General features: G+C 39.8%; 39 protein-coding genes and 1 tRNA gene (1 of these 40 running past the window's edge). 15 read left to right on the top strand and 25 right to left on the bottom strand.

Features of this window, described 5'->3' with window-relative positions:
- On the top strand, window positions 1-159 hold the 3' end of the coding sequence (locus tag ABD769_RS12520; RefSeq protein ID WP_344851757.1) for an NAD(P)H-dependent oxidoreductase. It extends 372 nt beyond the left edge of the window; 159 of the gene's 531 nt are visible here — the last part of the coding sequence; its start codon lies beyond the left edge, outside the window; its stop codon occupies window positions 157-159.
- A 175-nt stretch (window positions 160-334) separates the two neighbouring features.
- Window positions 335-505 carry a hypothetical protein gene (locus ABD769_RS12515; RefSeq protein WP_344851756.1) on the top strand — a complete coding sequence of 57 codons (171 nt, stop codon included), beginning with the start codon at window positions 335-337 and terminating at the stop codon, window positions 503-505.
- Window positions 506-711: 206 nt separating this feature from the next.
- Here the strand turns inward: ABD769_RS12515 and ABD769_RS12510 are convergent.
- The 18 genes from ABD769_RS12510 to ABD769_RS12425 form a co-directional block, all read right to left on the bottom strand.
- Window positions 712-785: transfer RNA gene (locus ABD769_RS12510), tRNA-Arg, on the bottom strand.
- A gap of 219 nt (window positions 786-1,004) precedes the next feature.
- Complete coding sequence (locus ABD769_RS12505) at window positions 1,005-1,238, bottom strand: hypothetical protein (RefSeq protein ID WP_344851755.1); 234 nt, start codon at window positions 1,236-1,238, stop codon at window positions 1,005-1,007.
- 385 nt (window positions 1,239-1,623) lie between these two features.
- Window positions 1,624-2,787 carry a mannonate dehydratase gene (gene uxuA, locus ABD769_RS12500; protein WP_344851754.1) on the bottom strand — a complete coding sequence of 388 codons (1,164 nt, stop codon included), beginning with the start codon at window positions 2,785-2,787 and terminating at the stop codon, window positions 1,624-1,626.
- 63 nt (window positions 2,788-2,850) lie between these two features.
- Window positions 2,851-3,675, bottom strand: a complete 825-nt coding sequence (locus ABD769_RS12495) for an SDR family oxidoreductase (protein WP_344851753.1) — start codon at window positions 3,673-3,675, stop codon at window positions 2,851-2,853.
- Window positions 3,676-3,692: 17 nt separating this feature from the next.
- Window positions 3,693-5,159: a glycoside hydrolase family 30 protein gene (locus ABD769_RS12490; protein WP_344851752.1), complete on the bottom strand. Its 1,467-nt coding sequence runs from the start codon at window positions 5,157-5,159 to the stop codon at window positions 3,693-3,695.
- 156 nt (window positions 5,160-5,315) lie between these two features.
- Window positions 5,316-6,509, bottom strand: a complete 1,194-nt coding sequence (locus ABD769_RS12485; RefSeq protein WP_344851751.1) for a glycoside hydrolase family 88 protein — start codon at window positions 6,507-6,509, stop codon at window positions 5,316-5,318.
- 1 nt (window position 6,510) lies between these two features.
- Entirely contained in the window at window positions 6,511-7,698 is a 1,188-nt protein-coding gene (locus ABD769_RS12480; RefSeq protein WP_344851749.1) for an alginate lyase family protein, read from the bottom strand.
- Window positions 7,699-7,724: 26 nt separating this feature from the next.
- Window positions 7,725-10,187, bottom strand: coding sequence for a glycoside hydrolase family 2 TIM barrel-domain containing protein (locus ABD769_RS12475; RefSeq protein ID WP_344851748.1), 2,463 nt, complete (start codon window positions 10,185-10,187; stop codon window positions 7,725-7,727).
- A gap of 11 nt (window positions 10,188-10,198) precedes the next feature.
- Entirely contained in the window at window positions 10,199-11,374 is a 1,176-nt protein-coding gene (locus tag ABD769_RS12470; protein WP_344851747.1) for a heparan-alpha-glucosaminide N-acetyltransferase domain-containing protein, read from the bottom strand.
- Window positions 11,375-11,387: 13 nt separating this feature from the next.
- Window positions 11,388-14,030, bottom strand: a complete 2,643-nt coding sequence (locus ABD769_RS12465; RefSeq protein WP_344851746.1) for a glycoside hydrolase family 2 TIM barrel-domain containing protein — start codon at window positions 14,028-14,030, stop codon at window positions 11,388-11,390.
- A 283-nt stretch (window positions 14,031-14,313) separates the two neighbouring features.
- Window positions 14,314-16,530: a beta-glucosidase BglX gene (bglX, locus tag ABD769_RS12460; protein WP_344851745.1), complete on the bottom strand. Its 2,217-nt coding sequence runs from the start codon at window positions 16,528-16,530 to the stop codon at window positions 14,314-14,316.
- A gap of 14 nt (window positions 16,531-16,544) precedes the next feature.
- On the bottom strand, window positions 16,545-17,639 hold the full coding sequence (locus tag ABD769_RS12455) for an endo-1,4-beta-xylanase (RefSeq protein ID WP_344851744.1): 1,095 nt from the start codon (window positions 17,637-17,639) through the stop codon (window positions 16,545-16,547).
- Window positions 17,640-19,469 carry a glycoside hydrolase family 2 protein gene (locus ABD769_RS12450; protein ID WP_344851743.1) on the bottom strand — a complete coding sequence of 610 codons (1,830 nt, stop codon included), beginning with the start codon at window positions 19,467-19,469 and terminating at the stop codon, window positions 17,640-17,642.
- A 103-nt stretch (window positions 19,470-19,572) separates the two neighbouring features.
- The gene (locus ABD769_RS12445) at window positions 19,573-21,300 is read right to left on the bottom strand and encodes a RagB/SusD family nutrient uptake outer membrane protein (protein ID WP_344851742.1); all 1,728 of its coding nucleotides are present in this window, start codon (window positions 21,298-21,300) and stop codon (window positions 19,573-19,575) included.
- 95 nt (window positions 21,301-21,395) lie between these two features.
- On the bottom strand, window positions 21,396-24,470 hold the full coding sequence (locus ABD769_RS12440) for a SusC/RagA family TonB-linked outer membrane protein (RefSeq protein ID WP_344851741.1): 3,075 nt from the start codon (window positions 24,468-24,470) through the stop codon (window positions 21,396-21,398).
- 32 nt (window positions 24,471-24,502) lie between these two features.
- A complete protein-coding gene (locus tag ABD769_RS12435) occupies window positions 24,503-26,242 on the bottom strand; it encodes a RagB/SusD family nutrient uptake outer membrane protein (RefSeq protein WP_344851740.1) in 1,740 nt (579 codons plus the stop codon).
- An 89-nt stretch (window positions 26,243-26,331) separates the two neighbouring features.
- Window positions 26,332-29,517 (bottom strand): SusC/RagA family TonB-linked outer membrane protein, encoded by a 3,186-nt coding sequence (locus ABD769_RS12430; protein ID WP_344851739.1) that lies wholly within the window; start codon window positions 29,515-29,517, stop codon window positions 26,332-26,334.
- Window positions 29,518-29,686: 169 nt separating this feature from the next.
- Window positions 29,687-29,827, bottom strand: a complete 141-nt coding sequence (locus ABD769_RS12425) for a hypothetical protein (protein WP_344851738.1) — start codon at window positions 29,825-29,827, stop codon at window positions 29,687-29,689.
- 163 nt (window positions 29,828-29,990) lie between these two features.
- On the opposite strand from ABD769_RS12425, the gene ABD769_RS12420 reads away from it, so the two are divergent.
- Window positions 29,991-31,010, top strand: coding sequence for a LacI family DNA-binding transcriptional regulator (locus ABD769_RS12420; protein ID WP_344851737.1), 1,020 nt, complete (start codon window positions 29,991-29,993; stop codon window positions 31,008-31,010).
- A gap of 609 nt (window positions 31,011-31,619) precedes the next feature.
- On the opposite strand, the gene ABD769_RS12415 is transcribed toward ABD769_RS12420, so the two are convergent.
- Window positions 31,620-32,849, bottom strand: a complete 1,230-nt coding sequence (locus tag ABD769_RS12415; protein WP_344851736.1) for an MFS transporter — start codon at window positions 32,847-32,849, stop codon at window positions 31,620-31,622.
- A gap of 170 nt (window positions 32,850-33,019) precedes the next feature.
- On the opposite strand from ABD769_RS12415, the gene ABD769_RS12410 reads away from it, so the two are divergent.
- Together ABD769_RS12410 and ABD769_RS12405 are read left to right on the top strand one after the other, a co-directional pair.
- On the top strand, window positions 33,020-33,463 hold the full coding sequence (locus ABD769_RS12410; protein WP_344851735.1) for a MarR family winged helix-turn-helix transcriptional regulator: 444 nt from the start codon (window positions 33,020-33,022) through the stop codon (window positions 33,461-33,463).
- 45 nt (window positions 33,464-33,508) lie between these two features.
- Entirely contained in the window at window positions 33,509-34,345 is an 837-nt protein-coding gene (locus ABD769_RS12405) for an MBL fold metallo-hydrolase (protein WP_344851734.1), read from the top strand.
- Between the two features lie 648 nt (window positions 34,346-34,993).
- Here ABD769_RS12405 and ABD769_RS12400 read toward each other — a convergent pair.
- Window positions 34,994-35,506 carry a glutathione peroxidase gene (locus tag ABD769_RS12400; protein WP_344851733.1) on the bottom strand — a complete coding sequence of 171 codons (513 nt, stop codon included), beginning with the start codon at window positions 35,504-35,506 and terminating at the stop codon, window positions 34,994-34,996.
- A gap of 413 nt (window positions 35,507-35,919) precedes the next feature.
- On the opposite strand from ABD769_RS12400, the gene topA reads away from it, so the two are divergent.
- Window positions 35,920-38,484: a type I DNA topoisomerase gene (gene topA / locus ABD769_RS12395; RefSeq protein ID WP_344851732.1), complete on the top strand. Its 2,565-nt coding sequence runs from the start codon at window positions 35,920-35,922 to the stop codon at window positions 38,482-38,484.
- 186 nt (window positions 38,485-38,670) lie between these two features.
- Window positions 38,671-39,075, top strand: a complete 405-nt coding sequence (locus tag ABD769_RS12390; protein ID WP_344851731.1) for a hypothetical protein — start codon at window positions 38,671-38,673, stop codon at window positions 39,073-39,075.
- 96 nt (window positions 39,076-39,171) lie between these two features.
- Here ABD769_RS12390 and ABD769_RS12385 read toward each other — a convergent pair whose 3' ends face one another.
- The gene (locus tag ABD769_RS12385) at window positions 39,172-39,594 is read right to left on the bottom strand and encodes a nuclear transport factor 2 family protein (protein WP_344851729.1); all 423 of its coding nucleotides are present in this window, start codon (window positions 39,592-39,594) and stop codon (window positions 39,172-39,174) included.
- Between the two features lie 213 nt (window positions 39,595-39,807).
- On the opposite strand from ABD769_RS12385, the gene ABD769_RS12380 reads away from it, so the two are divergent.
- The 4 genes from ABD769_RS12380 (at window position 39,808) to pbpC (ending at window position 49,524) form a co-directional block, all read left to right on the top strand.
- Window positions 39,808-45,399, top strand: a complete 5,592-nt coding sequence (locus ABD769_RS12380; protein WP_344851728.1) for an alpha-2-macroglobulin family protein — start codon at window positions 39,808-39,810, stop codon at window positions 45,397-45,399.
- A 281-nt stretch (window positions 45,400-45,680) separates the two neighbouring features.
- Window positions 45,681-46,229 carry a transposase gene (locus tag ABD769_RS12375; protein ID WP_344851727.1) on the top strand — a complete coding sequence of 183 codons (549 nt, stop codon included), beginning with the start codon at window positions 45,681-45,683 and terminating at the stop codon, window positions 46,227-46,229.
- Between the two features lie 128 nt (window positions 46,230-46,357).
- On the top strand, window positions 46,358-46,993 hold the full coding sequence (locus tag ABD769_RS12370) for a hypothetical protein (protein WP_344851726.1): 636 nt from the start codon (window positions 46,358-46,360) through the stop codon (window positions 46,991-46,993).
- A 149-nt stretch (window positions 46,994-47,142) separates the two neighbouring features.
- On the top strand, window positions 47,143-49,524 hold the full coding sequence (gene pbpC / locus ABD769_RS12365; protein WP_344851725.1) for a penicillin-binding protein 1C: 2,382 nt from the start codon (window positions 47,143-47,145) through the stop codon (window positions 49,522-49,524).
- Window positions 49,525-49,781: 257 nt separating this feature from the next.
- Here pbpC and ABD769_RS12360 read toward each other — a convergent pair whose 3' ends face one another.
- Together ABD769_RS12360 and ABD769_RS12355 are read right to left on the bottom strand one after the other, a co-directional pair.
- On the bottom strand, window positions 49,782-50,474 hold the full coding sequence (locus ABD769_RS12360) for a lysoplasmalogenase (protein ID WP_344851724.1): 693 nt from the start codon (window positions 50,472-50,474) through the stop codon (window positions 49,782-49,784).
- Window positions 50,464-51,681 carry a sterol desaturase family protein gene (locus ABD769_RS12355; RefSeq protein ID WP_344851723.1) on the bottom strand — a complete coding sequence of 406 codons (1,218 nt, stop codon included), beginning with the start codon at window positions 51,679-51,681 and terminating at the stop codon, window positions 50,464-50,466. Before ABD769_RS12355 ends, ABD769_RS12360 begins: the two co-directional genes overlap by 11 nt.
- Before the next feature lie 194 nt (window positions 51,682-51,875).
- On the opposite strand from ABD769_RS12355, the gene ABD769_RS12350 reads away from it, so the two are divergent.
- Window positions 51,876-52,226, top strand: a complete 351-nt coding sequence (locus ABD769_RS12350; RefSeq protein WP_344851722.1) for a hypothetical protein — start codon at window positions 51,876-51,878, stop codon at window positions 52,224-52,226.
- 536 nt (window positions 52,227-52,762) lie between these two features.
- Window positions 52,763-53,407, top strand: coding sequence for a phosphatase PAP2 family protein (locus ABD769_RS12345; protein ID WP_344851721.1), 645 nt, complete (start codon window positions 52,763-52,765; stop codon window positions 53,405-53,407).
- Here the strand turns inward: ABD769_RS12345 and ABD769_RS12340 are convergent.
- Window positions 53,397-53,999 (bottom strand): Crp/Fnr family transcriptional regulator, encoded by a 603-nt coding sequence (locus ABD769_RS12340; RefSeq protein ID WP_344851720.1) that lies wholly within the window; start codon window positions 53,997-53,999, stop codon window positions 53,397-53,399. The two genes, ABD769_RS12345 and ABD769_RS12340, sit on opposite strands and share 11 nt — an antisense overlap.
- 213 nt (window positions 54,000-54,212) lie before the next feature.
- On the opposite strand from ABD769_RS12340, the gene ABD769_RS12335 reads away from it, so the two are divergent.
- Window positions 54,213-54,878 carry an HAD family hydrolase gene (locus tag ABD769_RS12335; RefSeq protein WP_344851719.1) on the top strand — a complete coding sequence of 222 codons (666 nt, stop codon included), beginning with the start codon at window positions 54,213-54,215 and terminating at the stop codon, window positions 54,876-54,878.
- A gap of 72 nt (window positions 54,879-54,950) precedes the next feature.
- Here ABD769_RS12335 and ABD769_RS12330 read toward each other — a convergent pair whose 3' ends face one another.
- Entirely contained in the window at window positions 54,951-56,123 is a 1,173-nt protein-coding gene (locus ABD769_RS12330) for an aldose epimerase family protein (RefSeq protein ID WP_344851718.1), read from the bottom strand.
- 348 nt (window positions 56,124-56,471) lie between these two features.
- Here ABD769_RS12330 and mgrA point away from each other — a divergent pair, with 348 nt between their 5' ends.
- Entirely contained in the window at window positions 56,472-57,461 is a 990-nt protein-coding gene (gene mgrA, locus ABD769_RS12325) for an L-glyceraldehyde 3-phosphate reductase (RefSeq protein WP_344851717.1), read from the top strand.
- Window positions 57,462-57,671 lie beyond the last annotated feature (210 nt).

The following is a 57,671-nucleotide window of genomic DNA, read 5'->3' as shown; positions in this document are numbered from 1 at the left end:
CCTTTAGAAGAGCTTACCCGCCCATTCGAACTTTCGTTTGAATATGTTAAAGCAGATTATAAGCCATTGTTTGCTTATTATGGGATAGAATATAATTCATCGGATGAATGGATTGAAAGAAGTGTTTCGTTGTATATGGATTTTTTGAATAATTTATAATCAGGCCAGAATGCGACAGAACGACAGGATTAAGATTGCAACAAAAATAAAAACCTGACTATTTTGGTAGAAATGTCAAAGAAATGAAATATTGAAAATCAGGTTCTGAAATGTAAATAAATGGATTGATTATTGGACTTCTTGGATCGATACCGATATACAAAATTTCCCTGCCATGAAAAAAATTCTTCCCTTTGCAACTGCTACTGCCATTTCTGTATTTGCAATAATATCATCGCTGAGCCTTGCCGATCCTGAACTCGGGATCTCAACAGCATTACTAAGCTGGATGGGCTGCCTTTGGATTATTTCTAAAGACCGAAAAAAACAAGGATGCCTGTCTTAAGGTAAGTTAAATGTTAAAGGCTGCCAGAAACACATAAAAACCGGGTTGGTAAGGTAGAAAATCATTTTGTTATACTAGGGAGTGGTAAGTTGAGTTGAGCCTTCATTTTCAAGTATGAAGTGCCGTAGCCGGTACGCTTAGTTTGATAAAATGGCGTGGCTTAAAAACAAAAAAGGCTTCCAGTTTAACTGAAAGCCTTTAAGCTGTACCCCGGAAGGGATTCGAACCCCTGACCCACGGTTTAGAAAACCGTTGCTCTATCCAACTGAGCTACCGAGGCTCATTTTTTAATGAGCTGCAAATATAGAAGTTCTATTTAATATGCAAAAATATATTTTAAACTATTTAGAAGCTGCTTTTCCCAATTCAAATAAGTATTTCAGAACGAAGCAATTAAAATTGATTTTATCGGTAAAAAATTTACAAAAACGATTTTTTAACCAGCATTCTTTATGCTAAAGTATAGATTAAACGTCTAAAAAAGCTTTATGCAACCAGATCAGGCGTCTTCCCCGTTCCAGATATCATCATCGGCATGACTAATTTCATCGTGACTGGAGGTAACACTTTTTAATTCTTCGTGGTGATAATTTCTTTCAGGATTTTCTGGCAGTGCATCGTCATGATTCAATGGTACTTTCCTTAAATGTTCGGGCTTTTTAACCTCCGGTAAATCATCGTGTACAACAGAAGGCGTTAAGATCTTCTTTTTGGGATAATTGCTATTTTCCATAATGTAAGAGGACTCAAATTTTAAGCCACAAATTAAAAGTAGGTTAAAATTATGGGTTTAACAGGGTTAATCAAAGAGATCGCAGGGAAAAGACGGAGAGAGTATTGAACAAAACATGAAAAGATCCTTCGACTACGCTACCATTGACAGATTTAGAAAGGTCGTCATTGCGAGAAGGAACGACGAAGCAATCTTTCTGGCTAACGATTCTTGCTGGATAGATTGCTTCGTCGGCTGAAAAAGCCTTTTTGCAATGACGAATTTGGCGGCTTATTATTGCGCGAAGACTCTTCTGTCATTCATATTAATTTTTATGAAAATTATCCCTTAGGATGACAAAACGAGTAGAGATGAAAGACGAATGTATTCCTCTAAAGAACGATATTTAATAATTCCCTGTTACCCCTATTTCTAAACCTCTTAATTCAGCTAAACCGCGTAACCTGCCAATGGCTGAATAACCCGGATTAGTTACTTTTGCCAAATCATCCAGCATCTGGTGACCATGATCGGGACGGAAAGGAATTGCTTGATCGCGTAACGCATTCTCTTGGGTGATGGCTTTCATGATTTCGTACATATTTACGTCGCCACCTAAATGATCTGCTTCGTAGAAACTACCATCTTCATCTTTCTTTACATTACGTAAGTGTGCAAAATATACACGCTCTTTAACCGCATTAAAGATCTCTAATGCATTATTATCCATTCCTGCACCTAACGAGCCCGTGCAGAAACAAACACCATTAAAAGCCTGATCTACTTCTTTAATGATGTAGTTAAAATCTTCCAAAGTGCTGGCAATACGTGGTAAACCTAAAATCGCATAAGGAGGATCGTCTGGGTGAATGGTCATTTTAATACCTTCTTCGGTACATACATCAGCAATTGAAGAAAGAAAATATTTTAAATTTTCTTTTAACCCCTGCGTACCTATAGCTTTGTATTCGTTAATACTGGCACGCAAAGTTTCCAGTTCAATTTCTTTTTCGTTCGGGATGCCCATGAGCACGTTGATGCGCAGATCAACCAGATCTTGATCTGATAAAGTGGCATGTTTATCTTTTGCTCTTTTTAAAATAGATTCCGAATAATCAGCTTCTGCACCCTCCCTTTTCAGGATATATAAATCGAAAATAGCCAGATCGATCCAGTTAAAATAAAGCGCTTTAGATCCGTCCGTCATTTCGAGATCCAGTTGTGTACGTGTCCAGTCGAGTACCGGCATAAAATTGTAGCACACAATCTTAATTCCGCAAGCAGATAAGTTCCGCAAAGAGGTTTTATAGTTTTCGATATACTGATCAGCATCTGCTCTGCGCGTTTTAATTGCTTCGTGCACCGGTACACTTTCCACTACCGACCAGGTTAAGCCTGATGCTTCGATAATTGCTTTTCTTTCTTTGATATCTTCCAAAGGCCAAATTTCGCCATGTGGAATATGGTGCAACGCGGTTACAATACCTGTAGCACCGGCCTGTTTAACGTCTTGTAAGCTTACCGGATCATTTGGTCCGTACCAACGCCAGGTTTGTTCTAACTTCTTCATTATATATGATTACACAGATTAATTGATTACAACAATAAGGTGATTACACTGATTAACTTTTAGTTATACTCCCGAAAATGCAGTAAAGCCACCATCAACTTTAATATTTTCGCCGTTTACAAATTTAGAGGCATCGCTAAGCAAATATACCAATGCACCGATTAATTCTTCGGGATCTCCGAAACGTTTAAATGGTGTTTTATAGATAATGGCTTCTCCCCTTGCGGTTAAGCTGCCATCTGCATTGGTAAGCAATGCCCGGTTTTGGTTAGTGATAAAAAATCCGGGAACAATTGAATTGATCCTGATTTTGTCCTGGTAACGGTTTGCCAGTTCAACAGCCATCCATTTGGTATAACAATCTATTGATGTTTTGGCTAATGAGTAACCTAATACGCGCGTAATGGCCTGGTTAGCAGAAACCGACGAAATATTTACGATACTGCCGCCGTTTTTGGCTATTTCTTTACCGAAAATCTGGGTAGGCAACATGGTGCCGAACAAATTGAGGTCGAATGCCTGTTTTAAGGCTGAAATATTAAGATCGAAAATATCACTTCCCGGCTGGATAACTGCTTCGGCTACATTTCCACCTGCCGCATTAACCAGGGCATCTATCCGGCCAAATTCTTTGATAATGGTTTCATTCGCATTGAGCAGGTTCTGCTCATCCAGCACATCTGCAATAATATAAATGGCCTTTCCACCGGCATTGGTTACATCGGCTACCCTTTGTTTGGCCGCATCTTCGTTTCTACCAATTACAACGATTGTAGCACCTGCAGCACACAATCCGTTAACAAAAGCCTCGCCTAAAACACCTGTAGCGCCCGTAACCACCACAACCTTGTTTTTTAGTGAAAACAGGCTTTCTACTTCTTTTATCATTTGTTTAGTTAATTTAGTTATTCTACTACCAATGTTGTTATAGAGTGCGGCAAGCTGGTTGTTGTTGCAGCCTCGCCTTTAATCCATAAACTGTATTTTAATTTATCGTCTGATTGGTTCATTACCACTACCACCAGTTTGCCATCGGTATTTAAGAAGGCTGTTGATTGGAGTTTATCGCGACTAGATGCAGCACCAATCCTTTTAGCACCCGGACGGATGAATTTTGAGAAATGGCCCATATAGTAATAAGCATTGGTATAAATCAGTTTATCATTTTTAGTATCGGCATGTACAGGCGCGAAACAAAAGTTACCCACGTGGTTTGGTCCGCCTTTTTCGTCTAAAAGGATATTCCAGTCTGTCCATGCGGCTGTACCGGCATTAAAATCGTTAATCATCGAGTAACCGTAACGCTCTCCTAAAGTCCAGTCGTCTAATTTATTTACATCGTATTTTTCCTTGCAGCCTTCGGTAAAAATGAGCGCTTTATCGGGATAAGCTTCATGAGTTTGTTTTACATTGCCAAACTGCATGCCACTGCCTGTCCATGTTTCGTACCAGTGGAAACCAATACCCCAAACATATTTGGCAGCATCTTTATCATTTAAAATAGTGCTTGCCCTTTGAAAAATCTGATCGCGGTTATGGTCCCATGCAATTAGTTTTTTTGAAGCAAGACCTGATTTCTGTAAAGTTGGACCTAAGAAGTTTTTAATAAAATCGCGTTCCTCTTCGGCGGTAAATACACACGATTCCCATTTTTGTTTAGCCATGGGCTCGTTCTGTACGCTCAAACCCCAGATCGGAATGCCCATCGCTTCGTAAGTTTTAATAAATTTCACATAGTGATTGGCCCAGCTCTGACGGAAGGCAGGCAATAAATGTCCGCCCTGAATCAAGCTGTTATTATCTTTCATCCAGGCAGGTGGCGACCAGGGACTCACAAACAAAGGAAGTTTACCACCAGCAGCTGCCGTGGCCTGTTTAATCAAAGGAATTTTAAATTGCTCATCGTGTGCCACGCTAAAGGTTTTAAGGGCTGCATCGTTATCCTGAACGTAGGTGTAACTTCCGCTCGAGAAATCGCAGCTGGCAATATTGGTACGGGCCAAAGTATAACCGATCCCTTTATCGGGGCTGTAGTAAGCGGTTAAAAGTTCCTGCTGGTTCTTTTTAGATAACTTGGCAAATGTTTCGGCAGAAGCATCGGTAAGTGCACCACCAATGCCCACCAAAGTTTGATATTTAACCGTTGGATCTACAAAGATACATGGCTCTGTTTCAAAAGGTTGTTTATTTTCAACGAAATTTAAGGTTTCAGTTTTACTGATGCGGTATTCTGACTTTTCGGCAGTGGTATAAACGGTTACTTTTTTATTGGCTACGGTATAGGATTGTACCGGTTTTGTGGCTTTTTTGTTCTGTGCGGCCGCAGTAAATGCAGTTGCCAAAACCAATAGGATGCTCAGATTTTGTTTCATTACAATATATTTATTTAATTTCGTCGCCTGAGCGACGTTTTTGCTATTATCAGCGGTACAATTTCCGAATAAATCGATCATTTGCACTATAAAATTTCAAAATTAGCAGCTTATAACAGATTTGTTTCCGAACATTTCTGCATAACTGTTTATTGCTTAATTATATATGAAATCATCCATTTTCTTTTTTCTTAATAAAGCTTCCAGGTAATAATAATCCGCATAATTAATCGGCACATCTACCTCCGATTTAGCCGGACGATGACCAGTACTATGCTCCAGAATAAAACCATAGTTACCACCAGGTTTGCTCGTATATTTTGTGCTTAAAGAATATAAAATTTTATCGGCAGCTGCTTTATATTTTCTGCCATTGTCACTGTATTTTGCCAGATCATAAAGTGCAGATGCCGTAATTGCAGCAGCAGAGGCATCACGCGAAACGTCCGGAATTTTAGGATCATTATAATCCCAGTATGGAATACCATCTGCCGGAGTTATTTTACTGTTTAAGATAAAACCCGCAATACCATCAGCCTGAGCCAAATATGCTTTATTTTTGGTTTCAACGTAACACATGGTATAACCATACAATGCCCATGCCTGTCCACGTGCCCATGCCGATTCGTTTGCATAACCCTGTGCAGTTACCTTCTGGCGTACATTGCCGTTTAAAGTATCATAATCAATCACATGGTAAGAGCTAAAATCAGGTCTGAAATGGTTTTTTAATGTAGTGTTGGCATGTTTTACAGCAATTTTATAAAAAGATGAATCGCCTGTTAATTTCGTGGTTTCAAATAACAATTCAAGGTTCATCATGTTATCGATAATTACCGGATATTTCCATTTATCGCCGTTATGGTCCCACGATTTAATTACACCTGCAGTTGCATTAAACCGGGTAGACAATGATTTTGCCGCCTGGACAATTACTGCTTTGTAAGCGGGATCATTGGTTAAACGGAAGCCGTTGCCAAAAGGGCAATAGATCATGAAACCCAGATCGTGTGTTCCTTTATTAAATTGTTCTTTTTTAATGTCTTCGGTATATTTTTTGGCCAGTTCAAGCCATTTTTTATCCTTGGTGTATTGATAGAAATACCAAAGCTCTGCCGGAAAAAATCCACTTGTCCAATCTTTAGAAACCACCATTTTAAACTGGCCGTTTTCTACCGTACGTGGCGAGACCAGGTTTGGCTTTAATTTCCGGGCCGAATCTACATTTTTAATGAGTACATCGGTTTGTTTGGCAGCTGATGCAAAAGCCTTTGCAACATTAACTTGCTGTGCTTTAACAACACTGAAAGACAGCATACTTAATGCCGTGAGGGTGAATTTTATGTTCATGTTATAACCAGATTATTGGGTTACGGATAGGTAAATTTCTAATTACTTCTTCTACTTGTGGTTTGTGATCTAATTTTGCCCAGGTTTGGTACCAGTTTGCCTGTTTAAACTCTACCGCACCAAATAATAAAAACGGTTGTGCAACCGGCCAGTTCTCCCAGTACATTACATCGGGCTGTAAGGTCCATTTGCTTTTATCGGCAATAAACGGATACAGATAAGTGATCCCTTTTTTGATGGATTTACCGTCGGCAGTTTCAAAGTTCCAAAGGTTATCTTTTGGGGTAGATAAAATCTGGCAGAGCATGGTCATCGCATCAAGGTTAAAGATCGAATAACCATAAGGCTTTGTACGGGCAATTTCTAACGGGAAACTACCATCAGCACCCATCTGGTTTGGCAGCAGGATGGTTTTATAGCTGGTACGCAAAGAATCGAGCATGTTTTCGTCGCCACAAAGTTTGGCAAACGAAGCTACCTGCATGGCCCAGCAGGTGGCATGGTTGTTTTTAACGGTTTTCTCCTGGATGCCTGGTTTACTCGTATTTAACCATAACGTATAATCGGCAAACCATTTTTTAATGCCTTTAGCCGTTTCAGGATCGAAAGCTTTGGCCTTTTGCATCACCAGGGCACCCTGCGCCACTTCCATAAGGTGGATGGTATCGATAATGCCGTAGTTACGGCCAGTAAAACGTCCTTTTATGGCCTGTGCAAAAAGCAGGTTAGGGTTCATCAGCGTTTCTGAATTGATAAACCATGCCTGAAAATGTTTAACAGCTTCTTTCACATATTTTTCGTCGCCGGTAATTTTGTAAGCAGAGGCTAAAGCGCCAATAATCTTACTGAAACGCACCATGGCTTTACGGTGCGCTAAAAAGTTATCAGGATTGGTCATTCCATCCCTGTTGATGTATGGGCCATCAGGGTTTTGAGGATCAGGCCAGAAATAATCTGCTTCTGAGAAGAAATCATGTTTTCCACCCGCACTTCGCGGCGAAGATGAAGCAGTAACCGTAATGGGTTCTTGTTGCATGGCCCAGGCAGCCTCTGCCAAAATCTGCTTCTTTAACAGCACTTCTGCCTGTTTTTTTAAATCCGTTTCTTTCGGACCGGGCTTTGAGGATGCATCGGCTGTTCCGGTAAAACAGAGCAGCAGCAATAATGCATAAGGGATGGTTTTTTTCATTGGTTTATATTTTTCTTGGTTAGCTGTTATAATGTTGTAAAAACTGTTTTTAAACCTTCTGAACTTACGGAAACTGCACTCTGTCCTTTATTTAACCTCACCTTAATAATGGCTCTTCCATTGTAAGCCTGTACTTTACGCGATCCGGAAGAAGTACCCTGATTATCAATTAATTTACCATCTCCGGTTAAACCAAAGGTTATCCAGTTAATGGCATCTAAACATTGTACCCCTTTATCATCAAAAAGCTTTACTTCAATGGTAGCCACGTCATCCTGCTGATCAATTTTCTTTAGTTCCAATTTAGCAGGTTTGGTCCATTTTTCGGTCTGGTAGTTAAATTTAATTTCGTCAGTTACGGTTTCTTTTCCTTTTTTAGCGATTACTTTAACGGTATTTTCACCCTTTACAAAAGGAAGATTCCAGCGCAGACCTGCTGCAGGGTAATCCTGACTGTTGCGTTTTTTGCTTCCAAAACTTTTACCATTCAGAAAAATTTCGGCTTCGCTACAGTTCGAATATATTTTAACCATTTTTTCTTCGCCTTCATCACCCCAGCGTACCGGCCAGGTATGTCCGTAAATATGGACCATCGGTTTTTCCGTCCAGTATGACTGGAAAACATAATAAGATTCTTTTTTGGTAAAATCCCTTTCTACTACTCCCTTCTGGTTTACATAAGGCACAGGGTTATCCGGACGTATTGCGGTAGAAAAATCCTTAAAAGGCCAATATGCTGTACCACTTAACCAGGGCATGGTTTCCTGTTCTTTTAAATGCCAGTCGATTAAATTGGCGATGTAAGATTCGCTCCAGTCGCCATCTTTCGAGATCCTTGCTGCTCCCCCGTACAATGAGGCATCACCTGCCCTTTCGTCGGCACTGCCACCTGTTTTGATTTTGCTTAAAGCTTTATCAGGATTTTCTGAATGGCGCAAGGCATGGCTATCGCCGCCCCACTCTACGTGCAAAAAGCGTTTAACTTTGGTAAATTCATCTTCTGATGCTTTTTTATAATCAGTGTAGGCACCACGGTACCAACCTGCCCATATAGATGGCGAATACACATCTACAATATCGCTGCAGAAATCGCAGCGGCGGATGGCAGTATAACGCGATTGATCCAATTGGTGTGAAAGATCGTTTAGTTCTTTCATAAAAGTCCTGATTTTTTCCTTATCAAATTCCGGGAAATCGCCCGGCCAGTCGTTTTCGTTGCCGAGGCCCCAAATAATAATGGCAGGATGGTTATAGTGCTGCTCAACCATATTGGTGAGCATTCTTTTTGCCTGTTGTTTGTAAATATCGCCACCTAAACCACCGCGGCACCATGGAATTTCTTCCCACACCAAAATACCCAAACTATCGCAAAGGTTTAACACGATACGTGATTGCTGATAATGCCCCAAACGGATAAAATTAACGCCCATATCTTTCATCATCTGCATTTCCTGGCGGATCATACCTTCCGTCATCGCTGCACCAACACCTGCGTGATCTTCGTGTCGGTGCGTTCCGCGTAACAACAAACGTTTTCCGTTGAGGTTAAATGGTCCTTTCTCCACGAATTCGATATGGCGGAAACCAATTTTTTCTTCTCCTTTGTAATTTCCTGTTGAAGCGATTACTTCATATTGTAAGGTATACTGAAGAGGTTTATCGGTTGACCATAATTGCGGTTTTTTCACTTCTAACGACCATAAATCGATATCGCCAGTTAAACTACTAAGTTTTTTCTCTGTTTTGGCTACAATTTTACCAGCAGCATCAACCAGTTTAAGCTGCACGATGGCTTCGTTAATGCCCGAAGGATTATATAAGCGGGTTTTAACACTTAATTTCCCCAATTTACCTTGCGCATCTACTTCAGCCTTGGCAAACATTTTATCAACTGAAAGCGAAGGGGCATAAACGAGGTTGAGGTAACGGTAAATTCCACCATAAATATTAAAATCTGAAAGATCAGAAGGGATCATTTCGAGGTCTCTCGAATTATCGGTTCTTACTGAAACCGGCACTTTACCTTTAAACTGTTTTTGATAAACATCCGTTTTTTTGAAAGCAGCTACAGCATCGGTAATATCAACGGTCCATTCGTCGTACCCGCCAACATGCGTACCTACTTTGGTGGTGTACACGTAAACTTCTGTTTTTTGTCCGGCACCTTCGAAATGCAAAATCGTTCTTCCGTTTTGGTAAGGATTATCGATTTTAAGCTGCGTACGGTACCAGACTGGTCCCTGATAATAGTTTACATCAGGATCAACGGCATCTTCTGCATTTACACAATGTGGCAATGTTACTTTCTGCCAGAGTGGTACAGCCTCAGGATTGCCCACACCAACAGGGCGCACAGCTTCCCAAACGCCGCCGAGATCTTGTTTTACAAACTCCCAATTATTGTTTAAACGAACAGATTGTTGCGCAAACAACAACTGACTGCATATCAGCACAATAAATAAAAACAGGTATCTAACTAACTTTAACATGTATCTTGAAATTAAACTTTTAACCGTAATTTTTTCTTTTCTAAAAAGTACACGATCCCGATCACCAAAAAGGAAATAAAAAAGGACCTGATAATGCCACCAATGCCCGAACTCAGGAAATGCGGAAAGTGGAAATGAACTAAATGGAAGAGCGAGTACAATAAATATGGGATAAGGTAACAGGTTAGGGTACTGGTACCAGCAGGTTTGATGATTTTAAACCAGTTTTTTTTATGTTTTACATCCACAATATAAATCAACAATGCGAAAACCAGAATGGTAATGCCCATGCATACAAATACCCAGGCCGGAGTGGCATAAATTTTAGAAATTCCTCCAGCATACGGCCTGACAAACATGCCAAAAGCAAAGGATAATAAACCATAAAATATAATCATGATCCAGAAATCGAGGTATTTTTTATTACCGATCAGTTTTTTATACATCGAGGTAACCAGTGCACCGCCCATCATCAGCGTGATGGAAGAAGCATCGCCAATGATCCATAAGTGGTGTTGAAAAATGCCCATGTGCGAAGTAATATTGATGGCGGCAAATGCAACAAAGGCCAGCATAAGTACCAGAATATTTCCTTTTGAAAAAAGATATACAAAAGCCGAAACGAGATAAGCCCAACCGATAATCCCAAGAATCCCCCACCAGTGTGGTTTTAAAGTTTCAGGTTTTTCTGCCGAACCACCTTTGTAAAGCAATGCCAATACTGCAATTAATATGATGCCGAGGGCGATAAATCCGTTCTTTTTTAATTTAGAGCTCGTTGAAGGATAATCTAACCACACGAGAAAAAAACCAATCGTAATGAGAATGGTATAAACCGAATAAGACAACAAAGCAGAGTGCCCGTCGTAATTTTCTAAATTAACATGAAAAAAGCCCATTACAATTAAGGCCAATGCCCTTAAAGCAATATAACCCGAAACAGAGAGCAAACCGGCACCCTTATCTTTTCGGCTCTGAATGGCAAATGGTAGTGAAAGTCCAACGATAAACAGGAAAGCCGGAAAAATCAGGTCCGAAAAGCCCATCCAGTCGGCATCGGCAGGTGCATGTTCTATCCATTCGGGAATATGTTTTACACCTGCAACATCGTTTACAAAGATCATCAGAAACATGGTGATGGCCCTTAAAACATCGATGGATAAAATACGAAGCGGTAGCTGGTTCATGTTATTTTAAGGATTAGTAAATTTTTCTAAGCTGAACAGCATTTAAAACCGGCTTACCCTCGATCGCATTAAAATCAATTGAAATGCCTTTACCATTTTGTACCGTGATCCTCGTTGTTTTTTTAACCGCTGTGGTATAACCAAAATCAGCAGCGAGGTTCAGTTTTGGCAAAAATGCTGTTCCATTAATCGAAACATCAAAAATGCGCTGCTCCTCTACTTCTTTTTTATGGTTGTTATCCAGATTATAAGCCAAAGCTTCTTTGGTTTCGCCACCAACCAGCTCGGCAAAGTAAAGTGCCAGTTCGTATTCACCATCGGGAACATCGAATTTAAACTGTTTAATGCCTACCTGCTGAGTTTGAAAAACAGGATCGTTATCGGTACCTAAAATATTTTTGTCGCTGCCATAGGTAATGCGGTTATTGGTTCCCTTGTAAGGATCGCCGCCTATCCAGCCCCATGCACCAGCTTTATAAGGCTGATCGGGCATCCAAAGCTGATGTTCTTTTTCGTCGATATAAAAACGTTTAGACCCTAAAAGGATGTTGATGTTTTTAAAAGGAATATTGGCATCGTTAAATTTAAATGGTTGTAACTGAAAGTTGATATCGGCCTGATCGCTCTGATCGCCTGAAACCACACGTAACTGATTTTTTCCATTAACAAAAGGCACCTGCCAGTCCATAATATGGTCAACAGCATCTTTTACACCCAAACTTTTACCATTCACAAAAAGTTCGGCCGATTTTTGGTTTGTAGCAACCTGAACCGGCTGCGTGCTCGTTAAAGCGGCAGAATCTGCAGTTCCTGTTCTATCTTTCCATTGCGCTGAAGTAATTTTGAGGTATGGTTTGCCCAATAAATAAGCCTGATAAAGGAAATAAGTGTCTTTTGGCTCGCGACCAATGGTTAACAGCCCTTTATTATTGATATGTGGCATGGTTTCTTCGCGGGTTTCGGAGTTGAAATCGGCTAAATTCCAGGCTTCGCCACCGGCTACAAAAGGCCTGCTCAACATGGCATTTAAATAAACCTGGTTAAATTTGATGCCGTACTCTACACTTTTATCGAAACGGATAGGCGAAAACGAACGGATCCGCGGATCGGCATCAGCACCATATTCGGTAACCATGAAAGGTGTATTGGGTAATTCTTTATGGTGGCGGTCTAAAAATTTCCCGAAATCTTCCGGAACACCCGAGTACCAGCCCGAATATAAATTCCAGCCTACAATCATCGGTATTTTTGTTAAACCCACTTTGTTATAAATATCCCAGGCACCGTGATTAACCAGCAGGGTGTATCTCGATGGATCCTGTTTACGGGTTAAACTGTCCAGTTTTTGGGCCAGTTGGCGTACATGATCAAAATAAATCTGCTGACGGGGTTTATCATTCGAGAATTTTAAACGCAGCAAAATCTCATTCATGTAGGCCCAAATGATGATACTGGGGTGATTGAAATTCTGTTTGATCATTTCCGTCTGCATGTTCAAACAGTTATTGGTAAAAGCTTCGCTCTCGGTAATGGTGTTTACCACCGGAATTTCTACCGAAGCTAAAATACCCAGGCGGTCGCAGGCTTCTAAAATCTGCGGATCTTGCGGATAATGCGCTACCCTTAAAAAGTTGCCTCCCATGGCTTTAAGCAGCTCGATATCTCTGATCTGCAAAGCATCAGGAGTAGCATTGCCTCTGTTTTCGTAGTCCTGGTGACGGCTTGCACCGATTATTTTTACGGCTTTATCGTTTAAGAAAAATCCTTTTTCGGCATCAAATTTAAACCAGCGGAAACCCAATGGATTAGAAACCTGATCGATTACGGATTTGGTCTTAGGATCGATAATTTTAGTCACCACACGGTATAGATAAGGATTTTCCGGCGACCATAATTGGGGTTTCTGAACAGACTTAATATCCTGAATCACAACCATATTGCCACCTTTATTGATATTTACAGCAGTAGTCTGATTGCTAATGGTATTGCCTTTCGCATCGAAAATGGTGGTAATTACCTGTACTTTTTTGTTAACTGCCGAGGCGTTATCGATTGAACTTTTAACCTGTACACTAGCGGTTGAAGCCGAAACCTGAGGCGTAGTAATGAAAATGCCATTGCTTCCGTTTTCTTTTTGCGAAAAATGAACGGGGTTGGTAATTAATAGCGTTACATTTCTGTATAAACCACCAAAAAAAGTAAAATCGGCAGTTAATGGTGGAATATCTTCATTAAAACGGTTATTTGCCCTTACTTCGATAACATCATCCTTATAATTTAAATAGGGAGAAATGGGAACGATAAAATGGGTATAACTGCCAATGTGTTTAGCAGCAGATTTACCGTTAACCAATACTTCGGCTTCTTGTGCTACGCCATTAAAAATTAAAAAAATGTTTTTTCCTTTTGCGGTTTCGTCGAGTTTTAATTTACGTTTATAAATACCCATACCTCGGTAATAACCAGCTGCATCATCTAACACATCTTTATCGTTCCAGGTATGTGGGATAGTTACTTTCTCAACCGGTCCGTTTTCTTTATTAAATTCCCATTGATCGTTCAGGCTGATGGTTTTCCGGCCTGCATCCTGGGCAAAGCTGGTTAAGCCTGTAGCAGCTGCAATAAATAGTAATAAAAGTGATTTCGCTTTTAACATTCGTTTAGTTTTTCAATTCAGTTTATCTGGTTCGTGTTGCCAGGGTATGTTTTTTTGACCACCAAGGCACGAAGACACTAAGTTTTTATCCATGGTCTGTGTCCTCACAGACCATTTGTTTATTTTTTTAACACGATGGTTATCTGCATGCCATGGTTCGTGTCTCCACGAACCATTTGTTTTTTATCAAATATTTCTTCCGTGTCTCCGTGGCTAACCAACTATTTTTTTGCCACGGATGCACGGAAGGCACGGAAAAGTTATATTATTCGTACCTCCCTGGCTATAACAACGTAAAATCTTTTTCCAGTTTAATGTTGTTGGAAGCTGTTCCGATCATTAATTTAAAATCGCCTGCTTCGGCACCCCATTTAAGCTGCTGGTTATAAAAAGAAAGCTTTTCTTTATCAATTGTGAACGTAATGGTTTTACTTTCTCCTGCTTTCAGCATTACTTTCTGAAAATCTTTCAGTTCTTTAACCGGACGTACCACCGAAGCAAACTTATCCTGCAAATACAATTGAACTACCTCTTCTCCAGCATATTTACCAGTATTTTTTAAAGTAAAACTTACGGTTATCTTCTCATCTGGTTTGATCTGTGTTTTGCTTACTGCCAAATCAGTATAATCGAAAGTGGTATAACTCAAGCCATAACCAAATGCAAATTTCGGACTGTTCGGCATATCTAAATAAGCAGAACGGTAGCGGGTATCTTTATCGTTTTTAGCCGGGCGGCCAGTACTTAAATAATTGTAATACAAAGGAATCTGTCCTTCATCTCTTGGAAATGTCATCGGTAATTTACCAGATGGGTTATAATTGCCATAAAGCACATTGGCCATTGCATTACCCGCCTCGCTTCCCAACCACCAGGTGTACATAATGGCAGAAACGTTATCGGCTGTCCAGTTAAAAATTAACGGACGACCAGCCATTACCAGAACTACAACGGGTTTACCGGTAGCCTGAATGGCCTTGATTAAGTCTTCCTGTACGCCAGGAATGTGGATATTTGCCCTGCTTTTAGCCTCGCCACTCATATCAAAGGCTTCACCAACAGCCATTACAACTACATCAGCTTGTTTGGCTACTGCTACTGCTTCGGCAAAACCCGCTTTTGAAGAATCGGCCAGTTCGCAACCTTTTGCATAAAGTAATTCAGTTTGATTACCTACTTTGTTTTTTAAACCCTGATAAAGTGAAATTAGGTTATCTTTTTCCCAGGCAATGGACCAAAAACCCTGCATATCTTTTTCTGATTTGCCAAGGGGACCAATTACAGCGATCTTTTTAAGGTTTTTAGATAGCGGTAAAATCTCTTTCTCATTTTTTAAGAGCACAATACTTTTTTCAGCCATGGTTAAAGAAGCCTTTCTGTTTTCAGCAGAATTGATCTCTTTTTCCTGACGTGCTACATCACTGAAACGGTATGGATCATCAAATAAACCCAACTCGAATTTCTTGCGTAAAACTCTTCTTACGGCATCATCAATTAAAGCAATTGGCACTTTTTTATCGGCAACCAATTTGGCCAGGCCTGGCAGATAACTTCTGCTTTCCATATCCATATCGCTACCCGCTTTTATAGCCAGTTCGGCGGCCTGTTCTTTGTCTTTTGCGTAACCGTGGGCAATCATTTCACCTATCGATCCCCAATCGCTCACCACAAAACCCTGGTATTTCCATTGTCCTTTTAAAATATCGCGTTGCAGATAACGGCTACCAGTAGCCGGAATACCATTTAAAGTGTTAAACGAGTTCATAAAAGTGGCAGCACCAGCATCAACAGCGGCTTTAAATGGCGGTAGATAGGTTTCCCACAACGTATGCTCGCTCATATCAACCGCATTATAATCCCTGCCTGCAATGGCGGCTCCATAAGCGGCGAAGTGTTTCGCGCAGGCCATCACAGCATCCAGATTGCCTAAACCTTTACCCTGAAAACCTTTAACACGGGCAAAAGCAATTTTAGAACCTAAGTAAGTATCTTCTCCAGCACCTTCCATTACCCTTCCCCAACGCGGATCGCGGGCAATATCAACCATGGGTGCGAATGTCCAGTGCACACCTGATGCTGCAGTTTCGCGTGCAGCAACCCTTGCACCATTTTCTATCTCGGCCAGATCCCAGCTGGCTGCTTCGGCCAAAGGAATGGGAAAGGTAACGCGGTAACCATGGATGACATCCAAACCGAAAATCAAAGGAATTTTCATCCGCGATTGCATGGCTACTTCCTGTACTTCGCGGGTTTCTTTGGCTCCCCGTACGTTAAGCATCGAACCCAGTTTACCATCGCGGATATCTTTTAACTTATTCGGATTATTGGTTATCGGTCCGGTTGCATCGCGATCTCCGGTATATTGGTTTAGCTGACCGATTTTTTCGTCCAGGGTCATCAGTTTTAAAACCGAATCGATTTTCTTTTCGATCTTTTTATCCTGTGCCGAAGCGGAAAGGGATATTCCTAAAATTAAGGCTAATGGTAAATATCTTTTCATATTGGGTATTTCTGCTATTTAACTGCGTCTAAAATGGCCTGGTAAGCTGCTTTTCGCTGATATTGCGCATCGAAAGGCAATGGCCAATCAGGGCGGTTATAGTTTGATGGTATCCAGCTATCGGCATCGGTTACATTCCATTGGGTAATGCCATACTGCTGATTTTTTGGAATGGCATTATAAGCTTTAACAATGGTTTTATATTTTGCGGCTTGTTGCTCGCCCAACGCTGTGGTGTAAGTCATCGATGGTATATTATCCGGGTTGAGGGCAATATCAATTTCCGAAATATGGATTTTTAAACCTGTAGCAGCAGCCGTAGTTATGGCAGCAGTTAAATTGGCATCGGTTTGGGTTACGCGGGTATGCATCTGGATGCCGATGCCATCAATCGGGATACCTTTATTTTTAAGACCGGTAACCAGATTTAAAATAGCCGTACGCTTGGTGGGGCCAAATTCGTGTCCATAATCATTGTAAAAAAGTAAGGCATTCGGATCTGCTTCGTGCGCATACTGAAATGCCCTTCCGATATAATCAGGACCTAATTTCTGAAGCCAGATGCTGTTACGTAAGGTACCATCCTCGTTAACAGCTTCGTTTACCACATCCCATGAAGTTACTTTGCCTTTGAAATGCCCGACAACCGTTTGAATATGCGTTTTCAAAAGATTTTCCCAATCGGCAGTGCTTCCCTGAAAATTATTTACCCAATCAGGCAATGATTTATACCAGTTTAAGGTATGTCCGTGGATTCTTTTTCCATTGGCTACGGCAAAATCAACCACGTAATCGGCATCGCTCCAGGTATAAGTATCTTTTGAAGGATGTACGGATGCAAATTTCATGGCATTTTCTGCCGTAACACTACTAAATTCTTTAATAACCAGATTGCGGTAGTTAGTATTGCTTTTTAAAAGACTGACGTTAACAGCTGCTCCCATGGGAAAAGGCATACTTTTTAATGTAATTTCTTCTGTTAACTTTGCTGATTTTACCATCCCGGGATCGATACTCGTGCTTTTATATTTTGCACAGGAGATGGTTAACAGCGACATCGAAATCATGATTTTCGAAGCAAAACTAATTTTCTTTAATCTGTTCATCATTTATTTGTATTTGACCTGCATCTGGTCGTAAAAATCTTTCAGTACGAAGAAAGCTTTCTTTTTCTTGCCTGTTTCGCTGATTAATCCTTTACGGTTCCAGAAATTCTGATAGATAGGGTGTTGTCTTCTCGGCGACCTGAAATCTGTTAAGATCCAGGGCGTCATTCCGCGTAAAGCACCAATTTTACTTAATAAAGTAATCTGGTTTTTATATAGGGCTTCCTGATATTCTTCGCTCCAGCGGGTATTTTCATCGGCATGGAAACCACCAAGGGCATCGCCACCAAATTCGGTAATCACCACTGGTTTTTTATACTTGATATCAAAATTATATTTGGTGATTTCTGAAGGATTACCACCCCAATACCAGCCAGCATATTCGTTAAAACTCACCAGGTCGATTTTTTCGCCCAGCGGATCGTTCAAAATGATGTTGTTCCCATCGCGGTGAACTTCTAAAGCAGCAGCTACCAAACGGGTATCGTCTAAAGAGCGTGCAGTTTCTGCCAGGTTGCTCATGAAGCTTAAACGGGCATCGCTTAATGGCGTTTCGTTACCGATAGACCAAACAATTACACTAGCCCTGTTTTTATCGCGTACAATTAAATCAGTAAGTTGTTGCTTCGCATTGGCATAGGTTGCAGGATTTGTCCAGCTGATGGTCCAGTAAACCGGAACTTCGGCCCAAACCAGTAAGCCCATTTCGTCGGCCAAACGGATCATTTCTTCATTGTGCGGATAATGTGCCAAACGAACATAATTACAGTTCATATCCTTTGCCCATTGCAGCATCATGCGCATATCGCCTTCTGAACGTAAACGACCGGCTAATAATGGATTCTCATCGTGAATGGAAATTCCTCGAAGGAAAACAGATTTACCGTTTAATAAAATGCTGTCGCCAGCCACCTGAATGGTTCTGAAACCAATTTTATCGCTAATATTTTCTTTATCAGTTTTAATGTTTACGCCATATAGTTTCGGACTTTCAGGCGACCATAAACTGAGGTTGTTCCAGGTAAATTCGTCAGCAACTTTACCTTCAGCGTCCGTTTTGTATTTTTTCTCTAATTTTAATTCCGGGATAGATAAGGTAATTTCCTGCCCTGCAGTTGCATCAGCCAGTTTTACTGAGAAATTTAACAGGTTTTTGTTTCCTTTAACCAGTTGAAGTTTATAATCGTTGATAAAATGCTCCGGAAATTCTGCTAAGAAAACATCGCGGGTAATGCCGCCATAATTCCACCAATCGGTATTAACAGTTGGGATTTCGTCCTGCTTGCGGATATTATCAACCTTAAGTACGATTGAGTTTTCGCCCGCTTTTAAATTATTGGTAACATCAAACTGGAAAGGCGTAAAACCACCTTTGTGTACACCCAGTTTTTTGCCGTTTAAATAAACATGCGCCTCGTAATTTACGGCACCGAAGTACACGAAATACCTTTTTCCTTTTTCGGGTTTGGCATCAAACTTTCTGCGCAGCCAGATATTGCCCTCGTAAAGTTCCAGCTTTTCTGATTGCGAATTCCAGTCGCCGGGTACATTCATTTGTGGTGAATGATCGAAATCGTACTCAATCAGTTCAGATTTATCTTTCTGAACTTTATCGTCAAAATAGCCACCTGTTCCGGTTTTCGACTGATCGAAAGGATCATGGCGGTAATCGTAATAACCATTTTCGTAAGGATCTATAATATAGTTCCATTTGCCGTTAAGGCTCTGGATCTTACGTCCCTGGATATTCTGTATAGCAGTAACCTGACCGTAACTGATTGAAGAAAGGAGCGAAAAGCAGATTAAAAATACGCTATAGGTTGTTTTCAGCATAACTTAAGTTTTAATATTAATTAATTGATCGTTCCCAAAACTAACAATTAATTAACGGACGGTGTTTCCACCGCCCGCCTAAATTTGAGCAAAATCTAGTTTTTTACTGGTATCCCGGATTTTGTCCCAGGCTCGGAGCTTTGTTTAGTTCTGATTGTGAAATCGGATACAGGTAGTTTCTTGCCGCAAATACCCGGTTCTCTACCGTAAACGGTGTGTAACTAAAAGTAGTTGGCGTTAACTGCACGATGCGCATTCCGGTAACTGGTTTGTTAAAGGTAGCTTCTCCTTCTTTCCACCGGCGGACATCGTAAAAGCGGTGTTCTTCGAAACAAAGCTCTACCCTGCGCTCGTTATGGATTCTTTTACGCAATTCATCTTTTGTTGGCGCCACATAACCGTTACCCGCAGCATTGGTAGTTTGCAATGCAGGCATCACTACACCTGGTCGGTTACGGATCAGGTTTAAAACCCTTAAAACTTCGGTTTGTCCGGCTACGCCCTGCACTTCATTTATAGCTTCAGCATAATTTAGAAGAATTTCTGCGTACCTGAACAAAATCCAAGGGCGACGGATATTTGTCGCTGTACCTGCCCAAACGGCACTTTCACTTAAATATTTACGCATGTAATAACCTGTTTTAGTGGCATTAACGTTTAGGCCTAAACCATCTTTCCCGCCCACAAAAGTTTCTACAGGTTTACTTTTAAAAGTAGAACCGTTGTACATTACCGCAAAGTTTAAACGTGGATCGCGGTTGGTGTATGGCGCTGTTGCAGAATAACCTGATGCAGCATCGGTAATTGGCCTTCCTGTTGTTTTCATTTCGAAGGCATCAACCATTTCCTGAGTCGGGTTGGTACGGCCGGTTGCACCATCGTAACTCACAGGTGCATTGGTGCTTTCGATTGAATTGGTATTGAGGGTTTGTGTAGCAAAAATCACTTCGGTGTTATAGGCTGCTCCTGATACATTCCACAACCAAATATTTGGATAGGAAGAGTAGATACCATGCTTACCGGTATCCATCAATCTTTTAGCTGCATCAAGCGCAGCCTGCCATTTGGTAACATCATTTGTCGGGTTATATTGCGGACTGGCTGCATACAATAACATCCTCGATTTAAGTGCCATGGCTGAGGTTTTTGTGGCCCTGCCCCTGTTGGTGGTATTCCACTCAGTCGGTGAAAGCGGTAATAAAGTTATAGCGCTCTCACAATCTGCAGAAATCTGTGCCACACATTGATCGAAAGTATTTCTTGGTACATCCAGTTTGTCGTTAATGGTTAAAGTTTTGGTTACAATGGCGAAGCTACCGTAACGTTTAAGCAGTTCGAATTCGAAAAAGGCCCTTAAAAAATAAGCCTGACCTTTTAAACGCTCAATTTGCGAGGCTAAAGTTTGATTTTCGGCCACGTTTGCCGGCAAAACTTCATCAATCGGAACAATTGCAGCCGCATCGATTTTTTCGAGAAACATATTGGCTTTTCTAATGCCTACATACATATCTACGTAAACATCATCAAAGGTTCTAACCGGGCTCCACGTGCCATTATTTATGGTAGAAATTGACGCATTGAGGTTGGAATTCACTGCTTCGTCCGTTCCGGAGGCCAGCAATGCGCCATCGCCTAAATTATACCGGTCTGAAACAACAGAATATACATTATTCAGGAAATTTCTTGCATAATCAGGATTGGCCCATAATTGTGCCTCGGTAATATCGTTAGTCCCGCTAAAAGATCCATCCTGAAGGAAGTCATCTTTTTTACACCCTGCTACCTGTAAAAGTACAAAGGCCAGGATTGGATAAAATATATTTTTTTTCATCTTTTTTTATTTATTTCAACGGTGATGAAGCGATCGTGATTTTAAGCATATCTATTAGAAAGTTGTAAAACCATGATGTTTCATTGCCTTATCTTTTAAAATTTCAGGTTCAAGCCCAGGGAATAAATTTTCATATAAGGATATGAAGCGTTGTATCCTGATTCAGGCAATTCCGGATCGATGGGCAGGTCGCCAAGTTTATCAAAGGTTAACAGGTTTAAGCCACCCACATAAAAACGGAGTTGGGAGATTTTTAACCTTTTGATAAATGCCGGGGATAATGAATAACCCAGTTCAACATTTTTTAACCTGATGTAATCGCCGGAGCGGATCCAGAAATCCGAATTCGCCGTGTTGTTTCCCCTATCAGTTAATAATAACCTCGGATAAGGTGCACCTGGGTTACTTGGAGTCCATCTATCTACACTAAACTGGCTCAGGTAACCATTATTGGCATTACCTGAGTTAACCAGATTCTGGATGGTAATGGAACGGCCGCTGGTGCCCTGGAACAAGAAATTCAGGTCGAAATTTTTAACGGATACCGAAGCACCAAAGCCAAAGAATGCTTTTGGCACAAAGTTGAAATCGGTTCTTACCCTATCAAGATCGTTAATCAAACCATCGCCATTCTGATCCACATATTTGATATCACCTGGTTTTACAGAACCTGATAACATCTGTTTTGGTGAAGCATCGATCTCTGCCTGCGATTGGAAGATCCCATTAGAGATTAACATGGTTGAGATATACCCTGCCCCGGTAGTTGCCGTTGCAGCAGGCGAAATTACGCTCGAAATGGGGTGACCTAACTGTTTTTGATAAGATGGCAAACCAGCTCCTTCGTTTATGGCAAGGATTTTACTTACGTTATAGGTAAAGTTTCCAAAAACGTTCAGGTTTACTGCGCCTATTTTTTTATTGTAGTTTATGCCGGTTTCAAAGCCTCTGTATTCAGCTTCTCCTTCGTTCACGTAAATTAAACTCTGTCCGAGTAAACTTGGCAATAAAGAAGCGGTAGTTAAATCTTTTCTGTCCTCATAAAAATAATCGGCACTGATGGATAATGATTGTTTAAACAACCTGGCATCGAAACCCAGACTGGTTTTATAGGCTTTTTCCCAGGTTAAATCGGGATTAGCCAAGGCCAGTTGCCCGGTACCGCTTACTCCTGTAAAAGCAGTACCAAAATTATATCCGGTTGTACTTCTGCTGTAGAAATCGTTAAAGGCAAATCTTCTGGCTGAGCCAATGGCATCGTTACCTACTAAACCATAAGAGCCCCTGATTTTTAACAGATCTAGGAAGCTGGCGGATCCTTTCATGAAATTCTCATCAGAAATAATCCATCCGGCTGATGCGGCAGGAAAAAACCCATATCTTTTACCAGGTGCAAAATTTTCCGATCCCGAATAATTTGCAGTTACATCAACAAAATAACGCTGGATAAAATTGTATGACAGGCGGTTAGACCAGCCTTCCCTGCGTACATCCAAACTTCCGAAAGAAGACAGATTTGCCCTCGAAACCCTGGTTGAGAATTTAATATCGTGTTTACCGAAAGTACGGTTATAATCTAAACCTGCCCAGAACTCACTTTTTTTCACATTACCAGAAAAGGCATTGCCCTGGTAATTTACCTTACTTGCTGTACCAAATGGCGAATAAGTACCATCGGCATTAAGTACTGCAGTTGCATAAGTTTCTGCAAAACCCGAGCGGTACAAGCCTGCAATATCATAAGCATAAAAAACCTCGCCAGATAGACCTTTTAAAATGCCGTCCATTTTTTGGCGGGCACTGATGGTTGCAATCATGTTCCGCATTAAATCGGTACTAGCACCTCTCGATTGCAACATGGCTAACGGGTTACTTTGCTGATAAACAGATGTTCCGCCGTATGATCCGTTAGGATTTAAGATTGGGAAAGCATTTGCCGGGGTAGAATATACCGCAGTTAAAAAAGTTCCTGTACCTGCATTCGGGAAAGTCAGAGTGGTAATCCTACCGCCAATATCTAAAGCAACATCCAAATTTTTATTTACATGGAGATCTAAATTGGTGCGGAGGTTATAACGGCTAAAATCGGTATTGGCGTCATAAGTTTCGCTATTGCCACCTTTATAAAAACCACCTTGCTGATAAGCACTTAACACGGTGTAATACTTGATAAAAGCATTACCACCTGTTACCGATGCCACATAACGCTGTGTAGGGGCCACTTTTTTGGTAAAATCGCGTACGAAATTGTTGTTAGGGTATTTTATCGGATCAGAACCATCTTGGTAGGCCTGTAAAGCTGCCGGACCGTAAACTGCTGTACCACCACTATTAATAGCGGCTTCGTTATAAAGTGTAGCATAAGAGTAAGCATCTAAAGGTGCTGTAATCTGCAACGGCGCCTGTAAACCAGCCTGTGCATCGAAACTTACTTTGGTAGAAGTTGCACTGCCGCGGCGTGTTTTCACATAAATTACGCCGTTACCGCCATACATGCCATACCAGGCCAGTGTTGCGGCATCTTTTAAAACACTTACGCTTTCAATTTCATTTAAATCCATCGAGGTAAAATCCCTTTCAATACCATCAACGATAACCAAAGGTTCCTGATTGCTGTTGTAAGATGAGCGACCCCGAACTAAAAAACTCGATGCATCGTATCCTGGTTGCTGTGAGCCACTTGGATATACGGCTAAACCTGCTAAACGACCAGTAAAAACATTGGTTAAGGAAGATGAGGGGATCTGAGGCAGATTTTCTGCTTTGATGGTACTGATGGTTGCAGTAACCTCTCTCCTTTTTCTTACCCCAAACGGGATATATACCAGGTCATCATCTCCGGCATCAACCAAAGATTTGGTTAATACCACATCACCTTTACTCACCTCAGCTGCAGGCTTTAATATGGTTCCGTAGCCAACAAAATTAAATACCAGTACATCACTGCTGGATGCATCAATAGAAAAGGTACCATCTGTGCCTGTAGATACCGCTTTATTGGTTTTATCTTCCTGAATGGAAATGGCTACACCAGGCAACGGTTTTTTATCCTGATCTACAACTTTTCCGGTTATGGTTAAACTTTCATCAGGTTTTTGTCCGTAAACACTCAGCATTCCTGCCATCATGAATAAGAGACATATAATATATTTTGATTTTATAAATTTCATTTTGAAAATCTTTTAGCGTTATGATTAATCAACTATTCCCAGCCCGGATTTTGAATTAAGGCACCTTTACTTTTGTAAATCTCTGCTCTGGGGATCGGGTAAAGATTTTGCGCCTCTGTCCAGCTTTTTTGGAAGGTTGGACCAAGCACTATCGGCGTATAGGTAAAGCTACCATTGGTATTTTTTACTACGTCCATGCCTTTCATCGGAACAGCGATTGTTTGTGCACCGATTTTCCAACGCATAATATCATACCAGCGGTGATCTTCGAAAGCCAGCTCAATAGCACGTTCATGCCTGATTGCTATGCGCATTTCATCCTGGGTCATGTTGTCTTTCAATCCATAACCATACGTACCGGTACCCGGAGTAATCTTTGCACGTTTACGCAGTGCCACAAGCTGTGCATAAACACTTGCATCTGGTCCGGTTGCTTCATTCTGGGCTTCGGCATAGTTCAGCAATACTTCGCCATAACGGAAATACAGGTAATTTAATAATGTTGTACTTCCGCCAACCGTACGGTAAACTTCCGGCCAGTATTTTTTGCAATAGTAACGTGTTGCGGTATAGGTAATGGTTGTACTGTAATCTTTACCATATGAAACTTTACCGCCGGCATCTGTTGAAGTCCACATTTCGATTTTTCTTCCCTGCCAGGCTAAATCGTTGTAAATAATGTTGTTATAAAAACGTGGTTCGCGGTTTAAATAAGGGTTTTTCGGATCGTAACCGGAAGTAGGATCGGTTATGGCTTTACCATTGGCCATTTCGTACATGTCTACGTGGTTTTGAGTAGGATTCATCTGTCCCTGTGCACCACCAGAACCCGGCGACATTGAAAAGTCCTGCATCATTTCGCCAGCCAAAGGAGTTGGCCCTTTAATCCTCATCATGATGTATTCTGGTGAGTTTGGCAGATTTAACAGTTCTCCATAATTATCCTGCAGCGAATAAGCTTGTTTAGCCAAACCATCAACACCTTTCATTACCTCAGCAGCAGCAGTAGCAGCAGCCTGCCATTTGGTTTTATCATTGTTTGGATTGTTTAACGGGCTGGCAGCATATAGTAATACGCGTGCTTTTAAAGCCAGTGCAGCACCCAGCGTCGGGCGGCCATAATTAGATGCACCATAATCAGCATCAGTTCCAAGTTTAGTAAGGGCAACTTCGATATCTTTTAAGATAAAATCGGTTACCTGGGCAAAAGAACTCCTTGGGATACTGTTCAGATCGTCGGTTACCGCATAAACTTTATCGATAATGGGTACGCCACCAAATCTTTTGGTCAGCTCGAAATAAGATAATGCACGCAGAAAACGCATTTCGCCTTCTACACGTTTGGCATCAAAAATCGGAACAGAAGCATTTGGAGATGGAGGTACCTCTCCTATCCTGGCCAGCATTTTATTTTCTACCGCAATGCCTGCATACATCAGTTTCCATACGCCATAAATATCGTTTAACGATGGTCCGTTAGAATGATCATGATATAAACCTCTGTTTAAAGAAGTTACCGAACCTTCTGAGTTTCCTGAAACGGCCTCATCTGAAGCCTGAGCGGTACAACCACGGTGATCGTTAAAGCGTACATATTTGGTAATGACATAGTTGTAAGCGTTGTCGGCAAATCTTGCGGCCAGTGCCGGATCTGCAAAAATATCATCCTCACTAATGGCAACCCCCGGGGTACGTTCTAAATAATCTTTTTTACAAGAAACAGAGAAGAGCGTTAATAAAAGAATTACTGTAAATATTTTATAATTTTTCATTTGCTTATATTTTTTTAGCGGCGATGAAGCGATCATGAGTATATTAATTACTGTTTGAGAGCGGCATGCTCATGATGGTTTCATTTTTCTTAGAATTGAACGTTTAAACCAAAATTGTACACCTTTGATGTTGGATAAATCGATTGCAATGGAAATGCAGTATTAATGGTGTTTACGTTTTCAGGATCGGTATAAAATTTATACTTCGTCCAGGTGTAAAGATTCTGCCCTTGTACAAAAACCCTTACGTTGCTTAACTTTAATGCGGTGGCCCACTCTTTAGGTAAGTTCCACGCAAATTCTACGTTTCTGATTTTTAAATAAGAAGAATTCTGTAAGGTAAAATCGTTTAAAGCATAGTTTAAAGATGCTGTTCCTCTTGCGTGTATAACCGGCCAGGTTGCGGTTGCTGCAGTTGCAGGGGTCCACGAATCGAGCATAAAAGGATACATCTGCTGGCCATTGTTCTGTTCGTTCAGAATTACATTCGAGCTTACGTTTCCAACACCCTGAAATAATACGGAAAGCGAAAATCCTTTATACAAAACACGCGGACTAAAGCTATATACATACTCTGGAGTATTGGTATGCCCAATTGCTTTTTGATCTAAACTGGTGATAATGCCATCGCCATCTAAATCTTTAAATTTTAAATCTCCCGGAATTGGAGAATAACCCTGCAATTTTGGAGAAGCAGCAATATCAGCCGCCGACTGGAAGAAACCATCTGTTACATATCCAAAAAACTGACCTACGCTGGTTCCTTTTCTTACCAACGACGGAGGTAAACCATCTGGTTCATCATTTTCCACAATCCTGTTTTTCGAATAACTCAACTGGGCGTTTAAACCAAGGGTTACACTTCCAACCTGTTTCTGGTAATCGAGTTCAACCTCGTAACCTTTGTTGTAAACAATACCTTTGTTGAAATTCGGATAAGTATGCCCATAAAGAGCTGAACCACTTAGAGATGGCGTTAAGATATCTCTTCTGGTTTCATCAAATAAATCAACCGTAACCCTTAAATTATCTTTAAATAAACGGGCTTCAAAACCAATGTTGCGTTTAGTACCGGTTTCCCAGGTTACTATCGGGTTGCCAAGATCGTTTCCGGTAGCACCAAAAAACTGTGGATCCCTGATTAAAATGGTTGGATAATTGGTAATGGAATTTGGATTTCCGAATGGCGCTACCTGACCGCCAGCTGTGGTGGTGGTATAAGTAGAATAACTGGTTAAAAACAGAAAACGGCTATCCGAAATTCTGTCGTTACCAACCAAACCATAACTACCCCTGATTTTTAAATATGATAGAATATCATTCTTTTTCCAGAAAGGCTCATTGGTTAACGTCCACCCTGCCGATATTGCCGGGAAGAAACCATAACGCAAACCCTGTGCAAAATTTTCTGATCCATTGTAAGAAGCATTGAACTCTGCGAAATAACGTTCATTATAGTTATAGGCCACACGGCTGGCAATACCTTGTGATGCTTTTGGAGGAGCGGTAAATGCAGTGGTACCTGTTGATTTAATCAACTGTCTTGTACCCAGTAATAAGGCGCTTACATTATGTTTTCCAAAATCGCGGTTATAATCAAACCCCGCCTGTAAATTCATATTGGTGCTGCCTTCAGTAACCCCGCCATCCTGTACGGCTCCTAAAGGCTCATCACGGTTACGAGTATCGGTTGATAAAGTAGCTTCACCGGTAGCCGGATTATATACATACGCCGCCCAGTTGGCATTTCTTCTTTCGGTATTGTTATAATAAGAATCGTAACCGAATACTGTTTTAAAACCTAATCCTTTGGTAATAAATCCTAATTTATAATTCAGATTAAATGTGCTTTCGATGGTATTGTTATCATCATTACGTGTTCCAAAACGTGTTAAAACCGCATAAGGATTCCAGATATTGGTACCCACATTCGGGTTAGCTGTAATTCTGCCATCAGGTAAAGTAACAGGATAAGCATAAGCCGGAACCTGCAGAATACGCGAAATCATTCCTTCAATCGTATCGTAAGAGAATGCTGAAGAGGATCTTAAACCCGCTGGCTGATAACGGTCGGCAAAACGCCCGCCTAACTTAATTCCAACGGTAAAATCTTTATTCAGCGTTAAATCTACGTTCGAACGGAAATTATAGCGGTTATAATTTGGCACTGTATTAATTCCGTAAGGCGAATCGAACTTTTTGAAAATCCCGTCCTGAAAAGCATAACCTGCCGAAACAAAATATTTGGCAATTTTTGTTCCGCCATTGATATTAATATTATGCTGTGTTTGCGAATAATATTTTTTGGTTAAATAATCAAACCACTGCACATCAGGATAACCGATCGGGTCTGATTTATCCCTGAATTTCTGGATCTCCGCATCCGTAAAAAATGCAGGTTTACCATCGTTCAGGTAAGATTGATTTAACAAAGTGGCACTTTCTAAAGCCGGCAGACCAACCGCCAAACCGGTATAGGTTTGCAACGCATAATTACCGGTGTAGGTAACTTTTGGCGCACCGATTTTTCCTTGCTTGGTGGTAATTACAATGATACCGTTCGCACCACGGATACCATAGATAGCTGTAGAAGCTGCATCTTTTAACACAGTAATGGTTTCAATTTCGCTGGCATCTACATCTGAGAAACTCGGACGTTCTACCCCATCAACCACCACAATTGCAGCGTTATTGGCTCCGTAAGTGGCAACACCCCTCACTTTTAACTGGGCGCCATCTGCCCCCGGCTGACCACTGGTTTGTACGGCCAGTAAGCCAGGTAAACGACCAATTAAACTGTTGGTTGGGTTTGGCGTTGGCGATTTCATGATCTCTTCGGAGTTGATCTGAGCAATGGCTCCCGTTAAGGTAGATTTTTTCTGTGCACCATAACCAACCACCACTACTTCATCCAGGCCCTGAGAGTTATCTTCGAGCACAATGGTTAAAGCACTTTTACTATTTACTGCAACCTCTTTATTGATATAACCAATGTAGGTAAAAGTTAAGGTTGCATTTTCTGCCGCTTTAATTGAAAACTTACCGTCATTATCGGTTACTGCGCCAATTGAGGTGCCTTTAACCCTTACACTTACGCCCGGTAAGGTAATTCCCTTGCTGTCTTTTACCGTACCGGTTATTGTACCCTGTGCAAATACATTGAGGGAAGAACTGATCAGGAAAAGAAAAGTTAAGGTATAAAGCACTTTAGCCCATTGAATTTTCTCAAATCCAACGCAGGTAAACGTCTTCTTCAAATTGTAAAGTCTATCCATAATTGTTATAAAATATTAAATCTATTAGGTTAAAATTTAATGTCTGGTTAATATTCAGCCATGTAGATTTACGTTGGGTAAATCCATTAAGCTTGTTCAAAATGTTTATATCATATTGCCTTTCAGAAATCAGATTGGCATGGTAGAAGAAGACGGCGGTTAACTGATCCTATGCATCCTGAGGATTGTACGATTTTGTCTTTAAAGCGTAATATTTTGGAGGTAAAGCGAAGTTGTTGCCTCCAGCTAAACCTGATACTCCAGTAAAAGCCCTTTTAAAACTGAAGTGAGTGTAGGATGATTTCATCATGTTTATTTGGTTAGTTTGTGTTAGCGGTAACGAATTTAGAAAAGCTGAAGGGATAAAAGTGTTTTTAAATAGCTTAAAAGGCGATAAAATCCATTGAAACTACATTTCAAACGTTTGAAATAATTAGATTTTTTTTCTTATCTATGCATTGAGATTGGAAAAGATGACGAACAATACCCCTGTTACACTAAAGTTCTTGGCTGAAAAGTTAAAGATGTCAGTATCAACAGTATCAAAAGCCCTTAATAACTATCCCACTATAAACGAGTACACTAAGAAACGTGTACAGGAAATGGCTAGCGATCTGCATTTTACGCCAAATAAATCGGCAATTAACTTAAAGGAAAAAAAATCGCGTATTATTGGTATTATTTTACCCAATCTTTTAGATCACTTTTTTACGCGCAGCATTTATGGTGTAGAGCAATTTGCTACCCAAAATGGATACAATGTTATCATCAGTCAATCTCACGATGATCTGGAAAAAGAGATTCAATCTGCTAATATGCTGTTGAGAAGCCGTGTTGATGGTTTAATTGTGGCCATTTCGAAAAACACGCAGGATTTTGCGCACCTTGATCAGTTCGAAAACATGGGTATCCCGGTAGTTTATTACACGCGGAACCCGAGTTTTAATTTAAGTTGCCATAAAGTATTGGGCAATACCTTTCAGGGATGCTACCAGGCCACTAAATTTTTAATCGACAGAGGCCATAAAAAGATTGCCTACCTCGGCGGACCTAAAATGATCAATTTTACGCATGATCGTTTTAATGGTTATATAAATGCTTTAAAAGATAACCAGGTGCCTTTTTCGGCCGAATTGGTAGCTTATACTGATTTTGACAAGGAAAATACTATTTCAGCAATCAAGAATCTTTTTGCCAATCCTGAAAATATGCCTACCGCCCTCGTGGCCTTTAAAGAGCCTATTTTATTTGATGCAATAAAATACCTGAGATCAATTAATCATCCTAAATTTAACGAAATAGAATGTATTGGTTTTGGCAACACTTCGTTTATCAGTTACCTCGATTCGCCGCCTATTGCCTCTATTGAAGAAAACCCTGAATCGGTAGGCGAAAACGCGATTAAACTTTTACTTCAGCTGATCAACAAAGAAATCGATATCCAGAACTACCAGAAAGTAATGGTAGATTGTAAGTTAATTGTGCATGGGTAGATGCGGGTAGCGGTTAGAAAGTGTCGTTTCAACATACTCAATTAAAATCTTCGGAAACCCTTTTGCACCAAACCTTAATGTTTCTTAACTCCTTAATGGTAACCAAAACCTATTTATAACCATTCATCATTAAGAAGTTAAGGTAGATAAGAAAATTATTATAGTCTAACTTTCTTAAAGCTAACGTAATTTCGAGCGGAGTGCAACGAAAGCCGAGAACACAAAGTGCTCAGCGAAGTTAAATCTGTCTTGAAAGATTCCTCCAGATGTAAGCTGATTGTGCATAGATAGATGCGGCTAGCCTATAGCCTTTAATCTGCACTGCTAAAATCTTTGGAAAACCCTTTTGCACCAAACCTTAATGTTCTTTAACTCCTTAATGGTAAAAAAAAATTTATCATAACCATGCCAGCATTAAGAAGTTAAGGTAGTTAAGAAAATATGATGATTTAACTTCCCTAAAGCTACCGTCATTTCGAGCGGAGTGCAACGAAAGCCGAGAACCACAAAGTACTCAGCGAAGCTAAATCTGCCTTGACAGATCCCTCCTAAATATGTAGAACTGCGTTTCAATCGATGATGCCACGATTAGAGAAGTTTCAATAAATACTAATTCAACGACATTGCACTTCCCTTAAATTGATTCCTGTGCTTCTCGTTATAAACAAAGGCTGCAACAATCAACAATCCTGCAATACCTTCAAAAGCCACAACTACCTGCGTACCGAAAAGATGCGCCAGATAACCCATTAACAAACTTCCAATCGGTAATACCCCCTGATAAGCCATGATATAATAACTCAAAGTCCTGCCCCTCATCACATCATCCGCATGTGTTTGCAGATAAGTATTGATGGAGGAAGTTTGCGCCATTAGGCCTAAAGCTGCTAATCCGGTGCAGATTAAGGCCAGTATCAATGAAGGAGATATCGCCAGTGCCACTACTGATATGGCCAATAAAATCCCCGACAGCATTACGATTTTCTGTAAGTTCTGACCTGCTTTTAAAGTGGCCATATAAATAGCCCCGAAAAATGCTCCAAATCCCGCTGCACTTTCGAACCAGCCAAACGTTGTGGCATTCCCGTTAAAAATATCTTTCGCAAATACAGGCAGTAAAGTGGTAAATGGAATGACCAATAAACTTGAAGCAGCCATCATCAATACCATTGAGGCCAGATCGGGAGATGACTTAAGGTAATCGTAACCTTTTTTCAGGTCGATCCAGATATTTTCTGTCGGTTTTTGATGTTCAGTAAGTTTTAATTTCATCATTACCATACAACCCAGCACAGCGATAAAACTGACAAAATTGATCAGAAAACAAATATCCTCACCCAAAGTACTCAAAATTACACCTGCCAGCGCAGGCCCAATCAACCTTGCCGCATTAAACATAGAAGAGTTAAGTGCAATGGCATTTGGTAAATCTTCTTTATCATCAATCAAATTTACCATTAACGATTGTCGCGCCGTTACATCAAAAGCGTTTACCAGTCCCTGTACCAGCGAAAGCGCTGCAATCCAGAACATATCGTACACTTTAAACCAGATCATTAAAGCCAGGGCACCCGCCTGAAGCATCAGGATGATTTGGGTAATCACCAAAATTTTATACTTATTATGCCTGTCTACATAACTCCCGGCATAAGGCGCAAGCACCAGTGAAGGGATTAAACTTAAAAAAGTAATCAGCCCCAATAAAAAAGCCGAACCTGTTAAACGGTAAACCAGCCAGCTGATGGCCACACGCTGCATCCACGTACCAATTAATGAAATAGCCTGACCTGTAAAAAATAACCTGTAATTATAATGCCTTAGCGAACGAAAAATACTCATGTTTAAAATAGTAAAGTAACTTTACAAAAGTATAAAAATTTAACCGGACCATAAAACCAAAAAAGAATACTTTTATCAGTTTAAAATCATAAATTAAGGATTTCGTAAAATGATAATAGATTACGATTAAAAATAAAAGCTTATATTTGTAAAGTTTATTTACTATTAATATGCCTACTCAAACACAAGAGATTGCAGCTAAATTAAGAAGCACGGTAACCCGCTTAACCCGCCAGTTGCGCAGACAGAACGTAAGTTCGGAGTTTAGCAATGCCGAACTGTTAACCATGTCGCTACTGGAACAGCATGGAAAAATGCTATCGACAGAACTGGCTGATATGGAAAGGGTATCTAAACAGGCCATCTCGCAGATCATCAACCGCTTGTACGATGCAAAATGTGTGGAGCGTTTTCCGAGTGAAGAAGATAAGCGGAAAATATTTATCGGTTTAACCAAACTGGGCGAAAAACACATCATCGCCAGTAGAAAAATCAAAGAAGAATGGCTGGCACAAACCCTGGAAAAAATATTTTCTTCTGAAGAAATTAACCTGATACAGGCTTTCCTCCCGCTCCTGTCGCGCCTGGTAGAACACAACGGTACAAGAATATAGTTTTACTTTTCCATGTGCCAAATAAGCCTTATCTTGCAGAAGAATATGGCACTATATTTTACATCAATAAATTCGGGGAGTAACGGCAACTGTTACTATGTGGGGAACGATAACGAAGCCGTTTTGGTTGATGTTGGCCTTACCTGCAAAGAAGTGGAAAAGCGCATGGAGCGCCTCGGCTTATCAGTAAACAAACTGAAAGCAATTTTTATCTCTCACGAGCACAGCGACCACATTAAAGGCTTGGCTGTTTTTGCTAAAAAGCACAAACTTCCGGTTTACATCAGTACGCCAACTTTAAAAAGCAGCCGGCTTTTACTCGATTCCAACTATACCTTTCCGTTAAACCATTTACAAAATATCCGGATCGGGAATTTAAAGATTTCTGCATTTTCTAAATTCCACGATGCAGCAGACCCTTACAGCTTCACGGTAGAATGCAATGATATCCGCGTTGGGGTATTTACTGATATCGGTGCAGTATGCGACCGCCTGATTACGCATTTTAAAAATTGCCACGCTGCATTTTTAGAAGCCAATTACGATACAGAAATGCTGCAAAATGGCCGTTATCCTTATTTTTTAAAACGCAGGATTATGGGAGGCCATGGCCACTTAAGTAATAAGCAGGCTTTGGAACTTTTTATGAACCATAAGCCTGAATACATGAGCCATTTGTTATTGAGCCATCTATCTAAAGACAATAACGACCCGGAACTGGTAGAGAATTTATTTAAAAGCGTTGCCGGCGATACTTTTGTTAAAGTAGCTTCGAGATATGAAGAAACGGAACTTTATTATGTAGGGGGTAATCAAAACGCAACGATATCTTACACGTTTGACCCCAGCCTTTACCAACCTGAACAACTTAACCTGTTTTAACATCCTAAAGTCAAAAACAAGCTGCTTTTTTGTTACAAAACCCTTTATTTTGAGTGCTTTATTCGTATTTAGCTTAAAAAATTACAGTTTCACCTAAAAAATTAAAATAATTTCAATTTTCCAAAAACATTTTATTTGTACATGGGTTATATATATACTTCATAAATAGTTTGTTTGGTTTATTGGGGCTTATGGATTTAAGCCCCTTTCTCTTGCCCAAAATTTCCAATCTACCAAAGAATAATATATAAAATGATTGTTATTATGGTTGCAAGCAGGGTTTCTGCCTAAATAGAATGGGAATATATCTGCAGGTAAGGTTTAATATTTTGCACCAACTAAAACTCAGGTTGGTTCTGGTAGCTGAGATGGACATCAAAAATAGATAGTTTAGTTTGAGTAATCATTTGAATTACCTAAAAATATTCAAGTTTTCAATACTGCTTTTTTATCAGTTTAGTATTTCGTTTGACCATATAGGAACATAAGAATCATATCAACTTATATGTCTCATATGGTAAAACAGATCAGAATATCTATTGCCTTTTAATGATCAAAAAAAAGGCAAAATGGCTAACCACTTTACCTTTAAATTATTTAGAGAAGTGAGAAAAATATCCCATCTTCCCTCTTCCCTTTTACATCCTACTACAGGTTCTTCACAATCGCCTCGTCCGTAGGTTTTGTTTTAGAACGGAAACGGTGTACCAATTGTCCTTTTTCGTTAATCAGGAATTTTTCAAAGTTCCATTTAATATCACCTTGCTCTTCAGTATTGGTTTGCGAGGTTAAATATTTAAACAATGGACTGATGTCGTCTCCTTTTACACTGCTTTTTTCGGCAAGCAAAAACGACACATTGTATTTACCTGTACAAAACTCTTTAATCTCTGCATTGGTAGAAAATTCTTGTCCGCCAAAATTACCAGCCGGAAAACCGATCAATACCACTTTGTTGCCATATTGTTTCTGAAGTTTTTCTAAATCTTCATACTGTGGCGTAAAACCGCATTTAGATGCTGTATTAACAATTAAGATTTTTTTGCCTTTAAATTTAGAAAGTTTAATTTCTTTACCATCAATGGTTTTAAAGCTGAAATCGTAAACATTTTTTGGTGGCGACACCAATAAGTTTAATAGGATTAGAATAGTGCTGATCATCGTTGTTTTTATTTTTATATACGAATATAGGTACAAATCGGTTGCCTTGATGTAATGTGGCTGTAAATTATGTGATGGAAGATGTAAAAGGCAAGATGAAGTTAACCCAACCTTTGTTTCTAAACCTGATAAAGCGGAAAGCCCGGAGCGCAGCGAGGACTTGAAGCGATAGCAGGACTGCCGGCCGCCACTAAACAGAACCTTTCATTTTCAAAAACAATAAATTTAAGGAATACAAAATCTGATTCTGATGGAAGACCATTTAAACTATTCTGCAGGAGATTAAAACCTGATTAAAATCACCTTATAAATCAACATAGTTTACTAACATTTAATAAAAAAATCGTATAAAAATCCACACAGGTTTGGATTTATGCTTTAATTATAGCTTTATTTGCACAAAAACGTATTTCATGGCCAAAAATTTATTAATCGTCGAGTCACCCGCAAAAGCTAAAACCATTGAAGGATACCTGGGAAAAGATTTCCTGGTGAAATCCAGCTATGGTCATATCCGGGATTTAGTGAAGGGCGATATGGCGATTGATATTAAAAATAATTTTGCCCAGACCTACGAGGTACCCGCCGACAAGAAGAATGTGGTTGCCGAATTGAAAAAGCTAGCCAAGGAAGCCGAAATGGTATGGCTGGCGTCCGATGAAGACCGTGAGGGAGAAGCCATTTCCTGGCACTTATTCGAAACTTTAGGCCTGAAAGTAGAGAAAACCAAACGGATCGTTTTTCATGAAATTACCAAACCTGCCATTTTAAAAGCAATTGATAGTCCGCGTGGAATTGATTATAACTTAGTAAATGCCCAACAGGCCCGCCGTGTTTTAGATAGATTAGTAGGTTTCGAACTTTCTCCTGTTTTATGGAAAAAAGTAAAACCATCACTGTCAGCAGGCCGCGTACAATCTGTTGCCGTACGTTTAATAGTAGACAGGGAACGCGAAGTTTTAAACTTTAATGCAGCCGCTGCCTATAAAATTACCGCACAATTTTCAACCGGTAAAGGCAAAGAAACGGTAAAGGCAGAATTACCGCAACGGTTTGAAAGTGAAGCAGATGCAGAGAAATATCTTCAGGACTGTGTTAATGCAAAATTTGACATTACGAGTTTAGAAACGCGTCCGGCGAAACGTAACCCTGCCGCACCTTTTACTACCTCTACCCTGCAACAGGAAGCCTCGAGAAAATTAGGTTTTTCGGTAGCGAGAACCATGCAGGTGGCACAAAGACTATACGAAGCGGGTAAGATTACCTACATGAGAACTGACTCTGTAAACTTATCAGAAACGGCTATAAATGCTGCTGCTGCCGAAATTAAATCGGCTTATGGCGACAAATATCACCAGACAAGGGTTTATAAAACCAAATCGGCCGGTGCGCAGGAGGCTCACGAAGCCATCCGTCCTACTTATTTCGACAGGCACACAGTTGATGGCGATATTTCGGAAAAACGTTTGTATGATCTGATCTGGAAACGTGCTATCGCCTCGCAAATGAGTGAAGCTTTGTTCGAAAAAACAACCGCTCAAATCACCGCTTCAACCCGCAAGGAGCATTTGGTTGCCGAAGGTGAAGTATTAAAATTCGATGGCTTCTTAAAAGTTTATCTGGAATCGACAGACGATGAAGAAAACGAAGAAAAAGAAGGTGGAGCCATTTTACCTCCTTTAGCCAAAGGACAGGAATTATTTTTAAAAGAAATGCAGGCCACGGAACGTTACTCTCGTCCGCCCGCAAGATATACAGAGGCCAGTTTGGTTAAAAAACTGGAAGAACTCGGCATAGGCCGTCCTTCTACTTACGCACCAACCATTTCTACGGTGCAAAACCGTGGTTATGTGGTTAAAGAAGACAGGGATGGTAAACAGCGTAAATTCACTTCTATCGTTTTAGCCGACGGACAGGTAAAAAAGGAAATTAAATCGGAAATTACAGGGGCAGAAAAATCGAAACTCTTCCCTACTGATATCGGTGAGGTAGTTAACGATTTCTTAGTAGAACACTTTAAAGGTATAGTCGATTTTAACTTTACCGCTAAAGTAGAAAAGGAATTTGACGAAATTGCGCAAGGTTTACAGGAGTGGACTAAAATGCTGCACTCGTTTTACAATCCGTTCCACAGTGAAGTAGAAACCACTTTAGAGACTGCTGAACGTGCTACCGGCGAACGTTTATTAGGCTTAGATCCTGCAACGGGTAAAAATGTTTATACCAAAGTAGGCAAATTTGGTCCTTTGGTGCAGATTGGTGAACTTGATGAAGAAGAAAAGCCACGTTATGCCAGTTTAATGCGTAATCAATCGGTAGCAACCATTACTTTAGATGATGCGCTGGAATTGTTCAAACTTCCATTCCAGTTACCTGAATTTGAAGGTAAAGAAGTGGTGATCGGTGTAGGCCGTTTCGGGCCGTATGTAAAATGGGGCGAGAGTTTCATCTCCCTTCCTAAAAACGATGAGCCTTTATCGGTAACTTATGATAGAGCCGTTGAAATTATCCGCCAGAAAATGGATGATGACGCCCCAATAGCTTACTATGAAGGTTTAGGCGTTACAAAAGGTAAAGGCCGTTTTGGTCCGTTTATTAAATGGAACGATCTTTTTATCAATATCCCGGCAAAGGGTTACGATTTTGATAACCTTACGCAGGAAAATATCGATACTTTGATCAGCAAAAAAGTAGAGAAAGAAGCAAACAGATACATTAAAACCTGGGATGCAGAAAAAATTTCAATCGAAAATGGCCGCTGGGGACCGTTTATCCGTTTTGGCAAATTAATGCTGAAATTGAGAAACAATGAAGCCACTAAACAGAAATATACGCCTGAAGAACTGGCAGATATTGACCTTGAAGTGGTGAAGAAAATGATTGTGGAGCAGGTACCTAGCGCTTTCGAAACGAAGAAAAAAGCACCTGCAAAGAAAAAAGCAGCTCCGGCTAAAAAAGCAGTTGCGAAGAAAAAATAGGATCAGGATTAAAGGATTTTGGGATGGTAAGATAATAAGGCTATCACTCAAAATTCTTTAATTTATATACATAATTATGGAGGATGGCAGGATTATTCAATAATTCTATTCATTCAATAATTCTATATTCTATATTCTATCATTCAATTTTCTATCATTCAATAATTTAATTAAACAGTTAACCACTTGAAATCAGATTTACCAGAAAATATAGTCGAAGATATTGCAATGGCCGTGGTATTGATGGGCGAAACACCCGAAGTTACCAGCTGGACGGTTTACCTTGTTAATTTAAAAAATGAGTCAATTACCAATGTATTGATCAGCTCCAAAGGTTATGGCGAAAAAGATGGTAAACAGGTAAAAACTTCTGTTTTGCGCCATTTTATTGGCGATATGGAAGCTAATTCTTTTGCCGGGGTGGAAGCCATTGATCCTGAGGTGTTTGGTTTAACGAACGAATACTGGCTTAGCTATTACATCGGCAGCACCATTTACGACAAAAAATTCATCTTCCTGCCCGAAAGCATTATTGATTCCAACCTGATCAAAATCCCATTGGTAAACAAACCTGGGGTGATGATAAAGTAGTCGTGAGTCTTAAGTTCTAAGTCCAGAGTCTTAGACTACCGATTTAGGACTCAAGACTACTGACTCAAGACTAGGGACTAAAGACTCCAAACTCAACTAAGGCACCTTAACCGCCTGTCTGCCAAGTAATTTCCAGCCTGATTTTTCTTTGCTCCAGATTAAAAGGATATACAATTTCACATTTCCCGGAACATTTTTATCGTTTGTTTTAGCATTTAGTGTATGCCTGACCAAAGCTGTTTTGTTCTGTATAATAACCGATTGATCGGTTAAATTGATGTCCACGAAATCAGATTCACCTGAAAGTAAAGAGTGCAGAAATTCTTGTTTGGTTTGGATTTTCCCGCTCGAATGGCCGTAACTTAAATTATTCAGTACAATTTTATCCAATGCTAAACTATCAGGCGCAACCATTAGTCTGGTTAATCGGGTAACAGCATCTTCTACTTCAGCTTTCTGCGCAAAACAAAAATGTGTAGAAATTAATAAACACGAAAAAATTAAGAGTTTCTTGATCATATCTGGTTGTATAGGGTTGATGTTGTAAACATATCCAAATCCATGCAAATGAGCAAACCATTTGCTTTAATTTTCAACATTATTTCTTTTAACGTCGATTTTAGTTAATTTTCAGAAGGAATATGGGTTTTGCAGTTTAAACAGGCAAATTACGGCATAGCAATTGCTCCAAACGCAACATCATATTTCCATTTATCTTAACGAATTTTCCCTATGGAACAACCATCTACCTACCAATCGTCCTCAAAAAAGAAATTTATTTTTATCGGATTGCTCGCCGTTTCTATAGCAGCAATTGTTTTTATTTATTTTAAGCATAAGAAGAAAAACCACGAGGAAAATCAGGCTTACGCTAAGTATATAGAAGCCTATACTTCCGGAACGATTTCGAAAAAGAGTTTTATCCGCGTTCACCTGGCCAATGCTGCTACGGGCATGCAGGACTTAGGCAAAGCCGATTCCCGCGAACTTTTCGACTTCTCCCCTTCCATTTCAGGAAAAACCTATTGGATCGATCCGCAAACGGTAGAATTCAGGCCGGATGAAAACCTGAAACCAGGCAAAAATTATGAAGCTACTTTCAAATTATCAGAAGTTTCTGCTACCGAAAAAGGTCTCGAAGATTTCGATTTTGAATTTAAGGTGATCACCCCAGGCATTATGCTCTCGCAAAACGGACTGGTTTCGCAAAACAATACTTCCCTGGATTACATGAAACTTACAGGTGAAGTGGCCACTGCGGATGTGGAAGAAACGGGTAAAATTGAAAAAACGCTTTCACTTGATTTTGATCAGAAAATAAAAATCAAATGGCAACATGATCCGGCGAAAAACAGCTCAAAATTCACCATCGATAGTATCAAAAAAACAGGTAACGATCAAAATTTAAAAATAGAATGGGATGGTGATGCCATTGATGCCGATCAGAAAGGAGAAGTAGAAGTACGCGTTCCATCTATAAATAAATTCGAAATCCTGGATATGAAAGCCATCCAAGGGGAGGAAGATTATGCCCTGGTACAATTTTCAGAGCCGATTGGTGTAGGACAGGATTTAACGGGTATGATTACGCTGGGCAACTTAAGTGATGTAAGGTACACCATTGATGCCAGTCAGGTTAAAGTATATGCTCCGGAAGAATTAAAGGGCAATTATACATTAAGTGTTAATGCAGGGGTAGAAAATATCAATGCCAAAACGCTAAGCACGGGTAAAGTGGCTAACCTGGTTTTTGAAGATAAATTGCCATCTGTTACCATTGCGGGTGCAGGAACTATTTTACCCAATTCAGGCAAACTGGTTCTGCCTTTCGAAGCGATTAATTTAAAAGCAGTTGATGTAACAGTAATTAAAATTTATGAAAATAATATCCCTCAGTTCTTCCAAACCAATAGTTATAAAGATGGTAACGAACTGCGCCGGGTAGCGAAACCTATTTTACAGAAAACGGTTCGACTGGACGAAGATAAAGCACTTAATCTACATAAAAAGAACCGGTTTACGCTCGATCTTGATAAAATGATCCGTACCGAGCCGGGTGCCATGTACCGCGTTACCATTGCTTTCAGACAGGAGTATAATGCATACAATTGCAAGGCCGGAGTAGAAAGCGGCGACAGTAATGATGAGGAAAGTGAGTATGGAGATTACGAGGGCTATGGTGAAAAAATTGATGAAGACGACGATTTCTGGCAGCGTTACAACAATTATTACCCATCAAATTACAGGTGGAATGATAAGGATAATCCCTGCACGCCTTCCTTTTATACCAACCAGCGCTGGGCAAGCAGAAACTTAATTGCCTCAAATATTGGTTTAGTTGCCAAAAGAGGAAATGACAACTCAATGCTAATTATTGCAACCGATTTGTTAACTGCAAAACCATTGAGCGGGGTAAACCTCGAATTAATGGATTACCAGAAACAAATCATTTTCACCACTAAAACAGATGGTGATGGTTTCGCAAGATTTGATTTAAAACGCCAGCCTTTCTTATTAATTGCCAAAAATGGTTCTGAAAGAGGCTATTTAAAACTGGATGATGGAAGTTCCCTTCCCCTAAGCCGTTTTGATGTGGGTGGCGATGTAGTGCAAAGTGGCTTAAAAGGTTTTATTTATGGCGAACGTGGTGTTTGGCGTCCTGGTGATAGTTTATTTGTTTCTTTCGTTCTGGAAGATAAACTGAAAAAATTGCCTGCTAATTACCCGGTAACCATGGAATTTTATAATCCAAAAGGCCAGTTGTATAAACGCCTGATTAATGGAAAACCGGTAAATGGATTTTATACTTTCAAAACCGCTACCGAAAGTACTGCGCCTACCGGTAACTGGATGGCAAAAGTTAAAGCTGGTGGCGCTACCTTCACCAAGACTTTAAAAATTGAAACGGTAATGCCTAACCGTTTAAAAATTGATTTCAACATTGGTAACAGGCCTTATTTAAGTGCAGGAACATCGGCTGCTACCCTATCGGCCAAATGGCTTTTCGGTGCGGTTGCCCAAAACTTAAAAGCAAAGGTTGATGTTAACCTGAATACTACAGAAACCAAATTTAAAGGTTTTGAAGGTTTCAGTTTCGATAATCCAACCGTAAATTTCGAATCGCAGGTAAAAACCATTTTCGAAGGCACTTTAAATCAGAATGGTACGGCGCAGATCAATACCAATTTAAATGAAAACAATACTGCTCCAGGCGTATTAAGAGCAAACTTCACAACAAAAGTTTTCGAACCGGGAGGTAATTTCAGTATCGATAATTTTAGCATTCCTTATCACGTTTATAGCAGTTATCTTGGTATCCGTCCGGAAAAAGGCGACCGTTTAAGCGGCATGCTGGTTACCGGAAAGGATCATAAAATCGAAATTGTTAATGTAAATACTGACGGAAAACTATTAAGCGGCACCAAAACCGTTACCGTAGAATTATATAAAACCCAATGGCGCTGGTGGTGGGAACAGGATGACCAGTACACTTATGCCAATTTTACCCAAAATCAATTTAATAAACTGGTAGAAAGCCATCAGGTAAACTTGTTTAATGGTAAGGGAAGCTGGAATTTAAGGGTAGACGAGCCAGAATGGGGACGTTATTTAATTTTGGTGCGCGATGCAAACGGTGGCCATGTAACCGGGAAATCAGTTTATGTAGATTGGCCGGGCTGGGCACAACGTGAGCAAGGCAGCAATCCTACCGAAGCTTCGATGCTTTCTTTCACCGCCAATAAAGAGAAGTTTACCGTTGGCGAAGACATTACGTTAACTATCCCAACAGGTAAAAACGGCAGGGCGTTAATCTCCATTGAAAATGGTAGCCGCGTATTAAAAACTTTCTGGGTAGATACTAAAGCCGGACAAACACAATTTAAGTTTAAGGCAGAGAAAGAAATGGCACCGAACGTTTTTGCCAATATTACCCTATTACAGCCTCATGCACAAACGGTTAACGATTTGCCGATCAGGATGTATGGTGCCATTCCGCTTTCGGTAGAAGATCCGCAAACCATCTTAAAACCAACCATAAAAATGTTGGATAAAATTAAGCCTGAAACGGAAAACACCATTACCGTAGGTGAACAAAACGGCAAAGCAATGACTTATACTATTGCCCTGGTTGATGAAGGCTTGTTAGATTTAACACGCTTTAAAACACCGGATCCGCATGGCGCATTTTATGCCCGCGAAGGTTTGGGTGTTAAAACCTGGGATTTATTCGATTATGTTTTAGGTGCATGGGGCGGAAATTTGGAACGTATTTTAAGTATCGGTGGTGATGGCAGCATCAATAAAAACCTTAATCCGGCTAAAGCGAACCGTTTTAAAGCGGTGGTTAAATTTATGGGACCGTTTACCATTGGCAAAGGAGAAAGCAAGACACATAAATTTAAATTACCTCAATACATCGGTGCAGTGAGGGCAATGGTTGTTGCAGGACAAGATGCAGCCTATGGTTTCGCAGAAAAATCAGTTCAGGTTAAAAAACCCTTAATGGTGCTGGCTACCCTGCCAAGGGTAATTGGTCCTGGCGAGAGTTTTACGCTTCCTGTAACCGTTTTTGCTACAGAAAATAACCTTAAGAATGTATCGGTACAGCTTCAGGCCAGCAATTTAATCATTCAGGGGACAAACAAACAGCAGCTTTATTACAAACAAACTGGGGAGCAGATGACTTCTTTTGAGGTAAAAGCACCGAATAATGTAGGTATTGCCAAGGTAAAAGTAATCGCGCAAAGCGGAGCCGAAAAAACCGTTTACGATGTAGAAATGGATATCCGAAATCCGAATCCTTATGTAACCAATGTGGTTTCGGCAACAGTGCAGCCACATACAAAATGGGTGGTAAATTACTTGCCAATTGGCATGACAGGCACCAACTCAGGATCATTGGAAGTTTCCTCTATCCCGGCAATTAACCTGGGTAAAAGATTGGCTTATCTGATCCAGTATCCACATGGTTGTATTGAACAGACTACCTCGGGCATTTTCCCTCAGCTTTTCCTGGATCGGTTGAGTCCGTTAAATGAGCAGCAAAAAGCCACAACAGAGAAAAATATTAAAGCAGGTATCAACCGAATTAAAGGCTTCCAGACCACCGAAGGCGGTTTATCTTACTGGCCAGGAGAAGGTACTGCCGATGAATGGGGAAGTAATTATGCAGGGCATTTCTTAGTTGAAGCACAAAATGCTGGTTATACCCTACCGGTTGGCTTACTGGATGAATTGCTACGTTATCAAAAATCAAAAGCAGTAAACTGGGCACCAAACAGCAATAATTTTTACGGTGGCGATTTATCTCAGGCTTATCGTTTGTATATGCTTGCCCTGGCTAAAAAGCCAGAAATGGCCGCTATGAACCGCTTAAAGGCATTTGAATATTTATCGGTTGCCGCAAAATGGCGATTGGCAGCCGCCTACAAACTTGCCGGACAAAACGATGTGGCGCTGAATATGATCAGAGGATTGGATACTTCTATTCAGGCTTACAAACAATTGGGCGGCACGTATGGCTCAGATGTTCGTGATCAGGCCATGATTTTAGAAACCCTGACCCTGCTTGCTCAGAAGGCAAAAGCAGCCAGTTTATTGCAACCTTTAGCAGCCAAATTGGGCGAAAATACCTGGTACAGTACGCAAACAACGGCTTACAGTTTGCTGGCTATTGCGAAGTTCTGCGGAACGAACCAATCAGCCAATAAATTACAGTACCAATATGTACTGGATGGAAAAACTGCGCCGGTTAATTCTAATCAATATATCAACAGTACGCCGGTAAACTTTAAAGGCAATACCGCATCAGTTACCAATAATGGCAATAATGTATTGTTTGTGCGTTTGGTTTTGGAAGGACAGCCTGTTGCTGGTCAGAATAATTTCTTACCTAACCGACCTGAGGTTTTGGATATGAATGTGGTTTACAAACGTTTAAACGGAAAAGTTTTAGACCCAGCTACTTTAAAACAAGGCACTGATTTTTATGCAGAGGTTACGGTGAAAAATCCTGGGCGAATGGGTTATTATGAACAAATGGCATTAACACAGATTTTCCCTTCGGGATGGGAAATCATTAATACCCGAGTTAACGATAATCAAAGTATTTTGGCCTCATCTCCATTTACTTATCAGGATATCAGGGACGACCGCGTTTTCACCTACTTTAATATAAGGGAAGGCGAAAGTCTGGTTTATAAAGTATTGCTCAACGCTTCGTATTTGGGTAAATATTATTTATCGGCTGTGCAGTGTGAAGCAATGTATAATAATGATATCTCGGCAACCGAGGCTGGTAAGTGGGTGCAGGTGGTGAAGTAAAATTCTCAATTAAACCTCGCAGGTTTTAAAAGCTTGCGAGGTTATTAAATGTAGAAAACGGTTTGTGAAGACGCGAACCATGGCATTTGAATTTTAAAATAGAAAGAAAAATGGTTCGTGATGACACGAACCATGGCGGAGCATTTGAATTTTACAAAAATGGTTCGTGGAGACACGAACCATGGCATTGGTAAGGTGAAAGTACAACTCGCCGCGGTTCGTGTCTCCACGAGATGAATTATTTGATAAAATATTTGTCGTCACAAATCAAAACCTAAAGCATGGATAAATTATTTGAAGGCAGAAGAAAGAATTATATGGAGATTGGTCAAATTTACTTTTGGACAGCTACTATAAATAAATGGCAAAAGTTATTGGAAAAAGAAGTATTTAAAAAGATTATCCTAAGCTCATTAGAGCACTTGAGTAAATTAAAAAAACTTGATGTTTTTGCTTTTGTTATAATGCCAAATCACATCCATACCATTTGGAGAACTAATGAATTAAATGGAAAAGAAACTGTTCAAGGTTCATTTTTAAAATATACGGCCCATGAATTTAAAAAACTCTTAAATCAAGATGAATTAAGAAATTATTTTACTGCTGCAATCAATAAAAATTATGAATTTTGGCAGAGAGATTCATTAGCAATTCATTTATATTCACCAGCAGTAGCTTATCAAAAATTAGCATATTTACATCATAATCCTTGCACAGAGCATTGGCAATTAGCAGTTAACCCAGAAGATTATTTATACTCTTCGGCATCTTTTTATGAGAAAAATGAATTGAGATATCCCTTTTTGAAGGATTTAAGACTAGAATTTTAAAATTGATTGATTTGTGATAAGCGGATCATGACAATTGATGTTTAAATCAAAAATGGTTCGTGCGAAACGAACCATGGCTTTGGAGGAAATAACGAATCGAAGAACATACACAACAGAAATCAGTCCGAATGAAAATTATATTTACAATTCTTGTTTTTTTTATTCCCTTGTGTTCAATTGCACAAAAAACCGCAATTGTATCCGACAGTAACTACCAGATGGGATATATTTACCTTAAAGGAGCATTTAAGCCAAAAGTACTTGCCGAAAACGACTTAAATTTTAATCTGTTAACTTATTTGACTAATTATTTGAATAAAAAAAATGTTGAAAATAAGGAATTGGAAAATTTTGATTTTAAAGAGCTGGAGTATTTTTCTCAGCGATATAAATACAAAAAAATGGTTGCTTATGCTGAAGATTTCTGTATTAAAAATAACCTGGATCAGATTATAATTATCAGAACAAAAAATGCCTACACCTTAGCAGATCCTATGCGAATGTTTTTTGGTTTCGATCATGATTTTGGCATTGCAACATTGAGTATGTATGATAAACGACCAATGTTGTTTTATAATTTTTCACTGATCAGGTATTTAAAAGGAAGCAATGATTTTAAAGTACTCCTTGAGCCCGGCTATAAAAATCACAAATTCGATGAGGAAGTTTTTGATAAAGAAAATTACAAACTAATAAATGATAAAGTTTTAACGTATTTCCAGCCAGTTTTTGAAACGGTATTAAATAAGGCACTTGATAAATAAATTTATAAAACGCTTAAGCCCTATTTCTGATTCTGAACCACGCATAAGCGTTAACCTATTTTAGTAATAATATTTAAATATTCCGCCACGGTTCGTGTCGTCTTGGTTCATGTCTCCACGAATCAAAACTTAATAAATCATCAAAACAAATGAACAAAACCCCGAAAGCATTCCTCATTTCCGATCTTTTCTGTATTGCCTTGCTTTTGGTATTTCTTTTTTCATTACCCTCAAAACTTTTCAAAACACCCACTTCCTACGTTATCGAGGCCAGTAATGGGAATTTACTGAGTGCTGCAATTGCCAGCGATGGACAGTGGCGCTTCCCGGTGGCCGATAGCGTTCCTGTAAAATTTAAAGATTGTATTATAGCATTTGAGGATAAGCGGTTTTATAATCACTTCGGTGTTGATATTCTGGCCATGAGCAGGGCCATGCGCCAGAACTGGCGGGCTAAAAGCGTGGTAAGCGGCGGAAGTACCTTAACCATGCAGGTCATCCGGCTCTCGCGGAAACAAGACCGCACCGTTTGGCAAAAGCTACTCGAAGTAATTTTAGCCTTGCGCTTAGAGCTAAAATATTCAAAAGAAGAAATTTTAGGTTTATATGCTGCCAATGCGCCTTTCGGCAGTAATGTTGTTGGCCTTGAGGCAGCCAGCTGGCGTTACTACGGACGCGATGCAAAAACCCTTTCATGGGGCGAAATGGCAACACTCGCGGTTCTTCCCAATAGTCCGTCTTTGGTTCATCCGGGTAAAAACTCGACCAGACTGATTAAAAAGAGAAACGATTTGTTGGATAAACTCGCTCAGCTTAAATACATCGATCAGGCTACTGCTAATTTATCAAAATTAGAACCGGTTCCAGGCAAACCTATGCCCCTGCCGCAAAATGCGCCGCACTTATTAAACCGTTTTAAAGCAGAAAGAGCAAGTCTTAAAATCAATTCTACCAGGATAACTTCTACATTAGATGAAAACATTCAGTTAAAAGTAAATACGATTTTAAAACGTTATAACAACCGCTACAGGGCCAACGACATCAATAATATTTCGGCTTTGGTGCTTAATGCCAGAACCGGCCAGGTAGTAAGTTACGTGGGCAATATTTATCAACCTGAAAATGCCGATCTGCAAAGTCATGTGGATATGATTAAAGCGCCACGCAGTCCTGGCAGCACCTTAAAACCCTTGCTCTACGCCAGTATGATGAATGATGGTTTCATTTTGCCGCATACTTTAATTCCCGATATTCCTACACAAATAGCGGGTTATTCGCCACAAAATTACGATTTAGGCTATGACGGTGCCATCGCTGCAGATAAAGCCCTGAGCCGCTCGCTAAATATCCCTGCAGTAAAAATGCTGCAGCAATATAAATACGAACGTTTTTACGATAAGCTTAAAAAATTAGGGATTGGTACTTTAAACCAACCGGCAGATCATTATGGCCTCTCGCTGATTTTAGGCGGTAGCGAGGTAACCATGTGGGATCTGGCCAATACCTACATGGGCATGGTGCGTACATTAAACCATTTCAATACCTATAAAGGGCTTTACAATCCAGACGATTACAAACCTGCAACTTATTTTAATACCAACAATAAAGATGAAAAAGATTACCAGCGCAATTCATTTTTAGATCACGGTTCGATATGGGCCACTTTTAATGCCATGGAAGAAGTTATGAGGCCCGGCGATGAAGGTTTATGGGAACAGTTTTCATCATCACAAAGAGTCGCCTGGAAAACAGGCACCAGTTTTGGTTTCCGCGATGCCTGGGCAGTGGGTTTAACCCCTGATTATGTTGTATGCGTTTGGGTGGGCAATGCCGATGGTGAAGGAAGGCCTGGCCTTGTGGGTATCGAAGCAGCAGCCCCGGTTTTATTCGATATTTTTAGGCTATTGCCCAATGGAAAATGGTTCGAAACACCAGCTACTAAACTCAAAAAGCTGAAAATCTGTAAGCAGAGCGGCTACAAAGCCGGAGAATACTGCACAAGTGTAGTAGAAGAATTTGTGCCTGTCTCTGGAGAGAAAACAGCGGTTTGCCCCTACCACAAATTGGTACATCTGGATCAAACAGGAGCTTACCGCGTAACCGACCAATGCGAAAGTGTAACCAATATGCAGCACAAAAGCTGGTTTATCTTGCCACCGGCAATGGAATATTATTATAAAATAAAAAATAGCGATTATAAAAACCTTCCTCCTTTTAAAGAGGGTTGTAATCCTTCAGGTGGGAATAGTGTAATGGAAGTAATTTATCCTAAAAATAACGCCATAGTGTACATTCCGTTAGAATTAGATGGCACGAGGGGTAAAATTGTAATTAACGCGGCACACCGGAATTCGGGATCAAAAATATACTGGCATATTGATAATGAATATGTTGCCACCACCACCAATTTTCATCAATTGGCCATTAGTCCGCCGCCAGGTAAGCATACTTTAACACTTGTTGATGAGAATGGCGAACGCCTGGTGCAGGTTTTTACGGTTTTGGATAAAGAGAAGAAAGGTGGAAAGTAGGGGGTAATGTTGAAGGTTCAGGTAATGTTGTATATTTTTATTTCCTCTCCTGCCTGGAGTTTTATAAACCTGATAAAGTGGAAATCCTTTTTAATTTGCACAACTATACATAAACTGTAGTGCTGAGGCACGAAGCACCTGTAACCGATATACTCCCTCCGTATTCAATGCACTGACAGTACCTGATTAAAAAGATTGGAACGATAGCAGGACTACAGCAACCGATTAGCTCAGAACCTTGCTTTTCAAAAAACAAACTATACTTCAGTCCTTGTTACCACCAGCTTACGTTCTATGGTACCATAAACGATCAGATATTGTGCAATCATATAGCTCGCCATAATCAGCGCACCGCCCTGCTGAATGGGCTGTGCAAATTTATTCACAGCTAAAACACTGTCAGACAGCAGGAAAAAAAGCGCCCCATAAAGTATTAGTTTAAAACTGAAAATATTCACCTTTCCGTAACGGTTAACCGCCATAAGCACCATTACACAGATGATAATGGCATACATTAAAACAGGAAACTGCATTACGCCAAGATGCGGCTGCAAATAGAAAAACAAACCTGAACAGAAAATAGCAAAGGCTCCTACTGCCCACAGAAAATATGGCGTTTTATGACCTGGATTGGATTTATGATCGAGCGTAAAAGCCCTGATGTAAAAAATATGGCAAACTAAAAAGGCAACCAAACCAAAAATAAAAAAACTTGTCCTCCCATTTTGCAACATGAGTAACAAATCTCCTGCCCATGCAAAAATTAACCCCGTAAAAATCCTTTTATGGAAACGGCCTTTTAAGTTTGTAGCAGCGTAGAGCCATACCAAAAGTACCATCACAATTAATGGTTTAGAAAAGGTACGCAAGCCGGCATTATTGGTATAGTCAGCGTAAAGTTGAATTACAAATACCAGAAAAAAAATAAATGAAAATAGCTTAGTCTTCATCAGGATTAGGATTTGCCTTTTGCAAATTAAAGAACCAAATTACGGATATTAACTGGATAGCCACAAATATAACCTGATATCCGATAGCGAATTTAAAAACCAGCACCAATAAAATGCCAAATATTAACCTGAAATATTCGAACTTAATTTGCCAGGCTTTCTGCTCTAATAATGCCCCACAGGTAATTAAAGTAAATATCGTAAAAAAAGATCCAGAAACTACAGCCATGGTTTCCATTTTATGGTAAGAAAACAATATGGCCGAGCCTGCAGCCAAAGCCACTAAAAATTGTACGAGTACGTAGCCGATTAATTTAGATTGATATGCCGGATTGTATTTTTGATAAGTAAGGGGATTGATTTCTGGTGCAGACTGAAACCCGCCCAGATGTGAAGGGAACCAGCCCGGAGGTTTTATAAAAACTTTAATCTTATCGCTGATTTTTGGCGATTGTTTAGCCGTTTTAACCAGATCATCCCAGTAATGAAGGTTTGCCCAAACCGGGTTCCAGCTGGCCAGTGGCTTTGTAATGCCGTAATAAACTTCTTCCTCTTCTTTTTGGAAAGTACCGAAAATGCGGTCCCAGATGATTAAGGTACCGGCATGGTTTTTATCGATGTATTTAGGATTAGAGCCATGATGCACCCGGTGATGCGATGGCGTATTTAAAATATATTCCAGAAAACCCATATTTTTAATTGCCCGGGTATGGATCCAGAACTGATATAGCGTATTAAAGGAACTCAGCGTTAAAAACATAACCGGATCGAAACCAACAAAGGCCAGCGGCAGGTAAAACACCCAGCTAAACCAGCCCTGAAACCAGCTTTGGCGCAAAGCAACGGTGAGGTTGTATTCTTCTGACTGATGGTGCACAATGTGCGCTGCCCATAAAGCATTTACCTGGTGACTCATCCGGTGAAACCAATAATAGAAAAAATCGACACCGATAAACAAAAGGATCCAGATCCAGATAGTTTTTGGTAATTCGAACAGGCGCCAATGCTCAAAAATGTATTTATACCCAAAAAACAGGGCTGTTTTCATAAAAATGCCGGTAAGCTGCTGCCCTATCCCCTGACTTAAGTTGGCAATACTATCGTTTAGCCGGTAGTAGTTTAGCCTCTTATAAAAATTATAGGCCAGTTCGATCCCGATAAGGATAAAAAATACTGGCACAGATAACGCAATGTAATCCACTTTCATACAGGCTAAAATATTTGGCTGGTGATCTTAATCTTACAATTTAGAAAATATCCACGTGAAGAAAAAATCCTGTTCATGTAAAATTTATGCTTGTTTGAAATTTGCTATTGATTTCCGTCAAATTCAGCTTAACTTTGACTTGCTAAAAAACGGTATTGGCACTTTGGCCATTTTCGTTTATTCATCCCGTCAATATGAAAAAATTATCTCTCCTTCTGTTATTATCGGCCGGTGCATTTTATGCCAAAAGTCAAACTTTAGTATTGGCTAAAGATGCCGCTCAGTATGTAGGTAAAAATGTAACCATCTGCGATTCGGTTTACAGCACAAAGGGATTGGAAAAGTTAACTTTGATTAATTTAGGTGGTGCTTATCCAAAAGAACTCATTACCGTGGTTATCAATAAAGAAGACGAAAGTAAATTTCCTTCAGAACCTTCAAGCATGTTTATGGGAAATAAAATCTGCGTAACCGGCATTGTGACCGAATTTAAAGGCAAAAAACAGATTGTTGTTACCGATCCAAAGCAGATTGCTGTAAAATAACCTTCCAACATATCTTATTATAGTTGAGTGATTTGTAGCCTCTATATAAAGTAACACTGCAAACTATTAACTTCGAATTGTATTAATTGTTTTAACCTTGTTAACTGGTGCAGCTTAATAACTTTATTTGTTATACATAGCAAAAAACAACCTAAGCTCCTCCTCATTTAAAGGAGGTGGCTTCGGCTGGAGCGTTAACACTAAATTATTATTTATAGAATAAATGTAGAGTGGTGTGCTTCTTCAGTCGGCAGGAAATTAATCCTGCCAACCTCGTAAGCATAGATATCCTTATTATCTGGTTCGAAGATTCAAAATCATTTTAACATATCATAACGGTTTATACATATAGGCTTATTTCCTTGATGAATCGTTTTATTTCCTTGATGAATTTTTCTCACTACTGTAGTTTTGTTGCACCAAAAATCAAATATTTTATATCGTGCCAGATTTAGAAATATGGTTGATTTCTTAAAAACCATCAAAATTTTATTTCTATTGACATAAAATCCATAGTTTTGATTTTTGATCAGCCTATGTCCATCCTTTTGAAACGAAATACTTTAATTTTTATCCTGCTGGTACTGATTGTAGCATTTACAGGATTAAGCATTTTTATAGCCCAACATCCGATATTCGATGCTGATATTAAAATTTCGCTGTTTATTCAGCAATTTCATGCCGATTGGTTAGATAAAGTAATGCTGGCCATCAGCTTTTTTGGCGAACTGCCCTATTCGTTACTTTCGGTTGTAGTGGTAGCCGCCATTTTCTATTGGAAAAAATACAAGCGTGAGGGAATCTTCATTTCGACCGTTTTATTATCCGGACTGATTATTTTAGGCATAAAAAATGTAATTAACCGCCCCAGGCCAACAGCATTTTACGTTCGTTTGGTAGAAGTAAACCGTTTTCAAAGCTACCCAAGCGGGCACGTATTATCTTATACGCTATTTTTTGGCTTTCTGATTATCCTTATGTATAATCTGGAGAACATCCCGAAACGCACTAAAAATACCGTTACCTATCTGTCTGCCTTTCTGATTGTTACCATTGCCCCTTCCAGAATCTATTTAGGAGCACACTGGTTTACTGATACCGTTGGCGGATTTTTACTGGGACTGATCTGCCTTTTCCCCTTATGTTACTTCTACTTTAAAAAGAAACGGGTTAATCCTTAAGTTTTTCCTTTTTTCTGATTCTGCTTAAAGTTTCAATGCGGATGCCGAGATAACTGGCTAAAAACTTTAACGGAACCCTGAACTTTATGTTCGGGTGGCCATCTTTAAATTGCCTGTAACGTGCTTCTGCAGAAGGTATTCTGGATAAAATAGAACGCTCCTGCGACAGGTGATAATGAATGGCCAGAAGTTTTCGAGCCAACACATTGGTTTCGGGGAACTGCGCATACATCTCATCGATAAAGTGGTATGGTAGAATAAGCAGGTCTGAATCTTCCAGGGCCTGAAACTGCTCCTGGTAAGTAGGTTTAAGCGTACCCGGGTTTCTGATGCTTCCAATTAAATGATTTTCATCAATCAACCATGAAGTAATGTCTTTGCCTTCATCCACAATAAAGCCGCGGACTAAACCTTTGATAATAAAATATAAACAATCTCCATGTAATTCGCTAAAACAAGGTAAAATATTGTTTTTACGTACAGAAACCATAAATGTTTCGGCCCTTGCCTGCTCAATTATTTTTTCGCACAGCGGTTCCAGATCATTTAAATATTTAATAAGCGGTTCACTTTCATGCCTGGCAGCATCCATAACATTATCCCGGTTTTTAAAACAATGCAAGCTATTACTTGTATGCCGGATTTCCAAATACGCAAACGGGTGCAGGCGTTAAAAATTATATTTATGCAGATTTATTTACCAACATGTTCCGATTTATAGATACAGGAATAATTTAAATGTTAAATTTTGGATTGATGACCCTATTTTAACCTAATCATAAAAAAATCTGATAATTTTGCCGCCATGATAATTCCTAAACCTAAAGCCTTTCTCTTCGATTTAAACGGTACCATGATTAACGACATGGCTTTTCATAATGAGGCATGGCATAGTATCCTTACGCAGGATTTAGGTGCTAGCATCAGCTTCGATGCGGTAAAAAAACAGATGTACGGTAAAAACCAGGACCTTTTAGAACGTGTTTTTGGTGTTGGCCATTTTTCTCAGGAGCAGATTGATCAGATCTCCATTGAAAAAGAACACCGGTACCAGGCCGCATATAAAAAACATTTAACGCTGATTGCCGGATTAGGGGAGTTTATGGAAAAGGCAAAACAATCAGGTATTCAAATGGCCATCGGCTCGGCTGCAATTCCTTTTAATATCAATTTTGTACTCGATAATTTAAATATCCGTTCGTACTTTAAAACAATAGTAAGTGCCGAAGATGTGGTAAACAGCAAGCCCGATCCCGAAACTTTTACCAAAGGTGCTCAGATTTTAGGCATTGATGCCAGCGAATGCATAGTTTTTGAAGATGCACCAAAAGGTGTTGAAGCGGCACAAAATGCGGGGATGAAATGTATAGCGCTTACTACCATGCATACCAAAGAGGAGTTTTCGGCTTATAATAACATCATTGCTTTTATAGAAGATTATACCGATCCGGTTTTACAGGATCTTTTCTAAACAAATACGGTCTGTGTTTCCACAGACCGTATATCATGTTATCATTATTGAGATGTAGGGATTACCAAAAAATTATTTGGTAAATTTATAGATTGAACTTGTTTTGTAAACCTGGCCGGGCTTCAATACTGTTGATGGAAAGGCAGGCTGGTTAGGAGAATCGGGAAAATGCTGGGTTTCCATGGCTATTGCCGTTCTGAAATCATCTTTTGCACCCGATTTAAAGGTATTTTTACTTTGCATAAAATTACCACTATAAAACTGTAAACCAGGTTCTTGCGTATAAATATCCATTACAATTCCTGATTTATCTCCTTTAACAGTAGCTGCATGAAACATACCCATCGCTTTGGTTTTACTGAGCACGTAATTATGATCGTAACCTTTCCCGAAAGTTAATTGTTCGTTTTTGTCGTTTATGCGTGCACCTATCGCTGTTGCTTTGTTAAAATCGAAAGGCGTTCCTGCTACTTTTTCAATTTTCCCTGTTGGGATCAGGGTCGAATCTACCGGAGTATATCCATCAGCATAAATTTGCACCTCATGGTTTAAAATCGTTCCGCTTCCATCGCCATTTAAATTAAAAAACGCATGGTTGGTTAAATTTACCACCGTTGTTTTATTTGTTTTGGCTTCATAATCCATTTTTAATTCATTATCATCGGTTAAAGTATAAGTAACCTTCACATCTAAATTGCCCGGAAAATTTTCATCGCCATCTTTTGATAAATAATGTAATACCAAAGTATTAGCTGCTGTTTGGGTAGCATCCCAAACCACGTATTGATAACCTTTTTTACCACCATGGAGCGTATTTTGCCCGTTATTGGTAAATAAAGAATAGGTTTTACCTTCAAGTGTAAATTTTCCTTTGGCAATGCGGTTGCCGTAACGGCCAATGGTTGCACCAAAATACGGCTCTGTCGATTTTTCATAGTCGCTTACACTTTTAAAACCCACCACAACATCAACCAGTTTACCATCTTTATCGGGTACCAATAAACTCACCAAACGCCCGCCGTAATTGGTAAAAATAGCTTCCCCATTATTTTTATTTTTCAAAGTGTATAAAGCGGTTTGTTTGCCGTCAATTTCTTTTTTAAAAGAATCTGGAACTAATTTTACAACCGCTGCAGAGTCGCTTTTTAAACTATCTGTTGAGGAAGATTTTTTGGTTTCAGATTGGCAGGATGCAAATCCGATTGCAGCCAGAACGCCGAGGCCCGCTAATGATTTTAATTTCATAAAATGGAATACTTGGTTTAGATTTTATTTATTTTTTAAATATAAGTATATCACTTAACAATACAAATAAAACGATTTAGATGATTGTACAGCCATATAGTAAAGAATTATTTACTTTAAGCAGCACCAATGAGATGATTTGTAGAAATGATGATGACAAAATGTAGAAATACTATAAAAGAGATGAAACCGCCTTTACAAAGCATCTTCGTACCGTCATTGCTGAGAAGTCTTTTTCAACTGAATGGCTCCGACTTTCCGGAAGTATAATATTTAATAGCTAAAATCTAAGTCAGCATTCCTTAAAATCCATTGAAACTGATTATTATTGCGTTCTAATCATAAAATATGTATCAGCCTATATCTGCAGAACGCTACGATAAAATGTTATACCGCCGTTGTGGCAAGAGCGGCATTAAATTACCAGCCATTTCATTGGGTTTATGGCATAATTTCGGACATGTTAATGTTTTTGAGAACAGCAAGAACTTAATTTACACCGCTTTTAATAATGGCATTACCCACTTCGATTTAGCCAACAACTATGGTCCGCCTCCGGGTTCGGCAGAAGAAGTTTTTGGTAAAATCCTTCACGAAGATTTTAAAGGCTACCGCGACGAAATGATTATTTCGAGCAAAGCCGGATATACCATGTGGGATGGCCCATATGGAGACTGGGGATCGAAAAAATACCTGGTATCGAGTCTGGATCAAAGTTTAAAACGCATGAAACTGGATTATGTTGATATTTTTTATCACCACCGCCCCGATCCGGAAACCCCGCTCGAAGAAACCATGGGTGCTTTAAGTTTAATGGTGCAGCAGGGAAAGGCTTTGTATGCAGGTATATCAAATTATCAGGCGGAAGAAGCTGAAAGGGCCATTAAAATTTTAAAAGACAATGGTACACCTTGTTTAATACACCAGCCAAAATATTCGATGTTTGAGCGTTGGGTGGAAGGTGGCTTACTTGATGTTTTAGAAAACAATGGTGTAGGCTGTATTCCATTTTCGCCTTTAGCACAAGGATTGCTGACCGATAAATATTTGCACGGTATTCCGGCTGACTCGAGAGTGGCCACCAGCGGCGTTTTCTTAAAAGAAAGCAACATAACCCCTGAAAAAATTGAAGTGATTGGTAAATTAAATGAAGTAGCAAAAGCCCGAGGACAAAAACTGGCACACATGGCTTTATCATGGATTTTAAAGGATCAACGCATTACAACGGTACTGATAGGTGCCAGTAAACCAGAACAGATTACAGATTCAATTAAAGCTTTAGATAATATAACATTTAGTGAAGCAGAGATTAAATTAATTGATGAAATTTTAGGTTAAAATTCCCAAAATAGTCGTTATCCCGACGGAGCATCGCAAAATGGAGAAATCTTTGAACTTTGGCAGAGATTTCTCCGCTGTGATCGAAATGATTGTTATGATAAAAACAAATTTTAAGCGGCAATATTAAAGTTATTTTTATAGCTCTCCTGGTTTTTAATAACAGCAGCAATTCTTAGCGCTATTTTGTTTCTAACGGCATTAATTACG

Source organism: Pedobacter jeongneungensis (assembly GCF_039538295.1).
Lineage (GTDB): Bacteria > Bacteroidota > Bacteroidia > Sphingobacteriales > Sphingobacteriaceae > Pedobacter > Pedobacter jeongneungensis.
Note: the sequence above shows the minus strand (reverse complement) of the source record. Positions and strands in the feature narration are given on the sequence as shown.

Bases quoted from the DNA above. Each gene is read 5' to 3' on its own strand.
- ABD769_RS12515 (WP_344851756.1), top strand. From the start codon at position 335: ATGAAAAAAATTCTTCCCTTTGCAACTGCTACTGCCATTTCTGTATTT.
- ABD769_RS12505 (WP_344851755.1), bottom strand. From the start codon at position 1,238: ATGGAAAATAGCAATTATCCCAAAAAGAAGATCTTAACGCCTTCTGTT.
- uxuA (WP_344851754.1), bottom strand. From the start codon at position 2,787: ATGAAGAAGTTAGAACAAACCTGGCGTTGGTACGGACCAAATGATCCG.
- ABD769_RS12495 (WP_344851753.1), bottom strand. From the start codon at position 3,675: ATGATAAAAGAAGTAGAAAGCCTGTTTTCACTAAAAAACAAGGTTGTG.
- ABD769_RS12490 (WP_344851752.1), bottom strand. From the start codon at position 5,159: ATGAAACAAAATCTGAGCATCCTATTGGTTTTGGCAACTGCATTTACT.
- ABD769_RS12485 (WP_344851751.1), bottom strand. From the start codon at position 6,509: ATGAACATAAAATTCACCCTCACGGCATTAAGTATGCTGTCTTTCAGT.
- ABD769_RS12480 (WP_344851749.1), bottom strand. From the start codon at position 7,698: ATGAAAAAAACCATCCCTTATGCATTATTGCTGCTGCTCTGTTTTACC.
- ABD769_RS12475 (WP_344851748.1), bottom strand. From the start codon at position 10,187: ATGTTAAAGTTAGTTAGATACCTGTTTTTATTTATTGTGCTGATATGC.
- ABD769_RS12470 (WP_344851747.1), bottom strand. From the start codon at position 11,374: ATGAACCAGCTACCGCTTCGTATTTTATCCATCGATGTTTTAAGGGCC.
- ABD769_RS12465 (WP_344851746.1), bottom strand. From the start codon at position 14,030: ATGTTAAAAGCGAAATCACTTTTATTACTATTTATTGCAGCTGCTACA.
- bglX (WP_344851745.1), bottom strand. From the start codon at position 16,530: ATGAAAAGATATTTACCATTAGCCTTAATTTTAGGAATATCCCTTTCC.
- ABD769_RS12455 (WP_344851744.1), bottom strand. From the start codon at position 17,639: ATGATGAACAGATTAAAGAAAATTAGTTTTGCTTCGAAAATCATGATT.
- ABD769_RS12450 (WP_344851743.1), bottom strand. From the start codon at position 19,469: ATGCTGAAAACAACCTATAGCGTATTTTTAATCTGCTTTTCGCTCCTT.
- ABD769_RS12445 (WP_344851742.1), bottom strand. From the start codon at position 21,300: ATGAAAAAAAATATATTTTATCCAATCCTGGCCTTTGTACTTTTACAG.
- ABD769_RS12440 (WP_344851741.1), bottom strand. From the start codon at position 24,470: ATGAAATTTATAAAATCAAAATATATTATATGTCTCTTATTCATGATG.
- ABD769_RS12435 (WP_344851740.1), bottom strand. From the start codon at position 26,242: ATGAAAAATTATAAAATATTTACAGTAATTCTTTTATTAACGCTCTTC.
- ABD769_RS12430 (WP_344851739.1), bottom strand. From the start codon at position 29,517: ATGGATAGACTTTACAATTTGAAGAAGACGTTTACCTGCGTTGGATTT.
- ABD769_RS12425 (WP_344851738.1), bottom strand. From the start codon at position 29,827: ATGATGAAATCATCCTACACTCACTTCAGTTTTAAAAGGGCTTTTACT.
- ABD769_RS12420 (WP_344851737.1), top strand. From the start codon at position 29,991: ATGACGAACAATACCCCTGTTACACTAAAGTTCTTGGCTGAAAAGTTA.
- ABD769_RS12415 (WP_344851736.1), bottom strand. From the start codon at position 32,849: ATGAGTATTTTTCGTTCGCTAAGGCATTATAATTACAGGTTATTTTTT.
- ABD769_RS12410 (WP_344851735.1), top strand. From the start codon at position 33,020: ATGCCTACTCAAACACAAGAGATTGCAGCTAAATTAAGAAGCACGGTA.
- ABD769_RS12405 (WP_344851734.1), top strand. From the start codon at position 33,509: ATGGCACTATATTTTACATCAATAAATTCGGGGAGTAACGGCAACTGT.
- ABD769_RS12400 (WP_344851733.1), bottom strand. From the start codon at position 35,506: ATGATCAGCACTATTCTAATCCTATTAAACTTATTGGTGTCGCCACCA.
- topA (WP_344851732.1), top strand. From the start codon at position 35,920: ATGGCCAAAAATTTATTAATCGTCGAGTCACCCGCAAAAGCTAAAACC.
- ABD769_RS12385 (WP_344851729.1), bottom strand. From the start codon at position 39,594: ATGATCAAGAAACTCTTAATTTTTTCGTGTTTATTAATTTCTACACAT.
- ABD769_RS12380 (WP_344851728.1), top strand. From the start codon at position 39,808: ATGGAACAACCATCTACCTACCAATCGTCCTCAAAAAAGAAATTTATT.
- ABD769_RS12375 (WP_344851727.1), top strand. From the start codon at position 45,681: ATGGATAAATTATTTGAAGGCAGAAGAAAGAATTATATGGAGATTGGT.
- ABD769_RS12370 (WP_344851726.1), top strand. From the start codon at position 46,358: ATGAAAATTATATTTACAATTCTTGTTTTTTTTATTCCCTTGTGTTCA.
- pbpC (WP_344851725.1), top strand. From the start codon at position 47,143: ATGAACAAAACCCCGAAAGCATTCCTCATTTCCGATCTTTTCTGTATT.
- ABD769_RS12360 (WP_344851724.1), bottom strand. From the start codon at position 50,474: ATGAAGACTAAGCTATTTTCATTTATTTTTTTTCTGGTATTTGTAATT.
- ABD769_RS12355 (WP_344851723.1), bottom strand. From the start codon at position 51,681: ATGAAAGTGGATTACATTGCGTTATCTGTGCCAGTATTTTTTATCCTT.
- ABD769_RS12350 (WP_344851722.1), top strand. From the start codon at position 51,876: ATGAAAAAATTATCTCTCCTTCTGTTATTATCGGCCGGTGCATTTTAT.
- ABD769_RS12345 (WP_344851721.1), top strand. From the start codon at position 52,763: ATGTCCATCCTTTTGAAACGAAATACTTTAATTTTTATCCTGCTGGTA.
- ABD769_RS12340 (WP_344851720.1), bottom strand. From the start codon at position 53,999: ATGGATGCTGCCAGGCATGAAAGTGAACCGCTTATTAAATATTTAAAT.
- ABD769_RS12335 (WP_344851719.1), top strand. From the start codon at position 54,213: ATGATAATTCCTAAACCTAAAGCCTTTCTCTTCGATTTAAACGGTACC.
- ABD769_RS12330 (WP_344851718.1), bottom strand. From the start codon at position 56,123: ATGAAATTAAAATCATTAGCGGGCCTCGGCGTTCTGGCTGCAATCGGA.
- mgrA (WP_344851717.1), top strand. From the start codon at position 56,472: ATGTATCAGCCTATATCTGCAGAACGCTACGATAAAATGTTATACCGC.